The 57443-nt window shown below is 61.9% G+C and carries 50 protein-coding genes (1 of these 50 running past the window's edge); 26 read left to right on the top strand and 24 right to left on the bottom strand.

What is annotated here, in order from left to right; translation table 11 throughout:
* From DWB85_RS14385 to DWB85_RS14370, 4 genes are all read right to left on the bottom strand, one after another.
* Positions 1-987, bottom strand: the 5' portion of a protein-coding gene (locus DWB85_RS14385) for a thiolase C-terminal domain-containing protein (protein ID WP_117956003.1). Its footprint begins 177 nt before the window's first position; 987 of the gene's 1164 nt are visible here — the first part of the coding sequence; it begins with the start codon at positions 985-987; its stop codon lies beyond the left edge, outside the window.
* A 50-nt stretch (positions 988-1037) separates the two neighbouring features.
* On the bottom strand, positions 1038-1934 hold the full coding sequence (locus tag DWB85_RS14380; protein ID WP_117956001.1) for an enoyl-CoA hydratase-related protein: 897 nt from the start codon (positions 1932-1934) through the stop codon (positions 1038-1040).
* A gap of 84 nt (positions 1935-2018) precedes the next feature.
* Positions 2019-3227: a CaiB/BaiF CoA transferase family protein gene (locus tag DWB85_RS14375; protein ID WP_117955999.1), complete on the bottom strand. Its 1209-nt coding sequence runs from the start codon at positions 3225-3227 to the stop codon at positions 2019-2021.
* 27 nt (positions 3228-3254) lie between these two features.
* Positions 3255-4451: a CaiB/BaiF CoA transferase family protein gene (locus tag DWB85_RS14370; RefSeq protein ID WP_117955997.1), complete on the bottom strand. Its 1197-nt coding sequence runs from the start codon at positions 4449-4451 to the stop codon at positions 3255-3257.
* A 246-nt stretch (positions 4452-4697) separates the two neighbouring features.
* Between DWB85_RS14370 and DWB85_RS14365 the strand changes: the two genes are divergently transcribed.
* Positions 4698-5708, top strand: coding sequence for an enoyl-CoA hydratase/isomerase family protein (locus tag DWB85_RS14365; protein ID WP_117955994.1), 1011 nt, complete (start codon positions 4698-4700; stop codon positions 5706-5708).
* 42 nt (positions 5709-5750) lie between these two features.
* On the opposite strand, the gene DWB85_RS14360 is transcribed toward DWB85_RS14365, so the two are convergent.
* The 4 genes from DWB85_RS14360 to DWB85_RS14345 form a co-directional block, all read right to left on the bottom strand.
* Positions 5751-6362, bottom strand: a complete 612-nt coding sequence (locus DWB85_RS14360) for an SRPBCC family protein (protein WP_117955991.1) — start codon at positions 6360-6362, stop codon at positions 5751-5753.
* 90 nt (positions 6363-6452) lie between these two features.
* A complete protein-coding gene (locus DWB85_RS14355) occupies positions 6453-8864 on the bottom strand; it encodes a xanthine dehydrogenase family protein molybdopterin-binding subunit (RefSeq protein WP_117955989.1) in 2412 nt (803 codons plus the stop codon).
* 58 nt (positions 8865-8922) lie between these two features.
* The gene (locus DWB85_RS14350; protein ID WP_117955987.1) at positions 8923-9435 is read right to left on the bottom strand and encodes a (2Fe-2S)-binding protein; all 513 of its coding nucleotides are present in this window, start codon (positions 9433-9435) and stop codon (positions 8923-8925) included.
* A 42-nt stretch (positions 9436-9477) separates the two neighbouring features.
* On the bottom strand, positions 9478-10353 hold the full coding sequence (locus tag DWB85_RS14345; protein ID WP_117955985.1) for an FAD binding domain-containing protein: 876 nt from the start codon (positions 10351-10353) through the stop codon (positions 9478-9480).
* 464 nt (positions 10354-10817) lie between these two features.
* On the opposite strand from DWB85_RS14345, the gene DWB85_RS14340 reads away from it, so the two are divergent.
* The 3 genes from DWB85_RS14340 to DWB85_RS14330 are packed head-to-tail and all read left to right on the top strand — an operon-like array spanning position 10818 to position 14315.
* Positions 10818-11354, top strand: coding sequence for a nitroreductase/quinone reductase family protein (locus tag DWB85_RS14340; RefSeq protein WP_117955983.1), 537 nt, complete (start codon positions 10818-10820; stop codon positions 11352-11354).
* Positions 11355-11373: 19 nt separating this feature from the next.
* Positions 11374-13371, top strand: coding sequence for an oxidoreductase (locus DWB85_RS14335; RefSeq protein WP_117955981.1), 1998 nt, complete (start codon positions 11374-11376; stop codon positions 13369-13371).
* A 44-nt stretch (positions 13372-13415) separates the two neighbouring features.
* Positions 13416-14315, top strand: coding sequence for a TIGR03619 family F420-dependent LLM class oxidoreductase (locus DWB85_RS14330; protein WP_117955979.1), 900 nt, complete (start codon positions 13416-13418; stop codon positions 14313-14315).
* A 14-nt stretch (positions 14316-14329) separates the two neighbouring features.
* Here the strand turns inward: DWB85_RS14330 and DWB85_RS14325 are convergent, their stop codons facing one another.
* Complete coding sequence (locus DWB85_RS14325; protein ID WP_117955976.1) at positions 14330-15601, bottom strand: CaiB/BaiF CoA transferase family protein; 1272 nt, start codon at positions 15599-15601, stop codon at positions 14330-14332.
* A gap of 230 nt (positions 15602-15831) precedes the next feature.
* Between DWB85_RS14325 and DWB85_RS14320 the strand changes: the two genes are divergently transcribed.
* The 5 genes from DWB85_RS14320 (at position 15832) to DWB85_RS14300 (ending at position 19747) form a co-directional block, all read left to right on the top strand.
* Positions 15832-16317 (top strand): nuclear transport factor 2 family protein, encoded by a 486-nt coding sequence (locus tag DWB85_RS14320; protein ID WP_117955974.1) that lies wholly within the window; start codon positions 15832-15834, stop codon positions 16315-16317.
* A gap of 214 nt (positions 16318-16531) precedes the next feature.
* Positions 16532-17638 (top strand): NAD(P)H-dependent flavin oxidoreductase, encoded by a 1107-nt coding sequence (locus DWB85_RS14315; protein ID WP_117955972.1) that lies wholly within the window; start codon positions 16532-16534, stop codon positions 17636-17638.
* Positions 17631-17906, top strand: coding sequence for a hypothetical protein (locus DWB85_RS14310; RefSeq protein ID WP_117955969.1), 276 nt, complete (start codon positions 17631-17633; stop codon positions 17904-17906). Before DWB85_RS14315 ends, DWB85_RS14310 begins: the two co-directional genes overlap by 8 nt.
* Positions 17907-17920: 14 nt before the next feature.
* Positions 17921-18718, top strand: a complete 798-nt coding sequence (locus tag DWB85_RS14305) for an electron transfer flavoprotein subunit beta/FixA family protein (RefSeq protein WP_117955966.1) — start codon at positions 17921-17923, stop codon at positions 18716-18718.
* A gap of 18 nt (positions 18719-18736) precedes the next feature.
* Positions 18737-19747 (top strand): TIGR03617 family F420-dependent LLM class oxidoreductase, encoded by a 1011-nt coding sequence (locus tag DWB85_RS14300; protein ID WP_117955963.1) that lies wholly within the window; start codon positions 18737-18739, stop codon positions 19745-19747.
* Between the two features lie 13 nt (positions 19748-19760).
* Here DWB85_RS14300 and DWB85_RS14295 read toward each other — a convergent pair whose 3' ends face one another.
* Positions 19761-21446 carry an FAD-dependent oxidoreductase gene (locus DWB85_RS14295; RefSeq protein ID WP_117955960.1) on the bottom strand — a complete coding sequence of 562 codons (1686 nt, stop codon included), beginning with the start codon at positions 21444-21446 and terminating at the stop codon, positions 19761-19763.
* A 237-nt stretch (positions 21447-21683) separates the two neighbouring features.
* Here DWB85_RS14295 and DWB85_RS14290 point away from each other — a divergent pair, with 237 nt between their 5' ends.
* From DWB85_RS14290 to ubiT, 3 genes are all read left to right on the top strand, one after another.
* Positions 21684-22640 (top strand): XdhC family protein, encoded by a 957-nt coding sequence (locus DWB85_RS14290; RefSeq protein WP_117955957.1) that lies wholly within the window; start codon positions 21684-21686, stop codon positions 22638-22640.
* Positions 22637-23233: a nucleotidyltransferase family protein gene (locus DWB85_RS14285; protein WP_117955955.1), complete on the top strand. Its 597-nt coding sequence runs from the start codon at positions 22637-22639 to the stop codon at positions 23231-23233. Before DWB85_RS14290 ends, DWB85_RS14285 begins: the two co-directional genes overlap by 4 nt.
* Positions 23234-23428: 195 nt before the next feature.
* Entirely contained in the window at positions 23429-23917 is a 489-nt protein-coding gene (gene ubiT / locus DWB85_RS14280; RefSeq protein ID WP_117955952.1) for a ubiquinone anaerobic biosynthesis accessory factor UbiT, read from the top strand.
* A 28-nt stretch (positions 23918-23945) separates the two neighbouring features.
* Here ubiT and DWB85_RS14275 read toward each other — a convergent pair whose 3' ends face one another.
* Together DWB85_RS14275 and ubiU are read right to left on the bottom strand one after the other, a co-directional pair.
* Positions 23946-24848 carry a U32 family peptidase gene (locus DWB85_RS14275; RefSeq protein ID WP_117955949.1) on the bottom strand — a complete coding sequence of 301 codons (903 nt, stop codon included), beginning with the start codon at positions 24846-24848 and terminating at the stop codon, positions 23946-23948.
* A gap of 35 nt (positions 24849-24883) precedes the next feature.
* Entirely contained in the window at positions 24884-25879 is a 996-nt protein-coding gene (gene ubiU, locus DWB85_RS14270) for a ubiquinone anaerobic biosynthesis protein UbiU (RefSeq protein ID WP_117955946.1), read from the bottom strand.
* Between the two features lie 292 nt (positions 25880-26171).
* On the opposite strand from ubiU, the gene DWB85_RS14265 reads away from it, so the two are divergent.
* The 4 genes from DWB85_RS14265 to DWB85_RS14250 all read left to right on the top strand — a co-directional run bounded on the left by DWB85_RS14265 (position 26172) and on the right by DWB85_RS14250 (position 30600).
* Positions 26172-28514 carry a nitric-oxide reductase large subunit gene (locus DWB85_RS14265; RefSeq protein ID WP_162846138.1) on the top strand — a complete coding sequence of 781 codons (2343 nt, stop codon included), beginning with the start codon at positions 26172-26174 and terminating at the stop codon, positions 28512-28514.
* A gap of 89 nt (positions 28515-28603) precedes the next feature.
* On the top strand, positions 28604-29020 hold the full coding sequence (locus DWB85_RS14260) for a hemerythrin domain-containing protein (RefSeq protein WP_117956094.1): 417 nt from the start codon (positions 28604-28606) through the stop codon (positions 29018-29020).
* Positions 29021-29056: 36 nt separating this feature from the next.
* Complete coding sequence (locus tag DWB85_RS14255) at positions 29057-29314, top strand: DUF2249 domain-containing protein (RefSeq protein ID WP_117955941.1); 258 nt, start codon at positions 29057-29059, stop codon at positions 29312-29314.
* A 2-nt stretch (positions 29315-29316) separates the two neighbouring features.
* Positions 29317-30600 carry a hypothetical protein gene (locus DWB85_RS14250; protein ID WP_117955938.1) on the top strand — a complete coding sequence of 428 codons (1284 nt, stop codon included), beginning with the start codon at positions 29317-29319 and terminating at the stop codon, positions 30598-30600.
* 34 nt (positions 30601-30634) lie between these two features.
* Here the strand turns inward: DWB85_RS14250 and DWB85_RS14245 are convergent, their stop codons facing one another.
* From DWB85_RS14245 to DWB85_RS14235, 3 genes are read right to left on the bottom strand one after another with little or no spacing between them, the layout of a single operon-like run.
* The gene (locus tag DWB85_RS14245) at positions 30635-30961 is read right to left on the bottom strand and encodes a hypothetical protein (protein WP_117955936.1); all 327 of its coding nucleotides are present in this window, start codon (positions 30959-30961) and stop codon (positions 30635-30637) included.
* Positions 30954-33455 (bottom strand): YbcC family protein, encoded by a 2502-nt coding sequence (locus DWB85_RS14240; protein ID WP_205422750.1) that lies wholly within the window; start codon positions 33453-33455, stop codon positions 30954-30956. Before DWB85_RS14240 ends, DWB85_RS14245 begins: the two co-directional genes overlap by 8 nt.
* Entirely contained in the window at positions 33452-35005 is a 1554-nt protein-coding gene (locus tag DWB85_RS14235) for an NADH-quinone oxidoreductase subunit L (protein WP_117955934.1), read from the bottom strand. Before DWB85_RS14235 ends, DWB85_RS14240 begins: the two co-directional genes overlap by 4 nt.
* Positions 35006-35121: 116 nt before the next feature.
* On the opposite strand from DWB85_RS14235, the gene DWB85_RS14230 reads away from it, so the two are divergent.
* Positions 35122-36012, top strand: coding sequence for a LysR family transcriptional regulator (locus tag DWB85_RS14230; protein WP_117955931.1), 891 nt, complete (start codon positions 35122-35124; stop codon positions 36010-36012).
* Between the two features lie 64 nt (positions 36013-36076).
* Positions 36077-37090, top strand: coding sequence for an MBL fold metallo-hydrolase (locus tag DWB85_RS14225; RefSeq protein WP_162846137.1), 1014 nt, complete (start codon positions 36077-36079; stop codon positions 37088-37090).
* 63 nt (positions 37091-37153) lie between these two features.
* Here DWB85_RS14225 and DWB85_RS14220 read toward each other — a convergent pair whose 3' ends face one another.
* The gene (locus tag DWB85_RS14220; protein WP_275400578.1) at positions 37154-38125 is read right to left on the bottom strand and encodes an AraC family transcriptional regulator; all 972 of its coding nucleotides are present in this window, start codon (positions 38123-38125) and stop codon (positions 37154-37156) included.
* A gap of 222 nt (positions 38126-38347) precedes the next feature.
* On the opposite strand from DWB85_RS14220, the gene DWB85_RS14215 reads away from it, so the two are divergent.
* The 7 genes from DWB85_RS14215 to DWB85_RS14185 are packed head-to-tail and all read left to right on the top strand — an operon-like array spanning position 38348 to position 45536.
* Positions 38348-39475: a saccharopine dehydrogenase family protein gene (locus tag DWB85_RS14215; RefSeq protein WP_117955922.1), complete on the top strand. Its 1128-nt coding sequence runs from the start codon at positions 38348-38350 to the stop codon at positions 39473-39475.
* Positions 39476-39502: 27 nt separating this feature from the next.
* Entirely contained in the window at positions 39503-40741 is a 1239-nt protein-coding gene (locus DWB85_RS14210) for a thiolase family protein (RefSeq protein WP_117955919.1), read from the top strand.
* Positions 40742-40743: 2 nt separating this feature from the next.
* A complete protein-coding gene (locus DWB85_RS14205) occupies positions 40744-42336 on the top strand; it encodes a class I adenylate-forming enzyme family protein (protein ID WP_117955917.1) in 1593 nt (530 codons plus the stop codon).
* A gap of 22 nt (positions 42337-42358) precedes the next feature.
* A complete protein-coding gene (locus tag DWB85_RS14200; RefSeq protein ID WP_117955914.1) occupies positions 42359-43588 on the top strand; it encodes an acyl-CoA dehydrogenase family protein in 1230 nt (409 codons plus the stop codon).
* 12 nt (positions 43589-43600) lie between these two features.
* The gene (locus tag DWB85_RS14195) at positions 43601-44380 is read left to right on the top strand and encodes a glucose 1-dehydrogenase (protein ID WP_117955912.1); all 780 of its coding nucleotides are present in this window, start codon (positions 43601-43603) and stop codon (positions 44378-44380) included.
* A 32-nt stretch (positions 44381-44412) separates the two neighbouring features.
* Entirely contained in the window at positions 44413-45159 is a 747-nt protein-coding gene (locus DWB85_RS14190; protein WP_117955910.1) for a DUF1295 domain-containing protein, read from the top strand.
* Positions 45156-45536, top strand: a complete 381-nt coding sequence (locus tag DWB85_RS14185) for a hypothetical protein (protein ID WP_133300627.1) — start codon at positions 45156-45158, stop codon at positions 45534-45536. The genes DWB85_RS14190 and DWB85_RS14185 overlap by 4 nt, the downstream gene beginning before the upstream one ends.
* A gap of 121 nt (positions 45537-45657) precedes the next feature.
* On the opposite strand, the gene DWB85_RS14180 is transcribed toward DWB85_RS14185, so the two are convergent.
* On the bottom strand, positions 45658-47373 hold the full coding sequence (locus DWB85_RS14180; RefSeq protein ID WP_117955905.1) for an acyl-CoA dehydrogenase family protein: 1716 nt from the start codon (positions 47371-47373) through the stop codon (positions 45658-45660).
* A gap of 164 nt (positions 47374-47537) precedes the next feature.
* Positions 47538-48644 (bottom strand): LysR family transcriptional regulator, encoded by a 1107-nt coding sequence (locus DWB85_RS14175; protein WP_162846135.1) that lies wholly within the window; start codon positions 48642-48644, stop codon positions 47538-47540.
* Between DWB85_RS14175 and DWB85_RS14170 the strand changes: the two genes are divergently transcribed.
* On the top strand, positions 48585-49994 hold the full coding sequence (locus tag DWB85_RS14170; RefSeq protein WP_162846134.1) for a DUF1254 domain-containing protein: 1410 nt from the start codon (positions 48585-48587) through the stop codon (positions 49992-49994). The genes DWB85_RS14175 and DWB85_RS14170 overlap by 60 nt on opposite strands.
* An 89-nt stretch (positions 49995-50083) precedes the next feature.
* Here the strand turns inward: DWB85_RS14170 and DWB85_RS14165 are convergent, their stop codons facing one another.
* From DWB85_RS14165 to DWB85_RS14140, 6 genes are all read right to left on the bottom strand, one after another.
* The gene (locus tag DWB85_RS14165) at positions 50084-51523 is read right to left on the bottom strand and encodes a DUF1254 domain-containing protein (RefSeq protein WP_205422749.1); all 1440 of its coding nucleotides are present in this window, start codon (positions 51521-51523) and stop codon (positions 50084-50086) included.
* Between the two features lie 67 nt (positions 51524-51590).
* Positions 51591-51896, bottom strand: a complete 306-nt coding sequence (locus tag DWB85_RS14160) for an AzlD domain-containing protein (protein ID WP_239017339.1) — start codon at positions 51894-51896, stop codon at positions 51591-51593.
* 5 nt (positions 51897-51901) lie between these two features.
* Positions 51902-52579, bottom strand: coding sequence for an AzlC family ABC transporter permease (locus tag DWB85_RS14155; RefSeq protein ID WP_117955893.1), 678 nt, complete (start codon positions 52577-52579; stop codon positions 51902-51904).
* A 111-nt stretch (positions 52580-52690) separates the two neighbouring features.
* Positions 52691-53800, bottom strand: coding sequence for an SMP-30/gluconolactonase/LRE family protein (locus DWB85_RS14150; RefSeq protein ID WP_117955890.1), 1110 nt, complete (start codon positions 53798-53800; stop codon positions 52691-52693).
* Between the two features lie 213 nt (positions 53801-54013).
* Entirely contained in the window at positions 54014-54931 is a 918-nt protein-coding gene (locus DWB85_RS14145; protein ID WP_117955888.1) for a tyrosine-protein phosphatase, read from the bottom strand.
* Positions 54921-57353 (bottom strand): TonB-dependent receptor, encoded by a 2433-nt coding sequence (locus DWB85_RS14140; protein WP_117955885.1) that lies wholly within the window; start codon positions 57351-57353, stop codon positions 54921-54923. Before DWB85_RS14140 ends, DWB85_RS14145 begins: the two co-directional genes overlap by 11 nt.
* Between the last annotated feature and the right edge of the window lie 90 nt (positions 57354-57443).

Here is a 57443-nt window from a genome sequence, read left to right as displayed (position 1 = left end):
CACCGGAAGCCTGCCTCCAAGCTCAATGCCGCCATCTTCGACGAAGGCACCGCCCTCGCCACGCTGGCAGAAGCCCGCTTCCTCGAGTTGCTGGATGACTTCAAAGGTGAAGCAGTCGTAGATCTGGGCGAAGTCCATATCAGCGGGGCTCACCCCGGCCATCTGGAAGGCTTCCGGGGCTGCAATCGACAAGCCGGTCTGGTGGAAATCCTTGCGGGTGGTGAACTCATCCGCCGGGTAGGGTTGCCCGGACGCAGCGCCCATGATGTACACGGGGGTCTTGCCCAGATCCCTGGCTCGCTCGACCGTGGTCACGATAAATGCGGCAGCGCCGTCGGTTTCCAGGCAGCAATCGTTCATTCGATAGGGGTCAGCCAGCATCGGCGACTGCAGGTAGTCCTCGATAGTCAGGGGCTTGCCGTGCATCAGGGCCCCCGGGTTCAGCTGGGCGTGCTTGCGCATCGCCACAGCGACGGCGCCCAGCTGCTCGTGGCTGGTGCCGTACTCATGCATGTGGCGGCGACACATCAGCGCGTACCACTGGGGCGGTACCGTCAAACCCTGGGGCAGGTAGTAATCCCAGGCGATAGCGCCGCCGGGAATCGAGTTTTTATCGGTGGTGACGGTCTCCCGCACCCGGGCACCCGAATAACCGTTCCAGCCACCGGGGATCAGCACATGCCTGGCCGCGCCGGTGGCCACGGCCATCGCCGCCATGCGCAGGGACGCCACCGGCGACGCGCCGCCCATGTGGATGGTGGCGGCAAAGCGCAGGTTCTCACTGCCCAGGCTGGCGGCGAATGCCTCGGACTTGCCCAGGTTGGGGAAGGCCAGGATGCCGTCGATCTCCCTGCCCTTCAGGCCTGCATCGTCCAGGGCGGCCACCGCCGCCTGCAACTGCAGGGCCTCTTCACTCCTACCGGAACCGGGCTTGCGACAGTATCCCGTCTCGCCGATTCCCACGATACACGCCTTGTCTTTAAGCACTGCTAGCCCTCGCCTGAGGCCCCGGCGGCGCCGGGGCCAGGTACCCTAAGTCACTGTTTGCCCCTGGCGATTTCTTCCTCGTACTCCGCCAGCAACTGCGCCCGCAATTCGGCCTCGCGCTTGCGGATATCCCAGAATTTCGGCGGCCGCTTGTTGACGAATGCCTCGCCGCCTTCCTTGCCCTCGGGCATATCAAACCAGTCGGGATACATGGCCGCGGAATTGATACAGGACTCTTTGTAGCCGTCCATCTCCTGGTCGAAAGACGCCTTGAGCACCTCCAGGCAGCCCGGGCTCTTGGCCAGCATTTCTTCGCACCACTGGTCCACCTCCGCCTCCAGTTGCTCCAGCGGCACCACGGTATTGACCAGGCCCATCTGCAGGGCCTCGTCGGCAGGGTACTTGCGGCACAGCATCCACATCTCGCGCGCTTTCTTGGCGCCGACCACCTTGGTCAGGTAGGGCACAAAGAAACCGTCCGCAGGCGAACTGACCTTAGGGCCGGCCTGGCCGAAAATGGCATTATCGGCGGCAATGGTGAAATCACAGCAGTACGCCATATGGTTATGGCCGGCGATACAGTAGCCCTGTACCTGGGCGATGACCGGCTTGCGCGACATGCGCATCAGGCGGTTGTGCGGGTAGCGGTTGTAGAAGGCTTCACGCAGGCCCCAGCGCTCCCAGTCGACGTCGCCACCGGCACCGAAGTGCTTGCCCCTGGCCGCCACAACGATCACGCCGATGGCCGGGTCATGATTGGCATCGTAAAAAGCGCGAAACATCTCGTCCACGGTATCCAGCGTCAGGGTGTTCATCTTCTCCGGGGTATTCAGGGAGACGCGGGCCACCCCGCCGCCTGAGGCCGTGTGGGTTTTCTTTTCGTAGATGATCAGCTCGAAGTTATCGAGTCCCTCGCCCTGTACTGTCTGCCAATCGGTCCAGCTCATGTTTCCATCCTTTTCTGTGCCCGTTCGTTGATGCCAGCCCCGGCAGGCGATTGCACTGCGCTGCCGGCGTCGCCGCTGTAACGTCTAGGGTATCGCTCCCTTGGCCTTGAACGCTTCTATCTCTTCCCACTCGTAGTCCAGCAGGTCCATCATCAGCAGTTCGGTGTCCTGTCCCAGCTGCGGGCCCAGGGTATTCACCTCACCCGGGGTTTTCGACAGGGTCACCGGCAGGCCACGCACGTCGACTTCGCGCTTCACCTCTTCACAGTAGGCTTTCATGAAGTAGTTGTTCTGCCAGGCCTGTTCGTCCTTCACCACATCGGCGTAACTGTTCACCGGGCTGTGCACAATGTCATTTGCCGCCAAGGCCGCGAGCAGCTCGCTGTCCGCCTGCTGGAAGGTAATGGCATCAATGGCGGCGATCAAGGCCACGTTGTTTTCCGCGCGCGCCTGTGCTGAGTTGAAGCGGGCATCACTGGCAAGGGCGTCGCTGCCCAGTGCTTTACAGAAGGCGGCAAAGCGCTCATCGCTGTTGTCTTCACAGACATAAACCCACTTGCCGGCGGTCGGGTACAGGTTCCACAGCGGGTTTTCCACGGTCTTGCGCGAATGCTGCAGCGCACTGCCCTTGTTGCCGGCCAGGTAGGACTGCAGATAGGGCGCGGCCAGGTAGAGCTGGGCACCGTACAGTGAGGCATCAAGACACTGACCCTTGCCCGTCTTGTTGCGCTGGTAAATCGCCATGGCGATCCCCATGGCGGACATGATGCCGCCGTAGGCATCACCGGAGCCCATGCCCATGTAGATCGGCGGCTGTCCGGGCTCACCCAGGCGCGACATGGCGCCGGTCAGCGCCTGCACGGTCATATCGAAACTGGGCTTGGCAACATCCCCGAAGCGACCGTAACCCGTGTTGGTAGCGTAGACCAGCCGCGGGTTGATCGCCGACAGCTTGTCGTAGGACAGGTTCATTTTCGCCAGCAGCGCCGGTGACAGGTTGGAGAGAAACACGTCCGACTTCTCCACCATGCGGTACAGGATCTCCTGGCCTTCCGCTGTCTTCAGGTCGATCGCAATACTTTTTTTATTGCGGTTGATCACCAGGAAATACTGGTTCCAGTCACCGATGGCCAGAGACTTCATGCTGCGTACACCGCGCCCCTGGTCGCCGCCCTTGGGGTTCTCGACCTTGATCACCTCGGCGCCGAAATCTGCCAGGTACTGCGCTGACACCGGCCCCTGGAACCAGACCGTAAAATCGATTACCCGAATACCTTCCAATGCGCTTGTCACAAAAACCTCCCGGGCCCGCGTTAGCCGCTAGACCACAACACCGTCGGCGGTGAATTGATAGATCTCGTCTTCTGAGTAGCCCAGCAGTTCGTGCAGTACCGCCCCCGTGTGTTGCCCGCGACAGGGCGCCAGGCTGCGCAGACGCGCCGGACTTTCGCTCATGAAGATGGGGAAACCCAGGCTGTTGAGCTTGCCAAAGCTGGGGTGATCGAGTTCCACGATGTACTTGTTGGCCGCGACCTGCGGGTCCTGCGCCGGATAATCAAACTGTTCGATGACATCCGCCGACATGTGTTTTTCTGCGAATACCTCGCGCCAGTGCGCGCCGGGGTGCTTCTGGAAGCCCGCCTCCAGCTCCTGGATCAGCTCCAGGCGATTGATTTCACAGCGCTTTTCATGGCTGTTAAAGCGCTCGTCGTCGACCTCAAGGCCGACCTCCGGGGCCAGCAGTGGCCACCAGCGGTCCGTGTCGGGCATGGTCAGGGTGACCCAACGACCATCGGAGCTGGGGTACAGCGAACCGGAGATGGGGTTGGACACGTCCAGGCGCGAAATCGGGTGCATCAGGCGTTCGCGCTGCCCCTCGTCAATGGCCAGGAAAGCCTGGAGGTCCAGGCTGGCGCCGTACATATTGGCGGCGAAGAAGGAGGTATCCACCTCCTGCCCCTCCCCCGTCGCCTGCCGGTGCACAAGGGCCGTGATCACGCCGAAGGCCAGCAACACGGTGGCGTGCATCGCCCCCGCGCCGGTATAGACCGGAGCTTCCCCCGGTTGCGGCAGGGTCGGCATGGCGCCGGCGCGACAGGCCGCAAGTTCATCGATAAGCGGCAATTCGCTGTCGGGCCCCTGGGGCCCGAAGCCCGAGGTGCGGCCAAAGACAATGCCGGCGTTGGCCTGCGCGACCGTGGCGTAGTCCAGCCCGACCTGCTGCAGCCTGGCAAGCGGCCAGTCGGTGATGATCACGTCTGCTTTGGCGGCCAGTTCGGCGAGCAATTGCCGGCCCCGTTCCTGCTGCGGGTCAATCTGGACACTCTGCTTGTTGCGATGAATCAGGTCGGCCTCGTAGTCCCAGGCACCTTTTTCCTGTTCCGGTTCACTGGCCTGTGGCAGCAGTTCGAGGCGAATCACCTGGCCGCCAAAGTCGGCGAGAAACGCCGCAGTCAGTGCGGAGGAAAAACTGGTCGTCAGGTCAAGCACGACGACATCATCTAGCGCAGCACTCATTGTCGGTCCTCACAGTTCAAGGCAGAAAAAGCTGTCGCGGCAGGCAGACCCTGGCGGGCCTCACGACTACCGCTTGCTGTTCAGTTTTCGAGTCTAAAGGCTTAGCGCTGGCGTAACCAATTCACATCGGTTCAATTCCGGCCTACAACATCTCTTTTTTGGCCAGCAAAAAACCCCTGGCCGCGCTGCCCCAAAAACCGCCGATTTGGTGTACCGTAGGGCTTCATCATCACCCCGGGTATGGCCATGGATACATCGCTTGAGACACTTTCGGCGGCGCAACTGGCGCGGTTGCGGCAGCAGCCCGAGTGCGCTGCCCAGTACTCCCCGGTGACCGGCCACCCTCTGCTGCTGCTGGACCTGTCGCCGGGCGGCCCCTGCGCCGAGGACCAACACCCGGAACTGGCGCGAATCCTGCGCAAGGCGTCCTGCCCGGTCATTGCCATCGCCCCGTCGCAGATGCAGACCGCCCTGACCGAGAGCGTCGATGTGGTCGTCGAGTCACCGCAGGAGGCCCAGGTGCTGATCCGCAATATCCGGCGACAGCCGCTGAGCGCCATGACCCTGGTCCAGCTGCTGCGCCACAACGAGCACGCGAGCCTGGAGGATGGTCTACTGGCGGAGTCACTGGCCTATGCGACACTGCAGGGCGGAAGTGAATTCAGGGACTACCTGGCAACCCGGTCGGAACCCAGCGTACCGCCCACCAATGAGCAACCGGCGGTGCTGGCAGAACGCGAGACGGACCATCTGCTGTTGACCCTCAACCGGCCCGAGCAACTCAATCCCTACTCCATTGCCATGCGCGACGCACTGTGCGAGGGGCTGCAACTGGCCCTGCAGGACCACAGCATCAGCCGCGTTATCATCCGCGGCGAGGGCAATTGTTTTTGCACCGGAGGCGCGCTGGAAGAGTTTGGCCTGGCAGACGACCTGAGCGAGGCTCATGCGATTCGCTGCAGCCGTCACGCCGGACGCCTGATCGCGGCAATGGCTGAGCGGGTAGAGTGCCACCTGCACAGGGCCTGCATCGGTTCCGGTATCGAAATACCGGCCTTTGCCGGTCATGTCGTGGCCCGGCATGACACCTACTTCTTCCTGCCGGAAATCACCATGGGCCTGATCCCCGGTGCGGGAGGAACCGTCAGCATCCTGCGCCGTATCGGTCGCCAGCGCTTGTCCTACCTGGCCCTGTCCGCCAGGCGCATCAAGGCACAGACAGCGCTGCAGTGGGGCCTGGTGGACGCCATCGCCTAGTGGCGGGCTTGCAATACCCCGCCCCGGTGCAGCAATGCAGCGTTACTTGCCCCGGCCGAACAGCCGCTTGAAGAAGTTGACAAAGCCCTGCCAGATAACCTTGAACACCACGGCCAGGACGTTGATTGACTCTTCCTTCTCCTCCCGCTGAAACGCGGGTGGAGCCTGCGGCGCCTCACCGGGCGCGGTACCTTCCCCGGCGGCCGGTACTTCCAGGGTCTTTTTGATGTTCTTGACGAACTTGCCGATGATTTCCGCGGCGACACCCTCGATCATGCCGCGGCCAACCTGCACCACCCGACCCGTCATATCAATGCAGGACTCCACCGTCGCCTCTACCACACCCTCTTTCTCGACCAGCACGGTAGTGATGGTACCGGACACGGTGCCGCCTCCCTTCTCCTTGGCCTCGGCCAGCATCACACAGGTATAGGTACTCTGGTCGGCGGTGGTGTAGGTAATGGTCCCGGCGTACTTTGCGGTAATTGCCCCGATCTTCAGCTTTACGCTGCCGATAAACTGCTTGTCGTTGATAATTTCAGTTACCGTCGCGCCAGGCAGGCAGACGATCATCCGCTCCGGGTCCATGAGAAATTTCCACACCTCATCAATGGGTGCGGCAACCTGGAATACTTCTTTCAGTTCAATAGCCATGTGCGGTTCCTAACAATCTCCAGAAGGTCTACGTTCAGGCTCCCGCGTCCCGCCCCCTTAACCGGGACGCAGCAATGGAGCCACTTTGATTCAGCCCGCGCCCTGCAGCAGTTTCCACAGGCGATTGGGCGACGCCGGCGTCTCCCTGATCTGCACGCCAAGGTGCTCAATGGCGTCATTGATTGCGCAGATGATGGTCGCCGGCGTCGTATGGATGGCGCCTTCACCACAACCCTTGGCCCCCAGGGGAGCCACGGGGGAAGGCGTTTCGACAAAGGCTTTTTCGGTCATGGGCACCTCGTGAATGCCGGGCAACAGGTAGTCGGAGAACAGTGACACCAGGGGCTGCCCGTCGAGCTCGGAATACACATATTCCTCGTATAATACCGCGCCCACGCCCTGGGCCACGCTGCCCTGGATCTGGCCCTCTACCGTGGCCGGATTAAGCCGGGTGCCACAATCGTCGACAATAAAATATTTCAGGATCTCGGTAATCCCGGTCTCCCTGTCCACCTCCACCAGCGCGATGTGACAGGCATTGGCAGCCGTCAGGTAACTCTTGCAACGCCCCTGCTCATCCGGTGCGTTGCGATCCGGTGCCGTCCAGACGTAGGTCGCCTCAGGGCTGGGTTCCATGCCCGGGGGCAGCAGGTCGCTGCGGCCGAGCATGGTACCGGCCACCGCGGCGATGTGCATTTCAGCGCCCGGGTTGCCATTGACCCGCATATGGCCGTCGATCAATTCGATGTGCTCCGGCTCACACTGCATGAGGCCCGCGGCGACCAGGCGGAACTTCTCTTCTATCTTTTTGCAGGCCCCCATGATGGCGCCACTCAGCGCCACGCCAAGGCGACTGCCGCCGTGGCCGAAGTGCGGCGGAGCGACATCGGTGGAGGCATAGGTCACGCGAACCGCGTCCATCTCGACACCGAAATAATCGGCCACCAGCTGCGCCGCCAGCGTGTACTGGCCCTGGCCCTCGAGGGCGAAACCGAGGGTGACCGTTATCTGCCCCAGGATGTCTATTGCGACCTTGACCCCCTCGGGCACGCCGACACCGGGCACACCGACGGTGGAGTAGGCATTCCAGTCGAACACCCCCGGCTCCACGGTATTGACTACCCCGATACCCAGCAGCCGCCCTTCCTGGCGGGCACTGGCCTGGAGTTCCCGCATTTGCTGGTACCCGGCCATGTCCAGCACCTTGTCGAGCACTGTCTCGTAGCTGCCGCTGTCGTACTCGTTACCGCTGGGAATGGTGTAGGGGAACTGATCCGGCTGGATGTAATTGCGGCGCCGGATCTCGGTGGCATCGAGCTTGAGGTCGCGGGCGGCGATATCCACCATGGACTCGAGCACCATGTTGTGTGGAGGCGGCCCGTAACCGCGGTAGGCATAGGTTGGCGCCCGGTTAGTGGCCACCAGTTTCATTTTGTACTGGGCCGCCCGTATCCGGTAGCAGCCGGTGAAAGCCGCCAGGGGCTTGGCCGCTGAAATGGTGCCGTAGCCCTCCGCGCCTGCGCCCTGGTCATCGACCAGGTCGACCTTGAAGCCGGTCAGGGTACCGTCGGCCTGCACCGCCAGCGAGGCCTCGTAGTAGCGGTCCCAGGACTGGCCGGCCCCGGCCAGCAGGTACTCGACGCGATCCTCGATGTACTTGACCGGTATGCCGTTCGCCTTGCGTGATAGCAGCGCGGCAATGTCGGTACCGCGCGGCCCGCCCTTGCCGCCAAAGCTGCCGCCGTGAGGATGGGCGACCACCTTGACCCGGTTCGAGGGCAGGTTCAGGGAAGCGGCCCGACCGAGGGCGATAAAACTGGGGGTCTGGTAAGAGCCATAGCAGGTCAGGCTGTGATTGACCACGTCCCACACACAGACACAGCCGAAAGTCTCCATGGGGTTGGCGCCGACCCGGTTCCAGCGAAACTTTTCGGTATAGACATGATCCGCCTCGGCGAACACCCGGTCGACTTCTCCCCAGGTGTAGGTGCGATCCTGCATGACATTGCTGTCCTGGTTCTCGAACAGCTTCGGCGCATCCGGGGCCACCGCATCCATCGGGTTCTTTACCGTTGGCAGCAGTTCGTACTGCACCTCGATAAGCTCCAGGGCGTCTTCGGCAACATATCGACTGCTTGCGGCAACCGCGGCAACCGGCTCACCCACGAAACGGACCTTATCCACCGCCAGCGGTGTGCTGCCCCAGCCTTCGGGGGCGGTGGTGCCGACATTGCACCAGCGCCTGACATCCTCCCCCGTCAGCACGGCGACCACGCCGGGCAGGGCCAGCGCCGCCGAGGCATCGACACTGACAATCCTGGCGTGAGGGTGCGGGCTGCGCATGATGGCCGCATGGGCCATGCCCGGCAGGGCGAAGTTATCGATAAACTCCGCCGCGCCGGTGACCAGGCTGGGGTCTTCAATCCGCTTTACCTCCTTGCCCACATAGCGTGGCGAGGTGATCGGCATATCTTCCGGCAATTTGGGGATTTCTATAGCCATATCTAAGCTCTTCCAGGTTCTGGTTGATTAGGGCCCGTTCTCACCAACTGAGCTGACCCTAGGCACTGCCGTGGGCGCTGGCCAGCTTGCCGCCCCGGGTTCTGGCGGCGGCCAATCGCACCGACTGGATGATCGACTGATAGCCCGTGCAGCGGCACAGGTTGCCATCCAGGGCATCCTTGATTTCCTCGTCCGTCGGATTGGGGTTCCTGCCCAGCAGATCAAGCGTGCTCATCAGGAAACCGGGGGTACAGAAGCCACACTGTAAACCGTGTTCTTCAATGAACGCCTCCTGAATGGGGTGCAGCTCACCGCTGTCGGCATTGCGCAAACCCTCAACGGTCTGCAGGCTGGCACCATCCGCCTGGGCCGCCAGCATCAGGCAGGAGCGAACCGCCTGGCCGTTCTTGATGATCGTGCAGGCGCCGCACACCCCGTGTTCACAGCCGACGTGCGTGCCGGTCAAGCGCAGATCATGGCGCAGGAAATCCACCAGCGTTGTCCGCGGGTCGACTTCACGCACATAGTCGACGCCATTTACCGTAACTTTAACCTGTTGCTTTGCCGTCATCTTTCACTACCCCTCGTGCTTTGAGAATTGCTCGTGGCGCTGCTACGCCGCCCGCTCCACTGCCTCGGCCAGGCAGCGTTTCACCAGTGTGGCAATCAGGTCGCGGCGATACTCCCCGCTGGCATGTACATCACTGATCGGTTCAGCCAGGGAGGCAGCGGCCGCTTCCCCCGCCTGGGCAAACAGCGCCGCTGCTGGCACCTGTCCGTTCACCACCTGCTCGGCGTCCTCCAGCCGTGCCGCGGTCGAGTTGACACCGAACACCGCAATTACCACGTCAGCACAAAGGCCTGCCTCTACCCGCAGGGTTACCGCGGCACCTGCGATGGCCAGGTCGCCCTCCCGGCGGCAGATTTCCTGGAAGGCCCAGCCGGTAGCGGGCGCCAGCACCGGGGCGCGCACTTCGGTGAGTATTTCCGTGCTATCCAGGTCGGTGGTCAGGAAGGTGACATAGAAATCGTCCGCGGGAATGACGCGCTCGCCCTCGGGACCGACAATGACCATTTCCATCCCCAGGGCCTGGGCAATGGCGCCGTATTCTGCCGCGGGATCGGCATGGGCAAAGGAGCCACCGACCGTACCCTGGTTGCGAATCTGGCGATGGCCGATGTGGCAGGTTGCCGCATGCAGCAGCGGCTGCTTCTGCTGCACGAGCTCGCAATCTTCCAGCGCGCTCTTGCTGGTCATGGCGCCAATTTTAATGACACCGTCCTCCTCGCGAATGTAATCCAGGGTGCTAATCCTGCCCAGATCCACCAGGGCTTCCGGCCTCGCCATACGCAGGCTCAGCATGGGCATCAGACTCTGGCCACCGGCGAGGATCTTGGCATCAATATCATCATCCTCGAGCTTCTCCAGCAGGGCTACAGCCTGTTCCAGTGTCTCGGGTGCGTAATAGTCAAATGGTGCCGGCTTCATCGGAGGTCCCCACTACTGGTTGCGTACTGACAGGCGTATCCAACCTGCCTCTGCTCGGTCTGCAAGTATAGGCCAAGCGCTGACAGATACTTGCACATCGCACTGGGCTTCGCCCCGACTGGATCAAGCCCGGTACATAAACAACGGCACTTAACAACAATGTATACCAGACACACTAGCAAGTACCTCCTGTTCCGCAGTCGTGGCGATCACAGGAAAAGTCTAATCAGTATTACTGTCTGCGACCAACCCGCATCGGATCAATTACGGCCTTCAACGTCTCTTTTTCGGACAGCAAGCCAGGCGCCTGAACGGCGTAAAATCGGCTGCAGCGCCTGTATTTAAAGGCCCGGAAAGCAATCCGCCACGCCGATGGCCGAATCTGGACCCAGTTGTGATGGCGCACAACAGAACCTAGACTCAAAATCCTGTTTCGGCCACTACAACTAAGTGAAGGATCGATCATGTCGAGCACAAATCGAGAGAACATGGTTAAGCCGGACTTCATGTCCGATGAAGAGTGGGAAGGCATCAAGGAAGCTACCGCGTCCCTGGAGCGCATACGCGGAGATGCCCGGGCGGATGTGGAGGCCTACCTCGCCAATCCCGATGGCCGGGCAAGCGGCATCGAACCCGGCGGAGACCCCACCAAGCCCACCCAGCTTCCCACGCTGCTGCTTACCGTCATCGGACGCAAGTCGGGTGAAAAGCGCACCACCCCGCTGGTCTTCCTGCGCAACGGCGACGACCTGGTCGTGGTTGGCTCGCTGGCCGGTTATGACACGCACCCCGCCTGGTATCTCAATATCAGCGCCAACCCCGATTGCTGGGTACAGCTGGATCGCGACAGGTACACCGCCGTTGGTCGCGATGCCACCGCCGAGGAACGCGAGGAGTTGTGGCCCAGACTGGTGGAAATGTTCCCGCCCTGGGGCTATTTCCAGAGCCAGACGGACCGCCCCTTCTCCATCGTCATCCTGTCGCCAACCGGCCCTGCCTGATGCGGAGGACAATATCGCCATGAGCAAGGTAAATTTCGAGCATCTTTTCGAACCGCTGCAGGTTGGGCCAATGACGGTGCCCAACCGTATCTGCGAAACCACCAATACCATCAACTCCTCGATGACACCGGGGCGCCTGGACGAGCACTTCATCGCCCACCACGGTGCCAAGGCCCGGGGTGGAACCGGCTGGATTGGCAGTGAAACCTGGCTTCTGAACCTGCCCTTTCCCCCGGAAACCCCGGATGAAATTGGCCTGGGTGTCGGCTTTGGCTCTCATTTCGCCACCTACCAGGACCCGGGCTTCGCCGGGGACATGGCCAAATTCTGCGAGGAGATCCACCAGTACGGCTCGGTCGCGGTGGTCCAGCTGACCCACCTGAACGCGGTGTGGGCTCCCTCTCCCGTGCCGATCATCGGCGCCCAGGACTATACGCCCCACGTGATGGGGGAAGAGGAAATCGAGTTCTGTCTCAACACCTATGCCGATGCCGCCGAGGTCGCCAAAAAGGCCGGCGCCGATGGTATTGAAATCCACTGCGCCCACGAGACCCTCGGCTACAGCTTCCTGTCGCCTGTTACCAATCGCCGTGAGGACAAATGGGGCGGTGGCCCTCAGGAGCGGGTGCGCTTTGTGCTGGAGGCGCTGAAGCGGGTGCGCGAACGCGTTGGCGATTCCATGGCGCTCGGTATCCGCATCAGTGGCGCTGAATTTCGCCACCAGGGCTATGACAATATGGAACTGCGGGAGATGCTGTACTGCATCGGCGAGGCAGGGCTACTGGATTTCGTGGATATCGACGCCGGCCACTGTTGGGGCGCGCCTTCCTACGTGCCCAACTCCTACTATGCCCATGCCCAGTTCCGTGAGTTCGGCAAGGCTGCCATGGTCGACCTCGCCGAGATGGAACCCAGGCCAGCCGTACTGTTCACCGGGCGCTGCAACGACCCGGTACTGGCCGAGGAGCTGCTCCGGGACGGCATCTGCGACCTGGTCGGCATGGTGCGGGCCGGTATCGCCGACCCTGAATTCGGCAACAAGGCCCGCGAGGGCCGCCTCGGCGAGATACGTCGCTGCATCAGCTGCACCCGCTGTATCGACGAGGCCTCAGAACCGGTGACCGTCCCGTACACTCCCACCTGTTCGATCAATCCGGTTATCGGCAATGAACTGCTGTGGCAGGAAAAGTTCCAAGCGGCGGAAACAGCCAAGCGCGTGGTGGTGGTTGGCGGCGGCCTGGCCGGCTGCGAAGCGGCCCGTGTGGCCGCCATGCGCGGTCACCATGTCACCCTGCTGGACCAGGGCAAGCGCCTGGGTGGCCAGCTCCTGATCGCCGCCAAAGCCCCCGGGCGGGATGATTTCGAGGACCAGTGCTACTTCGAGGAAAACGAGATGACGCGCGTGGGCGTCGACGTGCGCCTCGAAACCAGCGCCGATCTCGACAACATCAAGGCCCTGGCGCCGGACGCCGTGGTGATTGCCACCGGTTCCGTTCCGCGCATGCCCGAAGATATCCCCGGCATCGACCTGCCGCACGTGGTACAGGGCTGGGATGTGATGCAGGGCAAGGCCACCACCGGTGACCGGGTGGCGATTATCTCCCAGGAAGACTACTACGAAACGCCCTGCGTGGCCGAGTACCTCACCGAACGCGGCAAGCAGGTAGAGGTATTCCACAAGTCCGTGCACCTGGGTTACGAGATCGCCCGTTACTCCATTGGCATGGTGCTCAAGCATATGGAACAGTGCGGCGTCACCATTCACCCCAACCTGATATTGACTTCGGTGACTCCCGATGGCTTCGAGCTCGCCTCGTCGTGGGGTGATATGACCTACCAGCAGCAAGGCTTCGACAGCGTGGTGTTGGTCTATGGCTCGGTAGCGAAACACAAGTTGTACGATGAGCTGAAAGCCGATGGCAGCATTGGTGAGCTCTACCTGGCCGGCTCCGCATGGCTGCCACGGCATATGGCAGAAGCCACCCGTCACGGCGCCAGTATAGGGCTTGCCATTTAGCCCCGGCAGGGGCTTGGGAAGGGGCTGTGAAAACGTAACCAGACATGCGCTTCGGTTTTCATTTGTTCATGGTGGACCCGGCGGAGCACCAGGCGATCGCCCGCACCGCAGACCAATGCGGCTGGGACAGCATCCAGGTGGCCGACGCGCCCTTCTTTCCCGAAGATATATCGGTTCCCTACCCGTACACACCGGACGGCAAGCGATTCTGGCCTCTGGATACTCCAGTGCTGGACCCCTGGGTAGCCATCACCAATATGGCCGCCGTGACCGAGCGTATTCGCTTCATGCCCTCCGTATTGCGGCTCGCTGTCCGCCAGCCGCTGCTGGAGGCCAAGAGTCTTTTCTCGGTCGCAGCGGTTTCCAACGACCGCGTTGCCCTGGGAGTGGGGCTGGCCTGGATGCCCGAGGAATTCAAATGGCTGGGCCAGGACAAGAGAACCCGGGGTGCTCGCCAGGACGAGGCTATACAGGTGCTGAAACTCCTTATGCGCGGGGGCTTCGTGGAGTTTCACGGCAGGTACTACGACTTCGACCGCCTGATCATGGCGCCGGTGCCAGGCAGGAAGATTCCCATCTATGTCGGTGGAACCACTACTGCCGCCCTGCGCCGCGCTGCCCGCCTGGGCGACGGCTGGGTCAGCGTGATTCACAACCTGGACGAGGCAGCAGGCGTTATTGCCGAAGTGAATGGCTTCAGGCGAGAGTACGGCCGCGAGAACGAGCCCTTCGAGATCATGATGCACTGCCCCGACGCCGAGACCGTTGACGATATCCGCCGACTGGAGGATCTGGGCGTCACCGATCTGCAGACCACCCCCTGGACAGAGCGCATCCTCGCGGAAATGGGCGTCGGCGCCAGCATGCGGCAACAACCACCACTGCAGGCGAAGCTCGAGGCCGTCAAACGCTATGCCGATGAGGTGATTGCGGCTTTTGCCTGAGGCCCCCAGCGCACTCAGCCAGACTTTCTCCTCCGCCTTTCCTCGCGCCGGCGCTTGATATCCGGGTTGTCCGCCGCCAGGCCCTTGCGTATCAGCTCATCGATGTCCTCGGCACCATAGCCGGCTTCAGCGAGTAACTCCCGGGTATGCTCTCCCAGCAGGGGGGGGTGCTTGCGCACCTCGCAGGGGGTCCCGTAGAAGCGGATGGGTATACCGGTCACCGTGACATCACCGTATTCCGGGTGGGTCACGTCAACCAGCATCTTGTTGTGCTGGATTTGCGGATCAAGGGGCACTTCCTGCGGCTCGTTGATCGGGGCTACCAGCACATCCGCCGCCACCAGGCGCGCAACCAGTTCCTGGCGGGTGAACTGGCTGGTTCGCTCGCTGATCAGCCTGTCCAGTTCATCCTCGTTGGCCTTGCGCTCCCGGGCGGTAGCAAAACGCTCATCGCTGTCCCAGTCCGTTTCCAGCGCGCGACAAATATTGCCGAAGAACTTCTCCCCGGGGGTCGTCATCACAATGTGATGGCCGTCGCTGGTGGGAAAGCAGCCCGAGGGGGCAAAGGCCAGGCTGCGATTGCCGGTCCGCTCCGGCACCTCACCGGTGGTCAGGTAGGTGCCGATGGAACTGGCCTGGGCGTGCATCAGGGTGTCGAGCAGTGACACCTCTATTCGCTGGCCCTGGCCGGTCCTGTCCCTGACCCGCAGTGCCGCCTGGGCGGCATTGGCCACCATCATTGAGGTCATAACATCCACCGCGGGAAAGCTGGTGCGCACGGGTTCACCGTCGGGATCCCCGTTCAACGCCAGCACGCCGGCATAGCCCTGGACCAGGAAATCGATGCCGGGGCGGCCATCGTAGGGGCCGTCCGGTCCGAAGGCGGTGACCCGGATCCAGATGATATCCGGCTTGTGCGCCCTGACCTGCTCATAGCTCATGCCCAGCTTGCTCAGGGCGGGTTCCCGGACATTGGTAATCAATACATCAGCCGTTGCGGCAACCTGGGCGAAGATCGCCCTGGCCTCTTCCTGCTGCAGATCCAGCACCATGTCCCGCTTGTTGCGGTTGAGGCTGAGGAAGGGCCCCGCGTCCTCACCGCGCATGGGGCCGAACTTGCGGCTGTCGTCACCGTGGTGGGATTCAATTTTCACCACATCGGCACCCAGGTCGCCGAGCAGAGTCGCGCCGTAGGGAGCCGCCAACATGGTAGAACAATCCAGCACCCTGAGGCCGCTAAGGGGGCCCTCGGCAAAACTGGTCTCATGCGTCATTGCTTTGCTCATTACTCACTCCTTCATTCACCCGCGTTCGCTGCCTCCCGGCGTCGGACAAGTACGCCCCCCTTTGCCTGCGAGCGCTTGTCTTCAGTTTACCTGATAGCCCTGAAATCACCTGACCTGAGGAATTCATAAACGGACAATATTAGGTGGCTTGAGGTCAGGGGCAGTATCCCCCGGAAAACTGCGGATAGTGGTAGGCTTGTTGTGCTGTTTACCACCGCAAGGAGCCCGGCATGAATGATCAAAATGACATCAGGACGCTGCTACACAAGCTGGCGGATATAGAGGCCCTGAAACAACTCAAGGCGCGTTATTGCCACCTCGTCGACGCCGCTGACTGGGACGCTCTGGATGCCCTGTGGATGGAGGACGCCACATGCGACTATGGTTTTTTCGGCCGTTTCCAGGGGCGGTCCTCCATCATGGATGGTTTCTTTCGCAAGCAGGTGAGTGAGGCCAGCTCATTCAACGCACACATGGTTCACAATCCACTGATTGAGGTACATGGGGACCGTGCCAGCGGGAGCTGGTACCTTACGGCCCATACAACACAGCAGCCCGGGAACCGGGCTATCTGGGTGATGGGCATCTATCACGATGAATTCCAGCGGGTGGAGACGGAATGGAAAATCGCCTCACTGAGATTCGAGTTCAAGTACTTTACCCCCTTTGACGAGGGCTGGGCCAGGACACCCATGTGGCAACCGCCGCACGGGTAACTCAGTTGTGAGCAGCATGTTTCCACGCGCATCCCGGCGCACGATCAATTCCGGACTTCAACAGCTCATTTTCGGACATCAGCGCAATGCAGTGCTGCAGGCAGTTTATTTTGCCCATCGGAAACTGTAGATTTCAGGACAATGATAGAGGCGCGGTAGAACCACTGTCCGTATTCAAAGGCTTGCCTAGAAACTGATTACAGGAAGATTCATCATGAGCGATCCATTACATACGCTGCTGTGTGAAAAGCTTGACATCGAATATCCCATCGTCGCGTTCACTCACTGTAAAGACGTTGCGGTAGCGGTCATCAACGCCGGGGGCTTCGCCGTGCTGGGCGAGGCGATGCATCCGCCGGAACATATCCGCGCCGATATCAAGTGGATACGCGAGCGCATCGGCGACAAGAAGTTCGGCATCGACCTGGTGCTGCCAGCCTCGGTAGAAGAGGAGCGCAGCGTCGAGGAATTGATGGCCATGATTCCCAAGGAGTCTCGCGATTTCGAACAGATGATCAAGGCCAAGTACGATGTGCCAGACCCCAAGGAAGCACCCGACCTCTATACCTGGGGCGGCCTGGACCAGGCGCGCGCGCTGGCCCAGCTGGAAGTCATCTTTGAGGAGAATGTGCCGGTCTTTGCCTCTGGCCTGGGTTCGCCAAAATTCCTGCTTGAGCGGGCCCACGCCCAGGGCATGATGGTGTGGGGGCTGGTCGGCACACCGCGCCAGGCGCAAAAACAGATTGATGCCGGTGTCGATTGCATCATTGCCCAGGGCTATGACGCCGCTGGGCACACCGGGCAGATAGGCACGCTGTCTATCGTGCCGCAGGTCGTCGACCTGGCCGAACCAAAAGGCATACCGGTACTGGCCGCGGGCGGCATCACCACGGGCCGTCACCTGGCCGCCACCCTCGCGTTGGGTGCCTCCGGGGTGTGGACCGGGTCGCTGTGGCTGACCTCGCGCGAGTCCGACGTCAACCAGCCGCTGAAGGAACGCCTGATCGAGTGTGAGACCACCGACACCATTTACTCCAACTGTATCTCTGGCTACACCATGCGCACCACACGCTGCCCCTGGCACGATGAATGGATGGGGCCGGACGCACCGCCGGTACTGAAGGCGCCGCTGCAGATGATGCTGTCGTCTGACTACATCCAGGGCTCGCTGGACTACCAGCGCAAGGACCTTATGACCGAGGCCGCCGGCCAGGGAATTCACTATGTCACCGAGATGAAGCCGGCGCGGCAGATTCTTTCCGATATCGTGGAAGAGGCGCTGGACGTATTTGACCGCTTTGCCAGTGACGATGATGACTAGGGAAGCCGCCGCTCCGTACCTGGCCGGCTTCAACCCCGACTACCAGGGAAAGCGCGCAGAGTGTGAAGGCGGTGCGCCGATAGCGGAGACAAAGTACGCCGGGCGCCAGTTTTTTGCCGGCACCCTGACCGGGGATTACCGCGATTTCGACTTTGGCGGTTACCCCTGGCGCTGGTATCTGCTGGCAGACCTGACGCAAAAGCCGGAGGCCTACACCAAAGAGGCGGTCTGGTGTGAACAGGAAAGCCTTATCCTCTTGGATAATTGACGGGAGATCAAACAATGCGAATCGTCGTATGTGTGAAGGAAGTACTGGATCCGGATGCGGTTAACAACTACGCATTGGCGGGGAACCTGACCATGGGTGCCGATGGCAAGACACCGCAGGTGTCCGCCATCCCAACGCTGATCAATGGATACGATGAGCAGGCGATTGAAGCCGCCCTGCGACTTCGCGACGCGGGTGTCGACTGCACCATCACCGCTGTATCGATCGGCCAGGACCTGAAGGCCCTGCTGAAACAATGCGCCGCGCTCGGCGCTGACGAGATCGTCGGCATCGACGCCGATCTCGCCGCGCTGGACAGCCAGGTGACCGCCAATATCCTGGCGGCCTACATCCAGAGCAGCGGCGGCGCAGATCTGGTGCTGTGCGGTCGCCAGGCATCCGATGACGACCAGGGTGTGGTACCGGCGCTGATCGGTGAATACCTCAGCATGCCCGTTGTGCCCCTGGCCCGCGCGGTAGAGGCCAGCGGCTCGACCCTGACAGTGACCCGGGCAACCCCCGACGGTGATGAAGTGGTGCAAGGTCAGCTGCCCGCTGTCGTTACCGTGAGCAACGAGCTGGGCGACCCCCGCTTCCCCACCGCGAAAGCCAAAATGGCGGCGCGCAAGAAGAAGCCCACGAGCATCGCCGTGGCTGACCTGGGACTCTCGCCGGAACAACTGGCGCCGCGGGTGATACTGGAAAAACAGTACGTGCCCCAGGTTCAGGGCAACTGTGAATTCCTCGAGGGCTCACCCGCCGAAATCGCCAGAACGCTGGTGGAAAAACTGCGGGCGGATAGCCTCATCTAGCGCTTTGCGGGTGCCGCGATGAAGATCTACACCACCGCGCCACTGGAAGATCCGCGCAGCGCCCGTACCCTCTACAAGACGCTGGAAGACATTGGCTACGACGGTGGTTTTTCCTTTGAAGCCAAGCACGACCCCTTCCTCACCCTGGCGGTAGCCGCCGAGCACACCGAACGCATGCGCCTGGGCACCGCGATCGCCATCGCCTTTGCCCGCAACCCCATGAACCTCGCCAACCTGGGCTACGACATGCAGTCGATCAGCGGTGGCCGCTTTGTCCTCGGGCTCGGCACCCAGGTGCGCCCGCATATCGAAAAGCGCTTCAGCGCCGAATGGTCACAGCCCGCCCGGCGCCTGCGTGAAATTGTACTGGCGGTCCGCGCCATCTGGGATTGCTGGGAAACCGGCGGCAAGCTGGACTTCCGCGGCGAGTTCTATACCCACACCATCATGATCCCGGCCTTTGATCCGGGCCCCAACCCTTACGGGCCTCCGCCTGTTTTTACCGGCGGATTCGGTCCGCTAATGACCCGGGTGGCCGGCGAAGTCGCCGATGGGTTTATCGCCCACCCCTTCAATACCCGCCAGTCACTGCTGGAGAATGCCCTGCCAGCACTGGAGCAAGGGCTGGCGCTATCCGGGCGCAGCCGGCAAGACCTGGAAGTGATGTGTGCAACCCTGGTGGTCACCGCCGATACGGAAGAGCAGCTGGCCGCCTCCAAACTCGCGGCGCGGAAACAGCTGGCATTTTATGGCTCGACCCCCGCCTACCTGCCGACCCTTGCCTGCCACGGCTGGGAAGGTGTGCACAGGGATTTGAACGCCCTGTCCAAGCAGGGGCGCTGGGATGCGATGACCGACCTGATCGACGACGACATCCTGGACGCCATTGCCGTGGTCGGCGAGCGCGGTGAAATTGCCGGGAAGCTGCGGGCGCGCCTGGACGGAATCGCCGACAGCGTCAGCCTGACGCACAACCGCTGCCCCGACCCCGGGTACTGGGCCGATATCGTGCAGCAGTTGCGGCAGTAGCGCCGGCCGAGGCCTATTGCGCCATCAGGTGGTTCGCCGCGCGGAAGGCGATGGTCATGGCCGGCCCCAGGGTGCAGCCGGCACCTGGGTACTTGTCGCCCATGATGGACGCCGTGCAGTTGCCCGCCGCGTAGAGCCCCTCGATCGCATTGCCCTGCTCGTCCTGCACCCGGCCATCGTGGTCGATGACCAGGCCGCCCTTGGTGCCAATATCGCCGGGATAAATCGGCGCGCCGTAATACGGCGCTGTATCCAGCGGCCCGAGGCAGGGGTTGGGGGAGACCTCCATATCACCGTACATACGGTCATGGGCATCGCTGCCCCGGCCAAACTCTTCATCGACGCCGGTTCTGGCATACTCGGCCATTTTGGCGACGGTCTCCTGAAGACCGTTCCTGTCGACACCGAGCTTGCCTGCCAGTTCATCGAGGGTATCGGCCTTGATGAGCATGCCGTTCGGCCCGAACGCCGAGCGGTTCATGAAGTCCGGCGACATACTCGACTGGACGATGCCGCCGAAGAAGTACTTCTTGCGGTAGTTGCCATCAAAGATCATGTAAGCGGGAACGCAGTCATAGCCCGCCTCTTTCGCGTTATAAAAACACTCGCCGTAGGAATTGTAGGTAATCGCCTCATTCATGAAACGCCGCCCTTTCTTGTCGACAATGATCAGGCCGGGCTTGGACTTCTCGGAAAACAGCACCACAGAGGTATCACCGTTCTTGACCACGGGAGCCCACCAGGCCTCGTTCATAAGTCCGGTAGCGGCACCGATTTCCTGCCCGGCGATAATCAGGTCCCCGGTATTGCCGGGGTTGGCGGCGCTCCAGTTGCTCTCGGTCGGCTGCGGCAGGTTGGCCTTGCGCATTTCCGGGTTGTGCTCAAAACCGCCTGAGGCGACGACAACGGCTTTATTGACCCGAATCTCGAACTCGCCCAGCGCATCGGAGCGGGCGACCACCCCCACCACTTTGTCACCCTCTTTGACCAGGCGGGTAACCCCGGTTTCCAGTACCAGTTCGACGCCCAGTTTCTGCGCCGCCATCAGCATACCGCCAATCAGGGAGTTGCCCTGGCACAGGCGCCGGTCCCGCAGGCCCTTCAGGCGCCCGACGATATCGAGCAGGTAACGGCCAAAAATGCCGGCGACGATTTTTTGCCATCCCGGGGAGGTCGCCAGAATCTGGGAGCCCTCGAGAATGCTCATACCGAAAATACCCATGGCCTTGCTTTGCTTGGGGGTATCCTCCATCTTGTAGAGCATGTCGCCCAGTGGACGGCCGTCTATCGGTGAAGGGTCCATGGTGCGCCCCCCCTCCTTCCACCCCGGATAACTGGGATAGTAATCGGCGTAGCCCGGCACGGGCACGTAGTGGACAGGCGTCTCGGTATTGAGGAAGTCGAGCATTTGCGGCGACGATTCGATGTAGTTGCGGATCGTATCGTCCGCTACCTGCTCCTCGGGGATGACCTTGCGCATGTACTCGAAGGCGTCCTCGGGGCTGTCAACAACGCCGGCGTCAGCGATGTTCTTGTTGTTGGGCACCCACAGCCCGCCTCCGGAGCGCGCCGAGGTGCCGCCGTAGGTCGCCTGTTTCTCGAGCATAAGCACTGATGCACCCAGTTTCGCAGCCCGGATCGCGGCCATAAAAGCACCGGCGCCGGAACCCACGACCACAACGTCATAATTGTTTTGCACGACCTGTTCTCCCCCAAAATCCTTTGCGGCACCTAGTATAAGTCCACCTGGGCCCCTGCTGCCCTTATTGAGCAAAAATTGCAGCCTTAGTTTAAAAGTTGCGAATAACGCGACCCTTTCTCGCGTTCTGGCATGAGAAAATTGCCCCTGGATACCGGATAATTCCCAGGCAACATAAGCGTCAGGCAACCCGCCGATCCGGCTGGGCAGTGGGCATAGCCCCAGGAGAACCTGTTCATGCAGACACTAGATTACGAGGTACTCCAGCGGCTCCTGGCCTGGCTGGAACAGGGCGAGCGGCCCTGGCTGTGCACCATTGTGACAACCATCGGGTCGGCCCCGCGTCCGCTGGGCTCCCTGCTGGCGGTTCTGGACCGGGGCGAACAGATCGGCTCGGTGTCGGGTGGCTGCGTCGAGGAAGACCTGCTGGAGCGCTTGCGGGCAGGGTTCTACACCGGCGAGCGCCCGGAACTGGTCGAGTATGGCGTGAGTGCCGAAGAGAACGAGCGGCTGGGGCTGCCCTGCGGCGGCAGGCTGGTCCTGCTGATCCAGCAATTGCAGCCGGCTGACAGCGGTTGGCTGGGGGACATTCTCGCCGCGCTGGACCGGCGTCACTGCATTGAACGCTGCCTGGACCTTGCCACCGGGGCAACCGGGTTGCGCCCCGTGGCGCATTTCAGCGCATTGACGCTGAGCGAGCAGCAACTGACTCAATGCTTTGGCCCCCGCATGCGCATACTGCTGGTGGGCGCCGGCCAGCTGGCCCAGAGCCTGGCCGAACTGGGCCTGGCAATGGACTACGAAGTGCTGGTTACCGATCCGCGCCGGGAATTCCTCGACCAGTGGAGTGGCCCCGACATCCCCAGGATTCAGGGCATGCCCGACGATGTGGTGCGCGAGCGCGCCAATGACCGCCATTCAATCATTATCACACTCACCCACGATCCGCGTATTGACGATATGGCGCTGATGGAGGCCCTGGGATCGGAGGCCTGGTACGTTGGCGCCCTGGGTTCGGTGCGGACCACGGAGAAACGCCTGCGGCGACTGCGGCAACTGGAACTTCCAGAGCAGCAGATCGAGCGCCTGCACGCCCCGGTAGGCCTGCCCATCGGCAGCAAGACCCCGATCGAGATTGCCGTCTCCATCATGGCCGAATTAACCCAGCTGCGGCGGACGAGCGCAGCGACGTGACGGTCGGCGTACTGGTGCTGGCCGCCGGACGCAGTCGCAGGTTCGGCGCGGATAAACGCCTGGCACTGTTACCGGGCGGCCGGGCCCTTATCGATGTATTCCTGGACGAGCTTCGCCGCAGTGGCCTGCCGGCTCTGGTATGCCTGGATACCGAGGACCGTGAACTGGCCGCGTCGGTGACAGAGCGGGGCTTTCCTGTCTATCGCTGCCGCACTGCCAGTGCCGGCATGGGGGCCACCCTCGCCGAGGGGGCAAGCCAGCTGCCGGATTGGGACGGCGTATTGATTGCACTGGCCGACATGCCCTGGGTGACGGCAGACACCTACCGGGCTGTGGCGGACTCACTGTCCCCCGGGTTGATCTGCGTCCCCACCTGCAATGGCCGGCGCGGCCATCCGGTCGGCTTCGGCAGGTGCTTTTTTCAGCCGCTGGCGGAACTGGGCGGCGACGTCGGCGCCCGCGAGCTCGTGCAGCGGCACGCCGACCGGGTCGTGGCGCTGGCGGTGGCCGATGCGGGCATTCACCGGGACATCGACCGGCCCGAGGATATCGAGCGCTCGATAGCCACCGGCATGCCGGGCCGGGATGGTTAGGCGCCGTACCTGGCCCTGCCAAGGCAACCACCAGCGACCAGCCCCCTGGGGCCGGTTGGTTGCTGCGCCGCATCGGCAAGGATTGCCTGCTCTCCGGCAAGCGCTAAGTTCTGGTCTGCACCAGATTGATCTGAGTCAAGGCACGGCAGGCTCACACAGGCATGATTGGTCCCCTGTTCTTCGGGTTGACCTGCAATGAAAACGATTCCACTCCGGCTTGCCTCCCTGCCCCTGGTCCGGCACCTGCCATGGCGTATGCCACTGCAGGTCCTTCCCCGGCCACTGCAGCTGCTGGCGGCCGAACAGTTGGCCAATCAACTGCTGCGCGAGCAGATTGAAAGTGACGATCTCGATTTTCTCCAGGGCCGCATCATGCGCATCCGCATCAAGGACCTGGGTTACGACTGGGGCATCACCAAGCTGGGACCTCAGCTGGTGTTCGTGCAGGGCAGCGATTGCGCCGAGGGCTGCATTAGCGGCGACAGCCGGGAGTTCCTCCTGCTGGCGAGCCGGCGCGAGGATGCTGATACCCTGTTCTTCCAGCGGCGCCTGGTCATAGAAGGTGACACCGAGCTGGGATTACAGGTAAAAAACCTGGTGGACAGCATCGACCTGGACGAATTTCCGTGGATGTTCAACCAGGCAATCGGCGTGGGCGCTGATTTCGCAGAGGCCTTCTCCTGAGCCTTGCGAGCCGCCTGCGGCGAAAGCATCAGACCCGGGCGATGATCTCCATCCCGGGCTGGTCCAGCCAGTAACCGTCACACAGAGGCGCGCTCACCAGTCTCTCGACACTGCAATCGGCGTCATCTTCACCCTGAATAGCCGCGTGATACTGCGCGACTATTGCGGCAGTGTGCTGCGCCTGCGGACTGATGCGCATGTAGTCCACCCCCAACTCGGCCAGCGAACGCCAGTGCGGCAGCAGGTGCTGGATCCGGCCTGACTGGGTCTGGATACCGTTGAGCTTGAAAAATTCCTCGCCCTCCTGACTCCGCATCGGCAGGCCGTCGGGGTAGTCAATGCACTTAAGCTGGCATTCGTCCTTGGGCAGGTTGTGGTGGCGGGCGGTGAAGCAGCGCGCGGAATACGCCAGCGGCATATGGCCAAAGCTGAACACCTCGGTTTCCAGCTCACCGGCGATGCCCAGCCGCCTGCTGTCGGCCAGGATGTCGCCCAGGGTATCCCGGGACAGCTCCACCGGCATCACCCAGCGCCGCAAGCCCATACCCACCAGGTGTTGCAGGGTGTGGGCATTGTAAATATTGAGCGTGGCGCCCCCGACGAAAGGCAACTGCTGCTCATTGACCAGCTGCACGGCACCCATCTCATTGGCTTCCACCAACAGTTCACCATTGCGGCACAGGCGTTTGACCCCGCCCAGTTCGGAACCGGCCTCGATCAGCGCAAGGGTCGACAGGACTGTCTGCTTGCCCGCCAGGCTCAACTGCTTGGCCAGCTCTATCCACTCGGCGGCCTTGAAACTCCGCCGCTTGTGGCAGACCGTTTCGCCCAGGTATATCACCTCCACCGGAGCGTTGATCATCTCCTGGTAGAACTGCTCCATGGTGTCGCGCGGCCAGAAATACAGGATGGGGCCCAGCGATAAATGCATAGCGGATTACTCTGTTACTGTGAATGACAGGGCCATCACTGCCACGGGCGGTGGTAGGCCCCCAGGGTGGTCTGGGTCCCCTCGGAAACCCCGGCCAGCGCCTGCATCCAGCGCGGCTCCGGGCGGAAGCTTGCGGGGTCGGCGGCACAACGATCGATGGCTTCGCGCCAGACCCTGGCCACTTTCTCGATATAGGCAACACTGCGCTGGCGACCCTCTATCTTGATGGCCCCGATACCCGCCGCCTGGAGCTGCGGCAGCAGCTCGAGGGTGTTGAGGCTGGTCGGTTCCTCTATGGCGTGATAGGTGGAGCCGGCGACATCAAAGCGGCCTTTGCATACCACCGGGTAGCCAGCGGGGTCCCCTTGCTGGTAACGATCGATAAGCACGCCGTTCAGGCGCGACTCCAGTCCATCTGGGGTATCTTCCCAGCGCACAGCACTGGCGGGCGAGCAGGCACCGCGGGTATTGGGCGATTCCCCGGTGGCATAAGAGGAGAGCAGGCAGCGCCCCTCCACCATCACACAGAGGCTGCCAAAACCGAACACCTCCAGTTCCACCGGGCTTTGCGCCGCCAGATGCTCCACCTGGGACAGGGACAGTACCCGCGGAATAACCGCGCGGCGAATGCCGAACTGCTCACTGTAAAACCGCAGTGCCTCGATATTGGTCGCCGAACCCTGCACCGACAGGTGCCTGGGTATTCCCGGATGCTGTGTGGCGGCATAGGCGAGCACGCCGGTATCGGCAATGATCAGCGCGTCGACACCGAGCTCCGCCGAGAGATCGACAGCCCGCTGCCAACGCTCCCATCCCGACGGCTGGGGATAGGTGTTGATCGCCACGAAAACCTTGCGGCCGCGATCCTGGGCGTAGCGCACCGCTCTCTGGGCCGTGCCGTCATTGAAATTGAGACCGGCGAAGTGCCGGGCATTGGTGTCGTCTTTAAAACCGATGTAGACAGCGTCAGCGCCATTGTCGACAGCGGCTTTCAACATGGGGTAATTCCCCGCGGGACATACCAGTTCCATGAAACTCCAGGCCGGTAGCAGTGATAATAATCCAGTAACCGGTTTCCCGGCGGACCACATAATAGGGGCGGAGACAGCCGCTTAACTTGATCGACATCAACTTCGGCACCATTTACCTGCTAGTTCCCTGCCCGCGCCGCGGTAAAAACGGCTCGTGGTGCAAAGGGCGACTTGTTTTCAGTCTCGATTCACATTCATCACGCAACTTGCGTGACACGCCTTATCGCAGCGACCTGATATAGCAGGACGCGGCGACGCCCTATTTTTCAGCATGACTGGAAGGAGTCCGCGAATGTCCGCTTCAAGCAATCGCAAAACCAGGAAACCGGTCCCGGTCTGGCAGAAATGGGTAATGACTCCCGGTAACTGGTGGCTGCCCCTGTTATTCGTCACGTTCACCGGCGTCGGCAGCCTGCTGTTTGTCGGTTCTCGCACCTATACCGATGCCCCTCCGCGCGTCGATATGGTGACTGACGACGGCAGGGTCATTATCAGCGAGCGAAATATCATCAACGGGCAGGTTATTTTCCTGCAGCGAGCGCTAATGGAATTTGGCAGCATGTTTGGCGACGGCGCCGGCCGCGGTCCCGACTTCACCGCCGATGCGCTCCACCAGGTCAGCAGTGCAATGCAGCGTTTCTACCGGCAGCAACTGCAGGCTGATCAGCGCGAGCAGGCGGGCGATTTTGCCCGGGACGCCGTGCGCAGCAGGGTGCAGCGTGAGCTCAAGCAGAATCGCCACGATGCCGCCACAGCGCAAATTACGCTCAGCCTTGCGCAGGTTTATGCCTTTGAGCAACTCAAGCAGCACTACCGCGACTTGCTGCTGAAGCAACACCGAAACGAGCTGCCGGAGCTACAGGACCTCAGCGCCGAAAGCATGCACGACCTTGCCGCCTTCTTTTTCTGGGGGGCATGGGTCAGCGCTGCGGAGCGACCCGGCGCAAGCTACAGCTACACCAACAACTGGCCATTCGACCCGGATGCCGGCAACACCGCACCGGAGCCCGTGCTGTTCTGGAGTGTTATCGGCACCCTGGGGCTGATGCTGGGACTCGGCGCTGTGCTGTTCCTGCATGGCCGCTTTGCAGAGCTGGTGGGCTGGAAGTCCAGTGTGCGCAAGCCCGAACCCAACACGCTGCAGCAAATGCAGGAGTACCAACCCATCCGCCTGCAACTGGCTACCTACAAGTTTTTCTGGATCGCGGCACTACTGTTTTTAATGCAGGTATTCGCGGGTGTGCTCACGGTGCACAATTTCCTCGGCCTGAACACGCTGTTTGGCTGGAATGTCTCCGAGTGGCTGCCGTTGACCGTGGTGCGCAGCTGGCACCTGCAACTGGCGCTGCTATGGATTACCGCCTGCTGGATCGGCGCTTCCATTTTCCTGCTGGCTACATTTTCCGGCAGTGAAATCAGGGGGCAGCTACTGCTGACCAACATTCTTTTCTGCCTGATTGTGTTCATGACCCTCGGCAACCTTATCGGCATATTGCTCGCCCCCACCGGAATACTGGGAAGCGCCTGGAACCTGCTCGGCAACCAGGGCTGGGAGTTCGTCGAAATGGGCAAACTGTGGCAGGCCCTGTTAATGCTGGTGCTGCTGTTGTGGGCGCTCATCCTGTTCCGGGGTATAGCCCCGGCATGGAAAAAGCGCCGGGCATGGCAATTGCCCAACTGGCTGCTGTACACGGTGACCGCGGTATCCCTGCTGTTTTTGTCTGGTTTTGTCGCCACCCCGGAAACAAATTTCGTTATCGCGGACTTCTGGCGCTGGGCGGTGATTCATATGTGGGTGGAGGCTTTCTTTGAGGTCTTCGCCACGATACTGGTTGCCTACTTCATGTACCTCATGGGTTTCGTCAGCCACCAGGGCGCATCCCGGGTGGTATACATTGCGGCGCTACTGTTCCTGGGCTCGGGCCTGCTGGGTATCAGCCACAATTTTTACTGGAATGCCAAGCCGATGGCGACCCTGGCGGTGGGCAGTATTTTTTCTACCTTGCAGGTAGTGCCGCTGATCCTGCTGACCCTGGAGGCCTGGCAATTCCGCAAACTTCCCGCCGACAGCCTGGTCAAGCAGGGCGTCACTCGGGCCCGTTACCGCGAGCATTTTGGCCAGTCCGCGGCCTTCCTGTTTCTGCTCGGGGTCAACTTCTGGAATTTCCTCGGCGCTGGCGTGTTCGGCTTTATCATCAACCTGCCGATCGTGAACTACTACGAGCACGGCACCTACCTGACAGTCAATCACGGTCACGCGGCATTCATGGGCGTCTATGGCAATTTGTCACTGGCGGCCATGTTGTTCTGTGCCCGCTACCTGCTGCCGGAGCATGCCTGGCCCCCACGCCTGCTCCGCCGCGCTTTCTGGAGCCTGAATATTGGCTTGCTGCTCATGGTGGCGCTGGACCTGTTCCCGGTCGGATTCGACCAGCTCAGGAAGGTCATGGAGCACGGTTATTGGTACGCGCGCTCCGACGCCTACATCCAGGGTAAGGTTTTCCAGACCCTGACCTGGGCCAGGATCAGCGGCGGCCTGCTGTTTATTTTCGGTGGCGTACTGCCTGTAGCCTGGTTCATGAGCAGTCGGATGCGCCACGTCAAGCGCCCGCCTGGCGAGCACGCTATATCTTGAATCAGATCAAGGTATTCGAGGTTTTCCCCGATATACTGGGCGTTCACCACATCACCGGCCACAATCACATCCCCAGAGGACAAGCCGTTATGACCAGTATTGCCACTCTCATGCAGGACAACCACCGCCACTGTGACGAACTGTATGCCGCTGCTGAGACCGCGGTCGACAACAGCGACTGGGACACTGCTGATAGCGCCTGGCGCGCCTTCAGCGAGGAATTTGAGCGTCATATCACCGACAAGGAAGAGGGGCAGCTGTTCCCGGCGCTGGAAGCCGCCAATGGCCCCGCGGGACCTATCGGCGTCATGCGCATGGAACATGAACAGATGCGCGCCCTGCTGATACAGATGGAGGAAGCGCTGGCCAGTCGCGACACGCGGCAGTTTCTGGGCCTGGGGGAAACGTTCATGATGCTGACCCAGCAACACAACATGAAGGAGGAAAATATTCTCTACCCCATCATGGACCAGCTTATCCCCGGCCAGGCCGATGACCTGCTTTAGGGCCTGCTCACCCTGACCGAGTCGGCCCTGGACGACATGCCGCGCGCGCTGACCCTTGACGCCCGCGAGATGGCTCCGCCCGAGCCACTGCAGCGAGCCACGGAAATCCTGCACCAGCTCGCCCCGGGCACCTACCTGCACATGCTGCACCGTCGCATTCCCTATCCTCTGCTGGACACTGCGCAAGGGCTGTCGCTGAAAAGCCAGGTCATCGAATCCGGAGAGGCAGACTACACCATCATCATTTTCGACCCGGCAGACCGCCTGGCGCTGCAGGCAGCGGGTGTCCTTTGAGAATGCAGGGCCTGTCACTGGAGGTCATTCCGCCGCTGCACATTCCGCTGCGATTTTTCCTCACCGCACCCTGTATGGGCATACTCGCGGCGCTTGCCCTGTTGCTGGCCGATGGCGGCGCCCTGCAACAAGCGCTGCATCCTGCCCTGCTGGGCATCACTCACCTGCTCACCCTGGGTTTTATGGCCATGGTGATGCTCGGCGCAATGCTGCAACTGGTGCCGGTTATCAGCGGCCACCTGGTACCCGGGGGCGCCGCGGCCGCCACAACGGTGCATCTGTTACTGCTCGCGGGGGTCCTGTTGCTGGCTGGCGGCTTTGTCTTCAATGAGTATCGCCTGCTCCCCTGGGCCGGCCTGGCGCTGGTGCTGGCCTTCGCCAGCTTTTTGCTGCCGCTGGCTTCACTGCTGCTGCGGCCGCTGGGCGGCGATGCAATCTTCAGCATCCGCCTGGCAGCACTTTCACTGCTGCTGACCGTGGTACTGGGGCTCTGGCGCGCCGCGGCCTGGGCCGGCCTGGCGGCGCCTGAGCCACCGACAAACATCACCAACCTGCACCTGGGGTGGGGCCTGGCTGGCTGGACCCTGCTACTGGTCATGGGGGCCAGTTACCAGGTGATCCCGATGTTTCATGTTACCCCCGGCTATCCCAGGGCCCTGGCCCGCGCCCTGCCGGTGGCCGTGTTTGCTGCACTGCTTGCGCTGAGCGTCTTTACCTCACCGACCGCCCAGGCTGTTGCCCTGCTGCTGCTGTGCGCCAGCGCCAGTGGCTATGCACTGCTGTCACTGCGCCTGCTGGGCCAGCGCAAACGGCGCATCGCTGATATCACCGCGCGCTTCTGGGCCCTCTCGCTGGGCTCACTGGCGACTGCGGCAATCGCCGTGCTCTTGCTCTACGGCCTGGGAGACCAGCTGGCCAGCCACTGGCAGGCGCGGGGGCAGGTGGCGCTGGGCATCCTCTGCATCTACGGCTTTGCGATCTCGGTGATCATGGGGATGCTGCAAAAGATGGTGCCTTTCCTCAGCTACCTGCACCTGCAGCGCCGCTGTCTGGGCAATTTCGAGGCGCTGAAAGACTTGCCGCATATGGGCCTGATCATTCCCGAGCACCGTTCCCGGCGCCAGTACCTGTTGCACTGTGCGGCGCTGGCGCTGCTGTTGCTGGCCACCGCCGGCATCTGCCCTGCCTGGATGGCAGGCGCCGCGATGCTGGCGGACTTCGGCTTCCTGGCTTACACGCTGCTGGCAGCCGCCCTGCTGTACCGGCGCAGCCTGCCCAGCCATTAGCCTGGCGTGCTGCTCGCCCGGTGGTCCATGACGCTCAGTCGTCGACGGGCTCGATCGCTATGGCGCAGTTGATCGCCAGGCGCTGCCCGGCGCGCTCGGCTGCCTCGATGCGCTGGACCAGGTCCGCCTTGCAGCGGCGCAATTCATCGACCCGCCGCAAGCTCGCGGTATCTGGCTTGCCGCAGCGCTCCTTGCTGCTGAGGTTGTTGCGCTGGTGAAACCTGATCTTGTCATCGATCAGGGTCATCAGCACCTCGGTGGCCTGGGCCGGCTCGAAAATGCCGTCCACCAGCCGGTAGCTTTCGCGGTCCTGTTGCAGGTACTCCTCGCTGGTCGAAAGCTGCGATAATTGCTTAGACATGACTGACTTCTCCCTGTGGTTGGCTTGATTGTTGCGACTTGTTGGTCCATTCCTGCCAGTGACCGGCACGATAGAGCTCGATGCGCTCGCCTTCCCAGCGCAGCAGATACAGCCACTGGTTCTCCACCAGCTGGCGCACGGTTGGGTGTTTGGCGAGCACCGCCTCAATGCTCTCCCGGGGCGCCCGGATCACCACACTCAGGCGCAGGGGCCGATGGCGCCAGCGCTCACCGTCGTGGACCGATTGCAGCGGCAGGCCGATGCGCAGGTCGCCGCCGTTGCCCTCGAACACCCCCAGGCGGCCGCCGACGACGTTGTGCAGGGTCTTGTTGCCACTGCCGAAGCGGCGGTTGTCGGCGCTGGAGGCCAGGTACTGCATATTGATCCAGTGGGTGACGATCATCGGCGCCGTCATGATCTGTTCCAGCAGGGCGCCGTCCGGGTCCCGCCGGTAGTCGTAATCGTGAAGAAAGCTGCGCCCTTGCAGATCGACGCCGCGGGTGGTCGAGCGCGGTGCCACGACAAAGGCGGCATTGTTGGCCAGGCCCCACTCGGGACGGGTCTGGGCCCAGTCGTTGGCGCGCTGGCGCATCGCCCGGTGCAGAGCGCGGGGCTCGTCAACCAGCGGCGACAGACCCAGCGCCGGGGCCCGCTCTCGTCTCGCCTCCCGGCCCGCCGCCTCCAGCTCGCTGGTGAGCTGCCCGATCGCCTGGCTGTGGCTCGCCGGGACCGTGTCGAGGTCAAGCAGCTGGACCTCGTCGGTTGTGGTGTTGTGCAGGCCGGCAACAAACAGGGTATCCGCGGGTATATCGATACCGCGCTCGCGCACCCCCTCGCGCACCGCCGGATCATTGAGCATTGCGCTCAGTGCCCTGGCGTTGACCTCGCCGGTCTGGCCGCAGCAGGCGCCGCAATCGAGCCCGGCGCGATGGGGATTGTTGCGCACCTGGCTGCCGTGGCCGATCAACAATACCAGCCGCGCCAGGGACCCGCCCAGGCCCATCCCGGTCAGCACCTGAGCCGCGAGCTCCGCCTGGGCCGCCGCACCACCGGCACTGTCCTCATCCAGCATGGGACGCAGCTCCTGCCGGTCGCTGGCGCTCAGGCCACGATCGGCATCGGAGCGCTGGTCGCCAATGCCCGGCAGGGTCCGTTTCACCAGCTTTGCCAGGTAGCCCAGGCCCATTGTTTCCACCAGGGTGAAGGCCGACAGCGGCAGCGACTGGAAATTCCGCCAGCCCAGCGCGGCCCGCAGCCGGCCGTCGCGCCGCTGCGCGATCTGGCGCCCGCTGGCCTCATCCGCCGCATGATCGGTGATGGCGATGGCCGGCGCCAGCAGCCCCGGCAATTGCGGGCGGGTGGCGGTGGTGCCCAGCGGGGTATAGCTGATGGGCAGCCCGAAAAAGCCGGCGAAGCCGATAGTCTGGATGCGCTGCGACTGCGACTCCAGGTGGCGCCGGAACACCTCCGAGCGCACGTCGATGCAGAACGCGGCCTGGACCTCCGGTGTCGCACTGCCCGCGCTGACCGGAGCGGTTGTCAGGGTGCCCACCAGGCTGTTCTGGTAACTGATCTCTTCCGCCCGCTGCCACACCGCCTGCACTGCCGGGGCGCTATCGCCAGCGGCCTGGAAGTGTCGCTGCCAGTTATTTTGCCAGCGCGACCAGACGGAGTCGGCGCTGCGCCGGCCGTCGTCCAGCAGGCACTCCCAACTCAGGCGGATGGCCAGCAGATCCACCAGGGTGCGATCATCCGCGTCAGCCAGGCGGGCCTGCCAGCGCAGATAGGCGCACCAGGCGGCCCAGCCGCTCAGGCGCATGACCACCGCCTGCAGGTACAGGTTCCAGTCACTCTCCGGCACCGCCAGTTGCTGCAGCGCCCGCGCGATCTGCCGCTCCGGCTCGACCGCGAGGTCGGCGGCGCGGGCCGGAATGTCCGCCGCTTTCATCAACAGCGCGACACTGTGATCGCGGGTCAGGGCGCTGCGCCAGCTGGCGTACAGCCCCGGCGCCGTAGTCGGCTGCCAGTCGGCCTGGTCGCGATCGAAGTAAGCGCCGCAAAACTGGGCCACCTGGTGGGTGAGGGTGTCACACCAGGCCGGTTCGTGCTGCAGGTCCCGCTGGCTGTCCAGGGCATCGCTGAGCAGCGGTGCGGGCCGCAGATGACAGTCGTCCTCTTGCAGTGCCGCCACCAGTTGCCTGATCGACAGGGCAAAACCCAGCTCCTGCGCTGCCCTCTCCAGGTCTGCCGGCGCGATATCCCCGCGCTCCCAGGCCTCGCGATAATGGGCCGGCGCCAGCGCCAGGGGTGAACCGGCGATATGCGCCAGCGACTGCCTGGCCTCCTCGAAGTGCTGGTGGATGCGCCCCCAGTAGGGGTTAACCGCGATCATCCGGTCCAGCGGCCAGGTCGGTGCCACCGTGTCGATGGCAGCGTCGATCGCCGCATTGACCGCGGTCTCCAGGGTGGGTTCAGGCATGGTAATGGCGTTCACAACTTGTCTCCCTGCACAATGAAATGACGGTTGACCAGGGTGCCGGCCTGTACCGGGCTAAGCCGGGCGGGCCAGATCCTGAAGGTGAGCCGGGTGAAGGTTTCATCGAGGTAGAAACCGCAGTAGGCCCAGGGGTAGATTGCCCTCGCCAGACGGCCGCCCGGGTGGCGGCGCAGCCAGGCCTGGATGCCGTACAGGGCGCCGAAGCACAGCAGGGTCCAGGCAATCAGGTAAGTGGCAACCGGGCCGGCCGGCGGCGCCAGGCCGGCAAACAGCAGGTGCCACAGCAGATACAGCTGGGTCAGCCCGAGCAGCGCGGCGCAGCTGCGCGCAATCTGCCACGGCCGCCCCCCCTGCTCGAGCCACAATAGCGGTGCCAGTCCCAGGGCGACGATGGCCAGGGCGACCGGCGGCAGCGACAGGCTCGGGACCAGCGCCTGCCAGGCAAGCACGGAGGCGGTCACCAGGGCAGCGCTCAGGCCGGCGGCGGCCAGGTACCACAAGCCCGGCCGCAGTGCGCCGCGCCCGGCGAGGAAATCATTGGCGTGGGCCTGTTCCACGGCGGTACCTGCCGCCAGGAACGCGTGCGCCTTGTACAGCGAGTGCGCAACCAGGTGCAGCAGCGCCAGCTCGTACAGGCCCAGGCCCACTTCCACCAGCATGAAACCCATCTGGGCACAGGTGGACCAGGCCAGGCGCACCTTGATGCTGATGCGGGTCATCATCACCAGGCTCGCCAGCAGGGCCGTGACGCTACCGGCAATCACCAGCAGCGCCTGCGCGGTCGGGGCCAGGGACACCAGTGCGGCCAGGCGGATCAGCACGAAGCCGCCAATATTGACCACGCCGGCGTGTAACAGCGCGGACACCGGTGTCGGCGCCTCCATGACCTGGATGAGCCAGCCGTGCAGCGGCAGTTGTGCGCATTTCAAAATGGCCGCCAGCGCGAACAGTGACGCGGCCCACGCCAGCCCCGCGGGCAGCGTGGACAGCCCGCCCAGGTGGTCGTACAGGCCATCCAGAGCCAGGGTGCCGGTGGCCTGGTATACCAGTACCAGGGCAATCACCAGGCACAGCTCGGCCAGCCGGCTGACCAGGAATTTCTTGTGCGCCACAATCTGGGCGGTTTTGCGTTCCTGGTAGTGGGTCAGCAGAAAGTGCAGGCCGATGCTGGTGCCGCTCCAGGCCAGCACGATAATTACCAGGTGCCGGCTGACCATCAGCACGCTGACCGAGGCCAGGGTGAACAGCATGGCCCGGACGAAGCGGCCCTGGTGGGGTTCCCCGTCCAGGTAGCGGCAGGAGTAGTTGACGATCACCCAGCCCAGCAGCGCCACCAGCAGGATACCGGTCAGCCCCAGCGCATCGGCCCCGCCCGGGGCCACCGGCAGGCCGGCAAGCGCGCCGGCAATCGCGGCGCCCGCGGCCAGCAAACCCAGTGCGGCCGCGGCTTTGGCAATCGACCACTGGCGCTGCGGCAATATCCACACCAGTGCCAACGCGAGCGTATAAAACAGGGCTGTTGCCCACCCACCAACAAGTGCTGTCATCCTGGCGCCCCTCCTCAGGCCTCCGGGTCTGTTTGAGTGGCGCCATCTTGCAACAAGGCAATGCTTTTTAATAATATATTGTTTTTAATTAATCGTTCTATAAATGAGAACTATAGATGCGCGACCTGAACTTCCATCACCTGTACTACTTCTGGGTCGTGGCCAAGGAGGGAAACCTCACCCGCGCGGCGCAACAACTGCATGTGTCCCAATCGGCGCTGTCATCGCAGATCCGGCGCCTGCAGGAACAGCTGGGGCAGGAACTGTTCAGCCGCGAGGGCCGTACCCTGCGCTTGACGGACGTGGGCCACGTGGTACTGGAGTACGCCGAAAGTATCTTCAACCTGGGCAGCGAATTGCTGGCACTGACCCAGAGCGGTGAATTACAGCGCATGCAGCGCCTGCGCATCGGCTCGGTGGCGACGCTCTCGCGCAACTTCCAGGAGAACTTCCTGCGCCCGGTGCTCGACGAGGACCAGGTGAAACTGCTGATCCGCTCCGCCAGTCTGGAGGAACTGCTGGAGCAGCTCAAGGTGCACAAGCTGGACCTGATCCTCTCCAACCGGGCGGTGGCCGCTGATTCCTCGACCCCCTGGCGCTGCCAGCAGATTGCCGAGCAGAGTATCTGCATTGTCGGCCCGCCGGGCCAAGGCGCGAAGCGGTTCCGTTTTCCCGAGGACCTGGCGGGGGCGAAACTTATCGTGCCGGGTCCGGGAAGCGACATCCGCAGCCAGTTCGACCTGATGTGCGACCAGCGCGGTGTGCAGGTCGACCCCTATGCGGAGGTCGAGGACATGGCCATGCTGCGCCTGCTGGCCCGCGACTCGGGCGGCCTGGCGGTGATCCCGGAAGTGGTGGTACAGGACGAGCTGAGCAGCGGACGGCTGCAGAAGTACTGCGTGCTGGAAGACGTGGCGGAGCGTTTCTACTCCATTACTGCCAAACGGCATATCGAGCTGGTGGCCTTAAAAACCCTGCTGCAGCGCTCGCACGCCCTGAACGCCTGAGGGGCCAGCCGTGGAGATGTCGTATACTGTCCACTCGTCCGTGACCCGCCAGGACAGGCCGCACATGAAAAAACGTTTTACTATTCTCATCGCCAGCCTGACCCTGCTGCTGGCGGCGGCATGGGGCTACCTCTTCGGCTACAGCGACCCACCGGTGGACCCTGCCTGGGAACTCGCCCCGGCGGAGACCATTCCCGAGGGCGCACTCACCGTGCGCTTCGCCGGCACCTCGACCCTGCTGTTCGACGACGGCGACACCGCCTTCCTGTTTGACGGCTGGTTTTCCCGGCCCGGCCCGCTGGAAGTCCTGCTCCAGAAGATAGCCCCGGACCTCGACAACATCCACTGGGGCCTGCAGCGCATGCAGATCGACACACTCGCCGCGGTCATCCCCCTGCACTCCCACTACGACCACGCGATGGATACGCCGGCGGTCGCCGAGCGCACCGGGGCAACGGTCTACGGCAGCGGGGCCACCGCCAATATCTGCCGGGGCTGGGGCCTGCCGGAGAAGCGCATCGCGCTGCTGTCAGACCGCGCAATGTTCCAGCTCGGCCAGTTCGAGATCACCCCCATCGTATCGACGCACTTTGCCTACCCGGATGCCAGGATGCGGGAATCGCTGCTGGAAAACGCTGACATCCCGGAGCCGCTGATACCGCCCGCCAGCGCTTTCGACTACAAGCTGGGCAAAGCCTACATATTCCATGTCGCCCACCCGCAAGGGTCATTCCTGGTGGTCGGCAGCGCCGGGTTCGTACCCGGGCAACTGGCGGGGATGGACGTGGATGTGCTGTTCCTCGGCACCGGCGGCATCGGCAGCCAGACCGCGGACTACCGCGAGCAGTTCTGGGCGGAGACCGCGGGCCAGGTCAGGCCGGAACGAGTCATACCGGTTCACTGGGATTCGCTGACCGGGCCGCTGGACGGCCCGCTCACCGGCGAGGTGCGTATCGCCCGCCTGCTGGCCGGCAGCGATGAGGCGGCGCTGGCGTTCCTGAGGGCAAAAGAGAGCGCCAACCCGGATGTCGAATTCGCCACCCTGCCACGCTTCGACCCGGTGGTGCTGTTTCCCTGACCGGTGGTGCTGTTTCCCTGAATAGCTGGCAGGTTTGGGGTGCCCATGATTGCGATGCAGCTATCATTCCGACAGGCCGCCGGAGTGGTCTTGAACCAGGTCCCGAAAGGCCCGGGGAGACTCCCCGCTCCAGCGCCTGAAGGCGTGACTGAAATTGCCCGGCTCTGAGTAACCGAGCAGTTCCGAAATCTCTTCTAGCGGCAGGCGCGTCTCCGCAAGGTACTCCCTGGCCAGGCCAAAGCGGATCTCGTCCAGCAGGACGCGGTAGCTGCTGCCCTCATCCCTCAGTCGCCGTCGCACGGTGCTGCTGGACATATGCATCTGCTCAGCGACGATTTCGATGGAAGGGAACACACCGGGCCTGCGCAGGATCGCCATACGCACTTCGTCGACGAACTTGCCCTGGTTGCTCAGCCGGGCGACCAGCATCTGGCACTGCTGCAGCATGTACCCGGAGGACTCGGGGTCAGCCTGCGGCAGCGGCCGGTCCAGTAATGCTGCATCGAAGACCAGCTTGTTGCTCCCGGCACCGAAATGGACCTCGGCACCGAAATGTTCCCGGTAGCGTTGTTCGCAACCGTGCCCGTCGTGAGACAGGTATACCGCCAGGGGTTCCACCGGAGCACCGAGCACCTCGGAAAATGCCACCAGGGCGGCGGACATGTCGCGGTCGCTGTATAGGTCGAGCAGTTCCCGCTCGATTGGCGGCGGGTCGCCCATGGCGAACCAGGCCGTATCGCCCTCCTCTCCGGAGGTGAAACTGAAGAAGCTGAAGGTGAGCTTGCCGAAGTTCTCCACGACCTTCAGGGCATGGCGAAAGGTGGCGGCGCTGAGCAGCGCGTACCCGAACATACCGTAGCGCTGCGGGGTAAAGGGCATACCGAGTTTGAGGCCGACCGCCGGGTCGTCGCTCAGTTCCAGGCAGTTGCGGTAAAAGGCCAGCTCCTGCTGCAGCGTCATCAGGGCCCTGGGGTCGGCCAGCTGCGAGTTCATGATGCCGGTTCCCTTGAGGCAAACAGATGCGTCGAAACCCATTTTCGCCATTATCTCGAGTGGAGAAACCAGGGACCGCACCGCGTGTTGCGGCAAGGCGCCTTCGCTGGAAACTGTCATAGGCAGGACGTGTGCTTGGGGTCAGCCCATGGTAGTCACGGTGACTGAATATCACAAGTTTTTGCCGTGGACGCACATTCAGCTCCGCAGCCCGATTAGCCAGAATTCATGGCATCGAGCTAACGACAACAGGAGCGATCCACCATGTCCAACGAACGCAAGGTACTGGTCTACGGCGCCAGCGGTTACACCGGTAAAATTATTGCCGAGAGCCTGGCACAGCGCAACATCCCCTTCTACATGGCGGGGCGCAACGCGGAGCGCCTGCAGCAAGCCAAGGGGGTCGTCGAGGAACGCCACGGCGCGGCGATCGACGCGGAGATAGCGGTGTGCAGCAACAGCCCCGGGGAACTGCGCCCCTGGTTCGAGAAAGTGGACGTGGTGATCAACGTTTCCGGCCCCTTTATGCAACTGGGCTGGCCCATCGTAGAGACTGCCCTGGCGTGCGGCTGTCACTATTTGGACACCACTGGTGAGCAGGACTGGACCCGGGCCATCGCCGAGCAATACGGCCAGGCCTTCGCCAACCAGGGCCTGCTGCTGGCCCCCGCCACCTCCTACATGTGGACCGCCGGCGCCCTGGCTGCCGAGGTGGTACTGGAGAACCCGGAGATCGACAGTCTGGATATCTGCTACCAGATCGACCACGGCCTGCCGTCGGAGGCCTCCACCAAGAGCTTCCTGCGCATGGTCTGCAACGAGCAGCTGTTCCTGGAACTGAACGAGTACAAGCAGTGGCAGTGGGACACCCTGGCGACTGTCACCGTGCCCTACCGCGCCGGCACCCTGCGCGCCTTCCCCTGGGGCGGCGCCTGTGAACCCGTCTGGTACAAGGACGACGAACGGGTGCGCAACTGCAAGGTGCTTACCGCCTTCGGTGAGCACATGATCGACGCGCTCGTCGAGGCCATTAACAAGTTCCACAACGAGGCCGCCCACCTGCCGCAGGAGGAGCGCGAGGCCTGGACCAACGCCCTGGGGGATGCCATGGACTCCGGCGAGCCGCCCAAGGACACCCTGGACGTGCAACGCAGCGTGATTGTGGCCAGTGGCCAGGGCCGCCGCACCACCAACCAGTACGTGTTCAACGTGTCCGCCCCCTACACCTGGACCGGCGAGATTTCCGCCGAGTCAGCCAGGCAGCTGCTGGAAGGCAAACTGCTCAAGCCCGGTTTCCAGTCGCCGGCCACCGCCTTCAATCACCGCGAACTGATCCAGACCTTCCACGAGTTGGGCTTCACCAGCGCGCCCCCCGCACCGGGCAGCATCTAACAAGGGCGAGCCCGCAGGAGAGACCTTATGAAAATAAATGCATACGTGGCCGGGGTGGGAATGACCCGCTTCGGCAAGCACCTGGACATCACCCTCAAGGGCCTGGCCGGCGAGGCCATCCGCGAGGCACTGGCGGATGCCGGGCTCACCGGCGCCGACCTGCAGGTCGCCTATATGGGCAACGCCGCCGGCGGCGTGGTCCAGGGTCAGGAGATGATAAGCGGCCAGGCTGCCCTGCGCGCATTGGGCATCGGCAGGATTCCGGTCATCAACGTGGAAAACGCCTGCGCCACCTCCTCCACCGCCTTCAACCAGGCCTGCGCCATGGTCACCGCGGGCTTGTACGACGTGGCCCTGGTGTGCGGTTTCGAGAAGCTGTTCCACGAAGACAAGATGCGCTCCTTCGCCGCCTTTGACGGCGCCGTGGATACCGAAAACGCCAATGGCGTGATGGGCGCCCTGGAAACTCTCGCCGCCAGGGCGGGCGAGGAAGTGGACAGGGCCAATGCCGGCAAGACCCGCTCCGTGTTCATGGACATTTACTCCCTGATGACTATCGCTCACATGAAAGCCTACGGCACCACCGTGGAGCAGATCGCCGGTGTCACCGCCAAGAACGCCTTCCACGGCAGCCTCAACCCCCGGGCCCAGTTCCAGGTGCCCATGACCGTCGACGAAGTGCTGGCCTCGCGCGAGATCGTCTGGCCCCTGACCCTGCCCATGTGCTCGCCCATCGGCGACGGCGCTGCCGCGGTGGTCGTGGTAAGTGAACGCAAGGCGAAACAACTGGGTCTGGGCAAGCCCGTGCGGGTGCTGTCCTCCGCCCTGGTCTCCGGCTTCGACGAGGACGAGGGCGACCTGTCGGTGGGCTCCCTCGCGGCCAACCTGGCCTACGAGGCCGCCGGCGTCGGCCCCGAGGACCTCAGCCTGATCGAACTGCACGACGCCTCCGCCCCCTCGGAAATCATTGCCTACGAGTACCTCGGCATCTGCGGGAAGGGCCGGGGCGGTGCGCTGATCGAAGACGGCAGCACCCGCCTGGGCGGTCGCCTGCCAGTGAACGTGTCCGGTGGCCTGCTGCGCAAGGGACACCCCATCGGGGCCTCCGGCGCGGCCCAGATCGTCGAACTCACCGAGCAGCTGCAGGGCCGTGCCCGCGACCGCCAGGTGCAGGACGCCCGCATCGGCCTGGCCCACAACGGCGGCGGTATGATCGGCACCGATGCCGCGGCCACCGTGGTGAGCATCCTGCGCCGGGAGGACTGAGCATGAGCGAGCACAACATGACCATCCTCGCGCAGCTGGTCCGCCACCGGTGCGACCATTGTGCCGACAAGCCCCTGCTGACCTTCGTCGATATCGACTCGCAGGGTAACTTCATCGAGGAGACCCGCAGCTACCGGCAACTCTGGGACAATGGCCAGCGCCTGGCGGCCTGGTTGAGCAGCCAGGGCATGCAGCCCGGGGACGCCTTCGCCCTGGTGATGCAGAACCACCCCGAGTTCGTCGACTTCATGGTGGCCTCCTCCATTCTCGGCACCGTTTTCGTCCCCATCGACCCCCGTACCCGCGGCGACAAGCTGCGTTACATGCTGGACTTCGCCGAGTGCCGTGGCGCTGTCGTCCCCGGCTATGCGGTGGCGGCAGTGGAGGATGCCTGGTCCGGCAGCAGCGAGCGCTGGATTGCCACCCTGTGCGGCACCCACGGTGAGCATCCGGGCATCCGCGCGGAACTGTCGCGCCCCCTGCCCGATCCGCAACTGCCGATCAACAGCGTGGCAGCGGATGCTCCGATGCAACTGCTGTACACCTCCGGCACCACCGGTGATCCCAAGGCCATCCTGTCGCCCCACGCCCGCCTGGCCGTAGCGGCCAGTCTGCCCGACCTGTTCGGCCTGGACCAGAGTGACTGCCTGTACACCGGCCTGTCCCTGACCCACGCCAATGCGCAGCTGGTCACCCTGGGTATGTCACTGAACGCAGGCATTCCCTGCGTCATCAGCCGCAAGTTCAGCAAATCACGACTGTGGGACATCACCCGACGGTACGGCTGCACGTTCTTCAATTTACTCGGAGGCATGACCACCGCAATTTACGCCGAGCCGCCCCGGGACGACGACGCCAACAACCCGGTGCGCAAGATACTCAGCGCCGGCATGCCGGCAGCGATCTGGGAAGACTTTTCCCGGCGCTTCGGGGTAGAGCTGTTCGAGTTCTACGGCGCGGCCGAGGGGGGGCTTACCTTCAACCCCACCGGGATCGGGCCGATCGGCAGCTGCGGCAAACCGCCGCCCAACCTGCAGATCGCCATCCTGGACGAAAACGGCCACCCGGTAGCCCCTGGCGTCGCCGGCGAGATCTGCTTCCGCGAGGCAGACGGCAGCTGCCCGCAGGTGGCCTACTTCAAGAACCAGGAGGCCACCGACAAGAAGCTGGCCGGCGGCTGGCTGCACATGGGCGATATCGGCCACCTCGACCAGGACGGCTGGCTGTTCTTTCACTACCGCATGGGCGGCGGCATTCGCAAGCACGGCGACTTTATCAATACCGCCTTCGTGGAGAAGGCCCTGTCCGAATGCGACTCGGTAGCGGACGCCTACGTGTACGGGCTGGCGGTGACTGCAGGCATGGCCCCGGGCGAGAAGGACATCGTCGGCGCGGTGGTGCCGGCGGACCGGGAACGCTTCGACGTCGGGGCAGTATTCGCCGCCTGCCGGGAGAAGCTGGACAGGAACAGCGTACCGGATTTCATCCAGGTGCTGGACGAGATTCCCAAGACCGCCTCGGAAAAACCCCAGGAGCGCTTCCTGGTGGAAGCCTTTGAAAACAAGCGCAGCGACGTGTACGCCGCCGACGCCTGAATGCAAGCTGGAGAGACATAACATGAGTAACTACATCAATCTGCCGCTCAGCGGCCTGGAAGAACCCCTGTCCGAGATGGAGCAGTTGGTGCAGGATACTGCCCACCGCTTCGCGGAGGAGGTGCTGCGGCCTGCCGGCACGCGGCTGGACGGGATGTCTGCCGACGACGCCATAGCCCCCGAGTCGCCCCTCTGGGCCGTGCTGGAGCAGTCCGCGGGCCTGGGACTCAGCGTCAAGGCCATGCTCGACCTGCCCCCCCTGGAGCGCGAGCGGCTGCTGCTGATTGCCGCGGAAGAACTGGCCTGGGGTGAGCCCGGCCTGGGTGGCATGGTACTGGTGAGCCAGATGCCCGGCCTGTACGCCGCCCTGGCGGGCAACCTCGACATGGTCGATTTCTGCGACGGCAAGCTGGGCTGCTGGGGCATTACCGAGCCCGACCACGGCAGCGACAGCCTCGACGCCGGCGGCAGCATCGCCGCGGTGGAGGGCGACTACGGCCGCGCCAACTGCGTGGCCCGCATCGAGGGCGACACAATCATTGTCAACGGCCAGAAGTCCGCCTGGGTATCCGGCGGCACCGTGGCCGAAGTCTGCGCCCTGTACTGCCACTACGAGGAGAACGGCGAGGTTCGTCCGGGCATATCCCTGATTGTGCCCCTGGACCTGCCCGGCGTCACCAGGGGCAAACCGCTGGAAAAGATCGGCCTGCGTGCCCTCAACCAGGGTGAGATCTACTTCGACAACGTGGAGGTGCCCCTCAGCCACTTGCTGGCCGGGCCGGAGCAGTACGTTGACTTCGTGCGCCACACCCTGGCGGAGGCCAATGTGCATGTGGCCAATATGGCCGTGGGTATCGCCCGCGCCGCCTACGAGCACGCCCACGCCTACGCCCACGAGCGCAAGCAGGGCGGCCTGCCCATCATTCGCCACCAGAGCGTCAAGTACCGGCTGTTCCACATGTTCCGCAAGGTGGAGGCCTCCCGCGCCCTGGTGCGCCGGGTCATGACCTATAATGCCACGGCGCCGGAAGCGGCCCTGCAGGGATCGATTTCCGCCAAGGTAACCGCCACCCAGTCGGCCTTCGAGGTCGCCTCGGACGCGGTGCAGATCTTCGGCGGGAACGGCCTGACCCGGGAGTACCCGGTGGAGAAACTGCTGCGGGACGCCCGCGCCATGCTGATCGCCGACGGCTGCAACGAGGTGCTCGCGCTCAAGGGCGGCAGCCTGCTCGTGAAGCCTGAACTGCTTTGAGAGGACATCGACATGACGACAAGACTGGACGGTAAAGTCGCGCTGGTAACCGGCGCGGGCGCGGGCATCGGTGAGGCCACCGCGCGGCGTTTCGCCCAGGAGGGCGCAATGGTAATCGCCACCGACCTGCGGGAAGAAGCCGTGCAGCGGGTGGCGGCTGCAATCAGCGCGGCCGGCGGCCGGGCCGAGGCACTGGCGCAGGACGTGACTGATGAGGCGCTGTGGGCCATCCTGGTGGAGGACATCGTGGCGCGGCACGGCGGCCTGCACGTACTGGTGAACAACGCCGGTATCGCCCTTCCCGGCTCGGTGGAAGACGCCACCCTGTCGGACTGGCGTACCACCCAGGCCATCAACGGCGAGAGTGTGTTCTTCGGTACCCGCGCCGCCATCGGCGCGATGAAGGAAAACGGCGGATCGATCATCAACATTTCATCCATCGAGGGGATTGTCGGCGAGGCGAACGTGGCCGCCTACAACTACAGCAAGGGCGGTGTGCGCATCTTCACCAAGTCCGCGGCGCTGCACTGCGCCAAAGAGGGCTACCCCATCCGGGTGAATTCCGTTCACCCGGGCTTCATCCTCACCGCCATGGTGGAGGAGGGAATCGCCTCCATGCCCCAGGCAGTGCAGGACGAAATGCAGGACCGCTTGCGCCGCGAAATCCCCATGGGCGGCGCCATGGGCGAACCCCTGGATATCGCCAACGGCTGCCTGTTCCTGGCTTCGGATGAGTCCAAATACATGACCGGCTCAGAACTGGTGATCGACGGCGGCTACACCTGCCACTGACCGCCAGGTCACGCAGACACAGCGAGGATAATATGCACAAGTACACCGCACCCGGCTGGGCGAGAACCATCTACGAGGTATCCGGCAAACTGACCGAGGACTTTGGCGGCGGCCCACGCCACCTGAAGGTGGCCTGGGTCATCAACCTGCACAAGATCATTACCCTGTTCATCATCTACGGCATGATGCTGCACTTCGACAACTTCAGCACGGCCGCCTGGGTCTACCTGGGCTTGCACGGCATCTACGGTTACTGCTGGCTGGTCAAGGATTTCGGCTTTCGCGACGGCAGTTTCGAGACCCGGGTGACCTACGGTGGTGCCGTGATGACCTACCTGGTGTTGATCGCCTGGTACTGGCTGCTGCCCTACCTGTTCCTGTCGCGGCATGTAGAGCCTTCGGGGCCCATACTGTTCCTCGCAGTCGCCATGCACACCCAGGGTATCACCTGGATGATAGCCGGCGACTGCCAGAAGTACTTCTCGCTGAAGTACCGCAAGGGACTGATCAACGATGGCGTGTTCAGCTTCACGCGCAACCCCAACTTCCTGGGGGAAATCATGATCTACGGGGCCTATGCAATTCTCGCCAATCACTGGCTGGGTTACCTGGTATTGGCTTATGCCTGCCTGTTCTTCTACTCGCGGATGCAAGTGAAGGACGCCTCGATCTCGCGCTACCCTGATTGGGACGCCTACGCAATCCGCTCGAGTCGCCTGCTGCCGTGGAAGGTACTTGTTGCACCATTCAGACCACAACTGGAGGAAACCAGATTGTGAATACTGCAATGACCAGGCGCCTGTTTACCGCGGCCGCCCTGTTCAACTGGGTGGTCGCCCTGGGTCTTTTTCTCATACCTGGCGTATTTCTCGGACTGTTTGCGGTGACGCCGGCACCGGAGCAGACCCTGTGGACACAGCAGTTCGCCGGGTTGGTGTTCATTTTTGGTATTGGCTACTACCAGGCATCAAAAGACCTGGCAACCCTGGCGCCGGTGATTCGGCTGGCGGTGTGGGGCAAATGGGGCGTGGTGGCGATTGCCGCACTCAACGTACTGACCGGCGACATCAGCTGGCAATTCCTGATCCCTGCCTCCGCCGATGGCGTGTTCGCCATACTCTTTACCCTGGCGCTCCGGTCGCTGCCGGGCAAGTGACGCTCAGCCGTTCGCATCGGGCCGCATCCGGGTGCACGCTGAACAATGCCGCAGGATGCTTCCCCAAACTGCTTTCCCGTGGCAGTGACTACCGGGTGCGGCAGGGCCACTGGTATTCCGACTAGGCCCTGAGCACTCGCTTCATCAGCTGCTGTGCATCCACCTCAACGGGCAGTGTGCCATAGTACTGGCCATGTTCCCCGGTGAGGCGGGAGCTCACATAGGCCGCGGCGATCTCGCTGTCGGCGAATTGAATGAGCGTACTTGCCTGCCAGGCAAGGGCCAGCTTTTCCACCAGGCTACGCGCACGGTATTCCAGTTTTTGCAGATCCTCGATCTCACCCTGCAGCGCCGCCAGGTAGCGATCAAATACCTCGTAGCGCCCCGCTGCCCTGGCCAGCTCGGCCATAAAGGCATGCATCACCTGCGGGTCCTTTTGCATGGCACGCAGCACGTCCAGGCACTGCACGTTGCCGCTGCCCTCCCAGATCGCGTTTATCGGGCTTTCGCGATAGAGGCGCGGCAGTACATTGTCTTCAACCACGCCAACACCACCGATGCATTCCATGCACTCATAGGTGAACTGTGCCGTGCGTTTACAAATCCAGTACTTGCCAATGGCCGTGGCCACGCGGCTGAAGCGCGCCTCCTGCTGGTCATCCGGCTTAGCTTGCAGATTGTCCAGGCTGTGGGCAATACGCATGGCAATGGCCAACGCCGCTTCGCTTTCGATAGCGAGATCCGCCAGCACATTTTGCATCAGTGGTTGCTGGTGCAGATTCTTACCAAATGCGGCGCGGCCACCGGTGTGGTGATAGGCCTGCGCCAGGGCCTGGCGCATGATGCCGGCAGACCCGACCATGCAATCGAAACGGGTCATGGAAACCATCTCGATGATGGTGCGCACGCCGCGCCCTTCTTCACCGATCATCCAGGCAAAGGCACCGCGGTACTCGACTTCACTGGAGGCGTTGGACACATTGCCCATTTTGTCTTTCAGGCGCTGCAGGTACATTTCGTTTTTACGGCCATCGGGACGCCAGCGCGGTAACAGGAAGCAGCTCAGGCCTCTGCTATTGCCCTGCTCATCATGGGTATGGGCAAGCACCAGGAAGGCATCGCACATGGGGGCACTGCAAAACCACTTGTGCCCGACGATTTCATAGGCTTCTCCGGGACCGGCTTTCTCCAGCGGATAGGCTGTTGTGGTGTTGGCACGGACGTCACTACCACCCTGCTTTTCCGTCATGGCCATGCCAATGGTCAGGCCCTGCTTGTCGTAAAACGGAATGTTGCGCCCGTCATAGTGATTGGCGGTAATTTTCGGCAACCACTGTTCGGCGATGTCTGGTTGGTGCATGAGCGCTGGCACGGCGGCAAAGGTCATGGTCAAGGGGCAACCGGAACCCGGGTCCGCCTGCGTGTGCATATACTCAATAGCGGCTCGCGCCACATGGGCGCCTGGCTTTTTCTCACGCCAGGGCAGGCTGTGGTGACCGGCTTCAATGGCGGTCTGCATTAACAGGTGATAGCCGGGATGAAAATCCACCTGGTCGATGCGTTCACCGAAACGATTGTGAGACCTGAATTCCGGCTTGTATTTATTGGCCGCAAAGCCGGCTTCAAACAGGTCAGAGCCAGCACGCTGTCCATAGACTGTCAGTTCACGTTCATGCCATTGCGCGCCGAAGGTTTGCACCCAATGCTGGAGTGCCGGATCGGATGTGTACACATTGTAAGGATCCAGCGCTGTGGGCTGATTGAATACCTCATGGGTTTCCCCATGACAGAGCGATTGCGCAGTGTCGGTGGGCTGCTGCGTTTGTGGTTGCGACATGGGGGCCTCCTGATGTTTTAGCCCCGCGCTGCTGCAGGGGCTCTACATTTGTAACCCTGGACCAGGCCTGCCAGCCCGGGCGCTGCAGGCGCGCTGCCGTGAAGCCAGGCACCGACAGTGTGGCTGGATATGCTCTGCGGGACAAGTCACGCCACAAGAGGGGCCTACTCTTGCAAGGACAGATGCCGCCGAAAGGTCTCCACTAGAAATGCCGCCACCTGCTGCAGAGCAGGTGACCGCCAGCGGCGGTGGTGATACAACAGGTGAACCTCCGGAGCATTGGGCATTTGCCACTGTGGCAATAATCGCTGCAAGGTGCCGGCGGCCAACTCCTGGTGGATCAAAAAGCGGGGTAACACCGCCACACCACTGCCCGCCAGTACCAGGGCTTTCATTACCTGGATATCATTGAGCTTTAAATTACCGCTGACATTCACCACCGCAGGCTCACCGGACTGGTAAAACGTCCACTCCCGGGTAAACGGCAAGGTTGGGTAGTGCGCGAATAAACAGTTGTGCCGGGTTAAATCATCCGGCCTCACGGGCGCTCCGTGCTGTTTGATGTAGCCAGGGCTGGCGACCAGGCGGGCCGGGAGATAACCCAGGCTGCGGGCCACCAGGCTACTGTCAGGCAGGTCGCCGATAGTCACCGCCATATCCACATTTTCAGCCAGGTTTGACGGCGCTCCCTGCTGCAGCATTAACTCCAGCGACAACTTGGGGTGACACTGCAAAAAGCTTCCCAGTTCGGGCGCCAACAGCTGCTCGGCGAATACCGCTGATATCGCCAACCTGACCGTGCCGGCCGGTTCGCTGTGAAAACTGTGCGCCGTTTCGCTGGCATGTCGATAAGCAGCCAACATCGGCTCCACGTCCGCCAGCAGGCGCTGGCCGACGTCCGTCAACTGCACCTTGCGCGGGCTGCGCTGAAACAGCCGCACCCGCAGCGACGCCTCCAGTTTCGCTATCTGCTTGCTGATATGCGACTTGGAGACACCCAGCGTCTCGGCCGCCCGGGTAAAGCTACCCTCCTGGGCGACCGTGCCAAAAACCAGATACTGCTCGATCACTACTGTTTCCAATAATGGGCACAAAACAGCAAAACAATAGCCCAATAGATTCCAAATGGAAACAATAAGATTCCAGCCACGCGCTACCAGCCACCGGTCAGCTGCCGTACAGTAGCCCGGCATCAACAATAGGAGGCAACCGTGAAAAAACTCGCCATCGCTGCGGCCGTTATTGCCGTTATCGCAATAGCCGCCAGCCAACTGTTCAACCCCGCCGACCTGGTGGGTTCCACACAAAAGCGCAATGACGCCCTGATCGAGGAACAGCTGGCCTACCACTACGGCGTTACCGCCTACCTGTACGGTTACCCGCTGGTCGACATGCACAAGCAAATGCACAACGAGACCCATCGCGTCAGTGCCGACCAGAACACCTATGCGCCGGTGAACCGCTTTTTCCGCTTCCCGAACCTGGTCGAACCGGAGACTTCCGGTAACTTTCGTGCCCCCAATAACGACACGCTGTATTACACCGCGTGGTTTGATATCAGCGAACAGCCGCTGATTATCCATACCCCCGATACCGCGGGCCGCTATTTCACTATCGCCGTTACCAACCTCTATGCCGAGGTCAGCCATATCGGTCGCCGCACCACCGGCACCGAGGAAGGCTACTTTGCCCTGGTCCCTCCCCACTGGCAGGGGGAGTTACCCGACGGGGTGGTTGCCATTCCCACCGAAACCAATAAAGGCTGGCTGCTGGGCCGCATGCTGGTTGACGGCGCCGACGATTTCGATGCCGCCATGGGCCTGGTAGAAGACGTGTGGGCGGCATCGCTGGATGAATTCACCATGGGCCAACGCCCGCCCCTGCCGGCGGAGAAAAGCGCTCAGGCCATCGACCCGCTGGATAACATCGACTTTTTTACCGTGATGAACCGCGAACTGAAAACCCTGCCCGCCCGCCCCGGGGAAGCGGCATTGATGGCCATGTTCGATCAAATTGGCGTTGGCCCCGGGCAGCAATTTGACCCCGCCGCTTTAAGCGAGGCAGCGCGCAAGGGGCTGGAGCGCGCGATTGTCGACGGCCAGGCCATTGTGGCCGCAGGCTCAGCGCGGACCATCCCGGACTTCAACGGCTGGATGATCTCCAAGCATATCGGCCGCTACGGCTATAAATACATGCACCGCGCCGCCGTGGTCAAAGGTGGCTATGGCAATTTGCCGGAAGAGAGCCTGTATCCCGCTGCGCTGACCGATAACGAGGACCAGCTGTTGCACGGCAGCAATACCTATCAGCTGCACTTTGCAGCGGACCAGATGCCGCCAGTGGATGGTTTCTGGTCACTGTCGCTGTACACCCTCGGCGACAGCCTGCTGGCCCCCAATGAGCTGCGTCGATACAGCATTGGTGACCGCACCAGAGACCTGCATTACAACGATGACGGTTCACTCGTCATCACCCTGAGCCACGCCCGACCGGACAGCACTCAGGCCAACTGGTTGCCCGCCCCCGAGGGATATTTTGTCGCCGTGATGCGCCTCTACGAGCCCAGCGAAGCGGCACTGGACAACAGCTACCAACTGCCGCGTATCAGGATCGTTAAATAGGCGGCAAGCGGAGAGTAATGGTGCCTCTCATACTGCCTGGGCGCAGTCAGGTGCCCCGCGCCCGGTAATGCCCCTGGCCCTCCTTGCCATCAATCGGTTTGTTGCACGGTGGGCGGCGTCCATTGCCCCGTGAGGGCAGGCGTCCGGGGACCGTAAAGCCGCATGACGAGATAAAATGGGCCGTCGGGCGCGGGTAGCCAGTTCGACTCCAGGTTCTTGCCGGGTGAGTCCTTGCCGATGTGAAGCACCAGGGAGCCGTCTTCCTCCCGTTTGAACTGGTCCAGCATCACGGAGCTCAGGAGGTAACGATCGAGCGGATTGTCGATAAACAGCTGTGTCTTCCCGTCATACAGACTCAACGACCAGAATGCCTTGACCGGCGGCAGACTGCCTTGCGGGAACGTCAGCGTATAACGCTGACTCGATCCGTCCAGGGGCTTGCCGCTGGCATCGGTCCGGTAGAGGGGGTAGATCGCTTCTGTGGCTGAATTGCCGTATAAACCCATCTGTGCGGCGGCAGCGCGGAGCATATCCGGCCTCTCCAGCCCGTAGTTTTGTGCCGCGCTGTCGGCCAGGAAGGCGCGCGTGCCGAAAATCTTGCCGCTGGCGAGTGGATCGCTGAGCAGCCCGGCGATGAAGGCCTTCATGTCGGTGAGCCCTGCTTGTATACCGGCCTGCAGGGCCTGTACCTGTTCCGGCGACAGGGTATCGAGGCGGAAGTCACTACCTGGGCCAATGCCCAGGCGCGCCAGCTTCGCCCACAGCGCTTCCTCACCGGGTCCCGGATGCTGGAGCAGGTCCAGCATGAAATCGAGGTAAGCAAAAAACCGCTCATCCACCTGTGCGCCCTCCTCCCAGGCCGGAAAGTCGGGCCGCGCCGGCGCGGCCGGAGCCGCCTGGCCAAGGAAGGCGCTCAGCGGCTGTAACTGATACTGCGCCTGAATGGTTTTGACCTGTTCCAGATCATCCGGGCCCAACAGCTGCGTCCGGGTGACACTGAAAGCGAAGCGGGTTTCCGAACGGATCACCGCGGTGATGCCCGCGGGCGTGTCCCCGTCCCAGTCCGGTCCCGCCAGCAGGTAGTGGCCCCTATCGCTGCCCGTGGTCAGCTTGCCGATGTAGGCGAAGTTGTGGGTGTACAGATCGATGAGCTGAAAGCTGTAGTAACGCGCCGCGTCGATTGCCGGCACCGAGAGCACCAGCGGTTCGGCCCGCAGATCCATCCAGAACATGCAGTAGGGCGTATCCGAGTTCGGTGTCACGACCGTTTTGTCGGCCGGAGTGAACACCCGCGCCTCGCAGGCGACCCGGTTGAAAGGGCCCTTGTAGTCTGGATTCCCGGTATCGACCGTGTACTGGTACAGGGTCTTGTAATTCATGACCATGGGGAAGCCATAGACGTAGCCGTCGCGGGCAATGTCCACGATTTCGGCGGGCTGCAGTGACGCCGTCTGCGCCACAGCCAGCGACCAGGTGAGAGAAAACCCAATGGCCGCCAGCAGGCCCGCTGGCGTGGATGCGCGCTTCATTTCCTTTACTCCAGTCAGAGATGCTCCCATCCAGTCTAGTCCAGTTTTGAGCGGGTGTTGCTGCATTTCAATGCCCCAGCAGGGCCCGCAAAACCCAGAATACCAGCATGGCCACCACGATGGTCAGCAGATGGTTGCGGCTGCGCCAGGCGGTGAGCGCGGCAACCAGCAGCGCGCAGGCCTCGGGGGCACCTATCGCGATCTCGCCGCCGGGGCCGATCAACATGGTCACCACCAGGGCCGCCATCACCGAGGGGCCGACATACTCCATCGCCACCCGCACATTGGGCGGTATCTGCCGGTTGGCCAGTGCGATAATGAACACCGCGCGGCTGAAATAGGTGCCCAGCCCGGCGATAACGATGGCCAGCATGCCAGTCACTGCCGGCGCTCCAGCAACAGGCCCACGGCGACGCCCGTAACCGCACCCAGCAGCAGCCCCGAGCGATGCGGCAGTTCCGCCGCCAGCAGTGTGACCAGCCCCGCCGCCAGCGCCGCCATCGCCTTCGGCCAGCGATCGATGCCCATCACCAGCAGCGCCAGGAACATCACCGGTACGGCAAAGGCCAGGCCCCAGTCCTGCGGTACCGCGGGGCCGACAATCAGTGCCAGGGCCGTGCACAGGATCCACAGCGACCAGAAGGTCATGCCCGCGCTCAGGTAATAAATGCGGAAGCTGCGCGGATCGTCATCGATGCGCAGTATGCACAGCGCAAACACCTGGTCGATCAGGAAGTAGGCGCCGACCCAGCGGAACCAGGGGGGCTGCTGCTGGAAGGTGGGGGCCATGGCGGCGGAGTACATGAGGTGGCGGGCATTGACGATCAGCGCAGCAGTGACCGCAGCCGCCAGGGCGGCGCCCTCCCCCAGCAGCGTCAGCAGGGTCAGCTGCGAGGCCCCGCCGTAGATCACCAGCGAACTGCTCCAGCCCACGGCCGGCAGCATGCCGGTTTCGAGGATGACGATCGCCAGCATCAGGGTGAAGGGAATGGCGGGAATAAACAGCGGCAGCGCATCGCCGATGCCGCGGCGGACTGTGTGGAGGGTATCGTTCATGCCGATAGTCTAACCGAAAACACGGGGACACGGTCCGGCCGTGTTGCAGCGCCAAAGCCCGCAAGCCGGGTGCTGACCCGCCGAGTATGTACTGGAATGTGTGCGCCTTATTCAGTGGCCCGGTTCGGCCATATCGACTTGCAGTATTCGATTGCCCGAGAAGGTTCCGATGAACAAGGTGGAACCCACTTTTAAACCAACGGTACCCGCGCCCATTGGAGCATTCGGATCATAAAACAGCGTTTGCTCTTCGAGCGAGCCTGGGTTCAGCTCAACAATAGAAAATGCTATCGGGCAAACTCCAAGCTCAGCGGAGGTACAACGAGCAAAATCATCCACGCTGGCCGAACCGGTAAATGAAGCCGCCACCAAAACCTGTGCATCGGCTGACCACTTTATATTATCGACTGATTTCACCACAGCACTATCGAGCACCTCACCGCTCTGCGCATCGATCTTCTTGACCAGGTTCTCCCCCGAGTAGACGACAAAGAGCGTCTTACCGTCCTTGCTGGCAGCAATCCCGTTAAGCATATGACCTTCACTACGTGGCACAGGATCAAATCCGGAGCGTTTGCTCCACCGATAAACCAGACCTGACGGGCTTCCCGGATCTGCATTCCATGACGAGCTTGTTGATTGCATTTTGGTGGCAAAAAGTTCCCCGTCGCGGCCCGCCGCTACCGAATTCAGGCTTGTATCCTCGGACGCGACTGCGCAACCTCTCCATAGCAGTCGCGGCACCCTGTCTGTATCTACAAGTTCAAAAAACTCAATGGACTCTCGCCCGCCATGCTGGACGACTAGCAACTGCCATCGCCCATCTGCACGCTGGCTGAGATCAATACCGTGCGGGCTGAAAACAGTCCCTGGCGGATCCTCGCAGGATTTATCCCCCCAATACTCGGTGGGCTGTTCGTGACTATCACCGGAATATCCCAGTCGACGCGTCTGCGTTGTAATATCATAGAAGACCAGCGCACCCGGCTCAGTACCGTGATTATCGCCAAACTCACTTACCAGCAGCGTCTCCTTGTCTGGCAGTAAGGCCAGGTCCTCCGGGTTGGAAAAAAAACATAAAGGCGTGGTGTTCGCGTATTTCTGGCACTGTACCTCACCAGAGTAACCTGTAACGGATACCGGTGTGTTTTCAGCGAGCGCGCCAGCATCGACGAAGAAAAAAAGCAAGCTGAACGAGGCCAATAAATCCCTGATTTTCATAACAGATATCCCTCTTGGGCGAAATAGCGTTCACTGTCGTACCCTGCAGCGAGTTGGTGGAAGGTGCCGGCTGAGCCAGCGACCATACACTATATGACGACACTGGCAGTGGAGACAGCGAGAGAACAATCAAGGCCGGCGTCAACCATCAGCATGCCCACAGATACAAAAAAATGGCAATAAACGAATTTTCCAGAACGGAATTACAGCACGTCACCGGCGCGTTAGTAGTTTATTTCGGAGGATCGATATATCAGCTTCATTCAAACCGAGGACACTGTGGAAATAGTAATCCAGGCTTCCGTATTGTTCCTCTATCCCCTCCAGCGCTGCCTGTATATACGTCGGGTCCGGGATAGCCAGGGCTGGCTGATTAACCAGCTCTTTCGGGTAGACTTTGGAGTCTATGCCCACCCACTCAACGGGATCAAGAGCGCTTGCCTCGTAATCCTCCAGTATTGTCTGTCTTGGCACGCCAAGAACACTCAGGACCAGAGCGGCCGCAACACCGGTGCGATCCTTACCTGCTGTGCAATGAAACAACATCGGCACAGCATTATCAGATAACAGCGCTGCGAACATGGCGCGATAGGAATCCGCGTACCGTCCTCCCATAGAGCTGTAGTTTCTGATCATAATACCGCGCCAGTCAACTTCCTGGCCCGAGGACTGCATATCAAGCAGTTTTTGAAAAGACGACGAGAGAGAGGTCTTTAACGAATCATCCTGGCATCCTTCTACCTGGTGGGAACCGGGAAGCTGTGGATCAGGCCGCTCCTCACGTTCCGCCAGGGTACGAAAGTCACAAATACTCCGAATGCCCAACGCAGCAAGCGCTGTTTGCTCAGCGGGCAAAAGCCCGCTGAGGTTACCAGAGCGGTATAGAACACCTTGCCGGAGGGTATGGCCATCGATTGTCTTATACCCCCCCAAATCACGAAAGTTTCTGCCTGCTATACCGATCGAAGACGGGAGTGTAACTTCAGCGGTATCAACGGCATACCCTTCTGGTGCTGAGTCCGCTGCAGGCGCGGTGAGCCATAGTGATAATGGTACGGCTATAATGGCGCACCCGCGTTTGATTGGAGGCAAAATGGACAAATCCCCTGAGTCCCCTTTTTCAGAATTCATAAGCTAGAGAAACAGCCCAGGTTCGAGGCATGTTATACGCGCCGGTAACGAAAGGGCCGACGTTGTAGCTATTGCTAAGAACACGCTTGTCTGACAGGTTCTTACCTTCAAGCGCCAAACGCCAGCTGCCGTCCAATGTGGTAAAAGTCGCTATGGCGTTCCATGTGGTGTAAGCCTCCTGGTACTGTGACTCCGCCACCGTGCTGGTGAGATCAATAGGCGAGTTCGTGTAGGCGTCGTCACGATAGGCGATGTCGGCTCCCAGCAAGATATGACCCAGGCTCGAAACGTCGAAGTCGTACATCACACGGGCCTGCGCTGTCCACTGGGGAGAGAATCCCAATGCCGTGGTATCTGCGATGTCCTCACCGCCACTCTGATAGGACTTCACCTCCGCATCCAGATAGCCAACATTCACGCCAATGGTCAGGCCGTCCACTGATGGCAACCAGGTTAACTCGATCTCAGCGCCACTGGTTTCCACCTCACCCACGTTCCCCACCTGAGCTTGTAGGTCGGTTTCAGTCAGCACAATGGTTTGCAACTGCTTGTCACTGTAATCGTTAAAGAATGCTTCGCCATTAACACGCAGCGTGCCATCCAGCCACGTACTCTTCATGCCAACCGTGTAGGCATCTACCACTTCGGGCTCGTAACTGTCTGCATCCTGTGAGTCCCGCTGGAAACCACCCGACTTGAATCCCTGCTGATAAGCGGTATAGAGCATCAGGTCTTCAGCAGCAAACCAGGTCAGGCGGGCACTTGGCGAGAACTGGGACCACGAGTCATCTCCACCGGTATTTTCTGGGAAAACATCGCGAACCGCTTCAGAATTGAATGCCGGCGGAGCGAACTGGGAGGCCCAGTAGGCAAACAATGGGCTCTGGGCTGCTGTGGCCTCTTGCCCAGGTCTCACCGAAACAATAGCCTCCGGGGGAAAGCCGGCCAGACCCGCGTAGGCAAAATAGGTCCGGTCTACCGTTGCCAGCGTTGTTTCAGCTTTCTTGTCCTGGGTGTATCGCCCACCAAAGGACAACTGCCATTTTTCAGTGATGTCCCAATCGATCGTACCGTAGGCCGACATGGATTCGAGCTCGCGATCGGACACGTAGGTGTCTTTGGTCTGCTGTAAGATTGCTCGCAGTCGATCGTATTGATAGGTAAAGGAAGGTCTTTCCTCTAACCCGTCCAGGTAATACAGCCCCATCACTGCGTGTAGATTTTCCCCCTCGAAGTTAAACTGAAACTCCTGCGACAGGTCTTCATTCTCAACCGTATCATTGATCGTAGTTATAAACTGCTGATTGGAACCGTCGAAATCATAAGGCGTGACAAACTCCGAGGTGCGACTGGCGGTGACGGATTTAAAGTCCCAGTGCTCGGAAAGTTCCCACTGCAGTGTTAGAGATATTGTAGTTGTATCAATTTTATACTTGTCAAAACCATCGACAAACTCTGTCGAAACCGTATCAATATCGGATGGCAGAGATGCGTCGTTGGGTGTATCGACAAGGCCTGTACCGGGGCCGAGGAACCTGTTGGCGCCGCTGATCACAAAATCGATTGCACCCAGAGTATTTGAGTCAACATAAACCCGGTTGGGTATACTCGGCGCCGAGCGATCCCTCGAGTGATCAGCAGAGAGCTTCAATCGCAGTGAGTCAGTCGCGTTCCACAACAGACTTCCACGAAATGCCTGTATGTCTTCACTCCAATAATCATCCCGATTGAATGTATTGGTTTGGATCCCATCTCGATCTTTGTAAACTGCTGCGAAGCTCCCGAGCAGGGTAGAGCCGATAATTGGGCCTGAAATACTGCCCTTGACCTCTTTCATATCGAATCTGCCAGTGCCGATCTCGACCCTACCTTCCAATTCTTCGGTCGGTTCTTTGGAAATGAACTTTATCGCACCGCCAATGGTATTACGGCCGTAGAGATTGCCCTGAGGTCCCTTGAGCACCTCGACTCGCTCTACATCGTAAACATCCAGCAGAGCGCCGGTGGTCTGATTCAGATAGACATCGTCTACATAGATACCTACACCCTGGTCAAAGCCGACATCATTTCCGATCCCGCGAATGAATACGGATACCCCGCCCGCCGCCAACCCGCCAGTGGTGGTCAAGGTGACATTCGGGGACATACGCTCAAGGTCAAGAATGTTATCGACCTGGGCGTTGCGCAAGGTGTCGGCATTGAAAGAGCTCACCGCCATGGGCACGTCCTGCAGACTCTCTGCCCGTTTGCGCGCGGTGACGATAACCTCTTCGAGCACCTGCGCGTCGACGAAATCGGTGAATCCAGTGGCTGCAACCACGGCGATTGCCAGAAGCGTCTTTGTAGAACGATTGCTTTGCATCAGAATTTGCTCCCATCTCATAATAATTATGGGTCTTCCCCAATCATGGTGGGTAATCATTGACGAACTCCAGCCGGATACAACTGTAGGCCGCCGAGATGGAAGTAGATGGCATCGCGGAATCGTTGCTTGTTGCGGAACCCTCGCGCT

Source organism: Seongchinamella sediminis, assembly GCF_003457605.1.
Lineage (GTDB): Bacteria > Pseudomonadota > Gammaproteobacteria > Pseudomonadales > Halieaceae > Halioglobus > Halioglobus sediminis.
The sequence above is the reverse complement of the archived record's forward strand: the minus strand, read 5'-3'. Positions and strand labels throughout refer to the sequence as shown.

Coding starts and splice junctions, on each gene's coding strand:
- DWB85_RS14380 (WP_117956001.1), bottom strand. CDS start 1,934: ATGAGCTGGACCGATTGGCAGACAGTACAGGGCGAGGGACTCGATAAC.
- DWB85_RS14370 (WP_117955997.1), bottom strand. CDS start 4,451: ATGAGTGCTGCGCTAGATGATGTCGTCGTGCTTGACCTGACGACCAGT.
- DWB85_RS14365 (WP_117955994.1), top strand. CDS start 4,698: ATGGATACATCGCTTGAGACACTTTCGGCGGCGCAACTGGCGCGGTTG.
- DWB85_RS14360 (WP_117955991.1), bottom strand. CDS start 6,362: ATGGCTATTGAACTGAAAGAAGTATTCCAGGTTGCCGCACCCATTGAT.
- DWB85_RS14355 (WP_117955989.1), bottom strand. CDS start 8,864: ATGGCTATAGAAATCCCCAAATTGCCGGAAGATATGCCGATCACCTCG.
- DWB85_RS14350 (WP_117955987.1), bottom strand. CDS start 9,435: ATGACGGCAAAGCAACAGGTTAAAGTTACGGTAAATGGCGTCGACTAT.
- DWB85_RS14345 (WP_117955985.1), bottom strand. CDS start 10,353: ATGAAGCCGGCACCATTTGACTATTACGCACCCGAGACACTGGAACAG.
- DWB85_RS14340 (WP_117955983.1), top strand. CDS start 10,818: ATGTCGAGCACAAATCGAGAGAACATGGTTAAGCCGGACTTCATGTCC.
- DWB85_RS14335 (WP_117955981.1), top strand. CDS start 11,374: ATGAGCAAGGTAAATTTCGAGCATCTTTTCGAACCGCTGCAGGTTGGG.
- DWB85_RS14330 (WP_117955979.1), top strand. CDS start 13,416: ATGCGCTTCGGTTTTCATTTGTTCATGGTGGACCCGGCGGAGCACCAG.
- DWB85_RS14325 (WP_117955976.1), bottom strand. CDS start 15,601: ATGAGCAAAGCAATGACGCATGAGACCAGTTTTGCCGAGGGCCCCCTT.
- DWB85_RS14320 (WP_117955974.1), top strand. CDS start 15,832: ATGAATGATCAAAATGACATCAGGACGCTGCTACACAAGCTGGCGGAT.
- DWB85_RS14315 (WP_117955972.1), top strand. CDS start 16,532: ATGAGCGATCCATTACATACGCTGCTGTGTGAAAAGCTTGACATCGAA.
- DWB85_RS14310 (WP_117955969.1), top strand. CDS start 17,631: ATGACTAGGGAAGCCGCCGCTCCGTACCTGGCCGGCTTCAACCCCGAC.
- DWB85_RS14305 (WP_117955966.1), top strand. CDS start 17,921: ATGCGAATCGTCGTATGTGTGAAGGAAGTACTGGATCCGGATGCGGTT.
- DWB85_RS14300 (WP_117955963.1), top strand. CDS start 18,737: ATGAAGATCTACACCACCGCGCCACTGGAAGATCCGCGCAGCGCCCGT.
- DWB85_RS14290 (WP_117955957.1), top strand. CDS start 21,684: ATGCAGACACTAGATTACGAGGTACTCCAGCGGCTCCTGGCCTGGCTG.
- ubiT (WP_117955952.1), top strand. CDS start 23,429: ATGAAAACGATTCCACTCCGGCTTGCCTCCCTGCCCCTGGTCCGGCAC.
- DWB85_RS14275 (WP_117955949.1), bottom strand. CDS start 24,848: ATGCATTTATCGCTGGGCCCCATCCTGTATTTCTGGCCGCGCGACACC.
- ubiU (WP_117955946.1), bottom strand. CDS start 25,879: ATGGAACTGGTATGTCCCGCGGGGAATTACCCCATGTTGAAAGCCGCT.
- DWB85_RS14265 (WP_162846138.1), top strand. CDS start 26,172: ATGTCCGCTTCAAGCAATCGCAAAACCAGGAAACCGGTCCCGGTCTGG.
- DWB85_RS14260 (WP_117956094.1), top strand. CDS start 28,604: ATGACCAGTATTGCCACTCTCATGCAGGACAACCACCGCCACTGTGAC.
- DWB85_RS14255 (WP_117955941.1), top strand. CDS start 29,057: ATGCCGCGCGCGCTGACCCTTGACGCCCGCGAGATGGCTCCGCCCGAG.
- DWB85_RS14250 (WP_117955938.1), top strand. CDS start 29,317: ATGCAGGGCCTGTCACTGGAGGTCATTCCGCCGCTGCACATTCCGCTG.
- DWB85_RS14245 (WP_117955936.1), bottom strand. CDS start 30,961: ATGTCTAAGCAATTATCGCAGCTTTCGACCAGCGAGGAGTACCTGCAA.
- DWB85_RS14235 (WP_117955934.1), bottom strand. CDS start 35,005: ATGACAGCACTTGTTGGTGGGTGGGCAACAGCCCTGTTTTATACGCTC.
- DWB85_RS14230 (WP_117955931.1), top strand. CDS start 35,122: ATGCGCGACCTGAACTTCCATCACCTGTACTACTTCTGGGTCGTGGCC.
- DWB85_RS14225 (WP_162846137.1), top strand. CDS start 36,077: ATGAAAAAACGTTTTACTATTCTCATCGCCAGCCTGACCCTGCTGCTG.
- DWB85_RS14220 (WP_275400578.1), bottom strand. CDS start 38,125: ATGGGTTTCGACGCATCTGTTTGCCTCAAGGGAACCGGCATCATGAAC.
- DWB85_RS14215 (WP_117955922.1), top strand. CDS start 38,348: ATGTCCAACGAACGCAAGGTACTGGTCTACGGCGCCAGCGGTTACACC.
- DWB85_RS14210 (WP_117955919.1), top strand. CDS start 39,503: ATGAAAATAAATGCATACGTGGCCGGGGTGGGAATGACCCGCTTCGGC.
- DWB85_RS14205 (WP_117955917.1), top strand. CDS start 40,744: ATGAGCGAGCACAACATGACCATCCTCGCGCAGCTGGTCCGCCACCGG.
- DWB85_RS14200 (WP_117955914.1), top strand. CDS start 42,359: ATGAGTAACTACATCAATCTGCCGCTCAGCGGCCTGGAAGAACCCCTG.
- DWB85_RS14195 (WP_117955912.1), top strand. CDS start 43,601: ATGACGACAAGACTGGACGGTAAAGTCGCGCTGGTAACCGGCGCGGGC.
- DWB85_RS14190 (WP_117955910.1), top strand. CDS start 44,413: ATGCACAAGTACACCGCACCCGGCTGGGCGAGAACCATCTACGAGGTA.
- DWB85_RS14180 (WP_117955905.1), bottom strand. CDS start 47,373: ATGTCGCAACCACAAACGCAGCAGCCCACCGACACTGCGCAATCGCTC.
- DWB85_RS14165 (WP_205422749.1), bottom strand. CDS start 51,523: ATGAAGCGCGCATCCACGCCAGCGGGCCTGCTGGCGGCCATTGGGTTT.
- DWB85_RS14160 (WP_239017339.1), bottom strand. CDS start 51,896: ATGCTGGCCATCGTTATCGCCGGGCTGGGCACCTATTTCAGCCGCGCG.
- DWB85_RS14155 (WP_117955893.1), bottom strand. CDS start 52,579: ATGAACGATACCCTCCACACAGTCCGCCGCGGCATCGGCGATGCGCTG.
- DWB85_RS14150 (WP_117955890.1), bottom strand. CDS start 53,800: ATGAAAATCAGGGATTTATTGGCCTCGTTCAGCTTGCTTTTTTTCTTC.
- DWB85_RS14145 (WP_117955888.1), bottom strand. CDS start 54,931: ATGAATTCTGAAAAAGGGGACTCAGGGGATTTGTCCATTTTGCCTCCA.
- DWB85_RS14140 (WP_117955885.1), bottom strand. CDS start 57,353: ATGATTACCCACCATGATTGGGGAAGACCCATAATTATTATGAGATGG.